Source organism: Bradyrhizobium retamae (assembly GCF_001440415.1).
Classification (GTDB): domain Bacteria; phylum Pseudomonadota; class Alphaproteobacteria; order Rhizobiales; family Xanthobacteraceae; genus Bradyrhizobium; species Bradyrhizobium retamae.
In genome coordinates, this window is the sequence record NZ_LLYA01000174.1 from 1 (window position 1) to 56,059 (window position 56,059).

Consider the following 56,059-nt stretch of genomic DNA (forward strand, 5'->3'; position numbering starts at 1 on the left):
CATCGCCAATATATCGCCGGCTCCGAGGGAGCGGGGCCGTCTTTCCCATCAACGGTCGGTTGCGGGATGAGTTGTTGAACGAGACCCTGTTCACGTCACTGGCCCGCGTCGCACTCGGATGTTGGCGAGCCGATTACAACAACACACGGCCGTACTCGCGGCTCGGATGGAAGACCCCGTCCGAGTTCGCCTTCACCCGCCATCCGCGCCGGGATCTGGCGCTGCGCTATGCCGAAGGCTCCGCGCCAGCTCCCGTCGCTCCCACCGCCCGACCGGGCAAATCCAATAACCAGAGCGAACTCAGGATTGGATAAAACTTGGGGCAAGGTCAGCTGATCGCCCAGCAGAAGCTTAGGATCGCCAAGCTCCAGCGCCAGATCTACGGCCATGGATCGGAGCGATCATCGCGGCTGATCGACCCAGTTGGCGCGCTGACCTTCGAAGAGCTGGAAATTGGCGCCACTGAAGACGAGCTGTCTGCGGAGCAGGCTGTAGCCAAGACACGCATTTTACGCGAAAGGCGTCCCGAACGCCAGACCGTGGCCAGTTTTTCTTCAGTGGACCCCACTGACGCTGCAGCTTCAAGAGACGTCGATGGGCTTCCATCGGCGCATTATGACTCTTCCGAGACTCGTCAGTTTATGGACAGCTAAGTCTTATAGCATTGAGATACTGTCTATCTGGACTGAGAGGTCCGCTTGATCTGCTGCAGAGGAGAACGGGATGTATTGCTTTAACGAAACAACCCTAAACCCTTTCGTTAACCGTAGATTCCGTCCGGACGGACTAGTCTTGCTGCAACTGCCCTGTGGGCGAATGGCGCAGCGTGTTAACCGCGCTCCGTGATCGCCTGCTTCGCCGGTCGGTGATCACCATCCATGGTGAGAGCTACCGACTTCGAGAAGCACCGCTCCAGCGCATTCCCTTCACTTGGCTACCGAAGAGACGGCATCGATGAATGCAGAACGGGCCCAGCTTGGCGCTGGCACTCCTTCCGAGACTTCCGAATCCGAAACCTCCGAACCAGGGTCCCCGGCCGCGGCGCAGTGGGTCGAAGCCTTGACGGAGGCGGAGGCGTCCGCCGCCGACCCCGCCTCGTCGCAGTACCAGGTCCTGGTGGGCCGGACTGCCGAAGAGGGGCAGGGCGAAGACGAGGATCGGCAAGAGGCAGTAAGTCGAATGAGGGCTTGGCGGGAGGCGGGCGATGTCGATGAGCCGCTGGATCTGTCGTCCCTGTCCCTGACCGCCTTGTCCACTCCCCTCCCGCCCGAGCTCCGGCGCCTGAACGTCGACAACAATCAGCTGACCAGCCTGCCCGACCTTCCAGCGGATCTCCAGCGGCTGTACGCCAGCAACAATCGGCTGACCAGCTTGCCCGACCTTCCAGCCGGGCTCCAGCGCCTGAACGTCGACTACAATCAGCTGACCAATCTGCCCGAGCCCCTCCCGGCCGAGCTCGAATGGCTCAGCGTTACCCATAACCAGCTGACGAGCCTGCCCGAGATGGTCCCCGCCGAGCTCCTATGGCTCGGCGCCAGCAACAACCAGCTGACCGGCGTGCCAGAGACCCTGCTGACGCAGCTGGGCCGTGAGTCCAGCATTGATCTGGAGAATAATCCGCTGCCCGAGGGGGTACTGACCAACCTGGCGACAGCCATGCATGCCGGGGACTATGCCGGCCCGCAGATCTTTTTGTCTATGGCCGAGGAAGCGGTGGAAGTCGAGCCGCGGCCGCTGCACGAGGTTGTCGCGCACTGGCTCGAGGGCGATACTGGGACGGTGGCCGCCTGGCAGCGCTTCGCCGAAGAGCCAGGTGCCCAGGACTACGCACGCTTCCTCGACAGGCTCCGTGGCACGGTGAACTATGGCAACGAGGCGTTCCGGCAGGCGGTGGCCGAGGATCTGCGGCAAGCGGCGGCCAGGCCGCGATTGCGCGAGCACTATTTCGAGCAGGCTTTAGGAGCGAGCGACAGCTGCGAGGATCGCATCACTTTGGCCTGGAACGGCATGCAGACCGCACGCCTGAACGCTGATGTCGAGGACGGAGCCTATGACGGGCGGCTCGACGAATTGCTCCAACACGGCCGTGTGATGTTCCGCTTGGAGGCGCTGGACGGGATCGCGCGCGAGACGGTCAACTCGCTCCGCCGTGCCGACCCGGACGCCGACATCGACGAGATCGAGGTCTATCTTGCCTACCAGACCCAGCTGCGCGACCCCCTGGAGCTGCGGCACGTCGCCCCAGACATGCGCTTCTTGAACATCTCTCACGTGACAGAAGACGACGTTGCCATGGCCGCGACATCGGTGCGGGACCAGGAGGCGACGGGATTCGGAGACTATCTGGCAAGGCGCTGGCAACCTTGGGAGAGCGTGGTGAGACGCATCGCCCCCGGTGACCATGCAGTGATGCAGGAGCGGCTCATCGATGCGATGGGAGAGGAGTTCGACAGCCGCCTGAATAGACGGCTCGCCGAGGATGGCCTGACAGACGATGCCGATGCCGAGCGGGTGCTCGGAGCCGAGATCCGCAACGAGATCGCCCGCGAGATCAAGAGCGCGGTAATGCACAAGGTGCTCGCGGATCGCGGCCTCGAGCTGTGAAGCGGCCGTTCATGCGAGGGCTGTCAATCGCTGTTTCGGCCGTCGCCGCGGTCGATTGCGCGATCGAGATGAGAAACTATGCCTGCCTGGCAGCTCCGCCGCCGCAGCAGCAAGCCGAGCTAGCCGACCGCGAGCCCCAATATCGCCACGCTCAATGAAGACTGCGATGGCGATAGGCCGCCGAGAAACGCCTGCAGGGGAGAGCTTGCTGCCACCTGTCGTGAGACCCAGTTCGATCACGAAATGATGAATTGGAATGACGTGGCCGGTAGAGGAGGGGCGGATTGCTCAACAGCAATATCTCATTCCGCATCGAACGGTGTGAGAGCGAACTAAGCGAATTCGCCGGCGGTTCTGATATGCGCAGCAATTTAGCTGACGGACCTGGCCCGACCGCATTGACAATATTTTTCGATAAACCAGCGCGCATTAGGGCCATGGAGCAAGAGCGGAGCCAAATGGGGGGGTGCCGCGCACGTTATGCGAGACTCGAAAATCGGCTTGTGCACCAGCGTTTGCTACTGTTCCGAAAGCAAACGCGCATGATGTGTGGAACCCGACAAGCTGTTGCGAACGCGACATTGGGCCGCAAAAACGTGCGAGCGTTCCTCTGCATCGCACTGGCCCAAATCCTGCACCGCGTTCACGGGCGAGGGCAAGGGAATAGGAGGCGCGTTTGAGTCTCGATCTGAGAAACGACGAAGCGGTCGCCGGTCCACCGTCCGCGACCGACGTGGGCTGTCCGTTTCACACCGATAGAGTCCGCATCCAGCAGGGAGAACAGAAGACGTTGGTGCTAACCGGCGCGTCGCGCGGCATCGGTCATGCCACCGGAAAGCTGTTTTCGGAAGCGGGCTGGCGCATCATTTCTTGCGCGCGCCAACCGTTCGATGGCGGGCGCTGCCCGTGGGAGTCAGGGGCCGACAACCATGTCCAAGTCGACCTCAGCAACCATCGGATGCTGGCGCGCGCCATCGCCGAGGTCAAGGAGCGCCTCGCGGGCGCGCCATTGCACGCATTGATCAACAATGCCGGCATTTCACCGAAGACGCCGAATGGCGCACGACTGACGGCGTTGACGACGTCAGTCGAGACCTGGATGAGGGTGTTCCACCTCAATCTGGTGGCGCCGATCCTGCTCGCGCAAGGCCTGTTTGACGAGCTGAAAGCAGCGACCGGATCAATTGTCAACGTGACCTCAATCGCAGGCTCGCGGGTGCACCCGTTTGCCGGTTCTGCCTATGCGACATCGAAAGCTGCGCTCGCGTGTCTCACGCGCGAGATGGCGTACGACTATGCACCGCATGGCATTCGCGTGAATGCGATTGCGCCCGGCGAGATCAAGACAGACATTTTGTCGCCGAACACGGAAGCGCGCCTTGTACCAAATATTCCGCTGCGCCGAGTGGGCACACCCGAAGAAGTCGCGAAGGTCATCTTCTTCCTTTGCTCGGATGCGGCAAGTTATGTCACAGGCACCGAGGTGCCGATCAATGGTGGCCAACACGTGTGATAGACTGCACCTGCAACAAACAAATCGCAGCTGATTTGATCTACATCAATGGAATTCGTGTTCCCACGGAATGCGAGCGACAAGTGCGGAAGAGCAGAGAACAATAAGCAAGTCAAAGCACTGTAAGTTTACCGTCATGCCGCGCTCAACGCGCTGTAAGTTTTACCATCGTGCCATAATAGAAGGTATCTTTTGCGTCATCCTAAAATGGCGGCGAGATCGAGGATGACATGCAACACAATATTCGCAAATCCGAACAGGAGGACAGGGAGGATGGTCATAACAACGGAGACGTCGTCATGCTGCATATCCCTTCCGTACGCGAAAGGCCTAACTCAAACTCCGAGACGGACGACGCGGTCCCTGATGCGCCGTTGTACGAGAGCGCGATTGTCGGGATCTTCGAAATATCGAAAGTACTCACCGCCCCCTGCCGGCTGGAAGTCACGCTGGCCAACGTCGTCGATCTTCTGCAATCGTTTGTGCAGATGCGGCACGGCATCGTCTCACTGTTCCACGATGATGGCGTGCCGGATATTTCCGTGGGCGCCGGCTGGAGCGAAGGCAGCGACGAGCGCTACCGGATGCGCCTGCCGCAGAAGGCAATCGACGAGATCGTGGCATCGGACAAGCCGCTCGTCGCCGAAAACGTAGCAGTGCATCCGGCCTTTAGTGCTGCGGACAAGGAGGTGCTCGGGGCCTCCGACGACATGCGAGTGTCGTTCATTGGCGTTCCCATTCGCATCGATGCGAATGTCGTGGGCACGCTGACGATCGACCGCATCCTGGACAACGCGTCGAGCGTTCGGCTCGATTACGACGTGCGGCTGCTCACAATGATTGCCAACCTAGTGGGGCAGACGGTGAAGCTGCATCGCCTGTTCGCGTGTGACCGCGAGCGATTGATGGGGGAGAAGGACCGGCTGCAAAAGGAATTGTCCGAGCTCAAGCAGCCTGCGCGGGAGCGCAAGAAGGTTCATGTCGAGGGGATTATTGGCGACAGCCCGGCGTTGCGCAAGCTGCTCGAGAAGATCGCGGTCGTAGCCAAATCAAACAGCACGATGCTGTTGCGCGGCGAGTCCGGTACCGGAAAGGAGCTGGTCGCCAAGGCCATTCACGAGCAGTCGGCGCGCGCCAAGCGGCCCTTCATAAAACTCAATTGCGCGGCGCTGACTGAGACGGTACTGGAATCCGAATTGTTCGGTCATGAGAAGGGTGCCTTTACCGGCGCGTTCAGTACGCGCAAGGGTCGCTTCGAGCTCGCCGACAAGGGGACGCTATTTCTGGACGAGATCGGCGAGATCTCGGCCTCGTTCCAGGCAAAGCTACTGCGCGTGCTGCAGGAGCAGGAATTCGAGCGCGTCGGCGGCAACCAGACCATTAAGGTCGATGTTCGCGTGATTGCCGCGACGAATAAGAACCTGGAAGAGGCGGTGGCAAGGAACGAGTTCCGCGCCGACCTCTATTATCGCATCAACGTGGTTCCCTTGCTGCTGCCGCCGTTGCGCGAAAGGCGCGGTGATATCCCGCTCCTCGCCACCAAGTTTCTCAGGAATTTCAACAGCGAGAACGGCCGTACGCTCACCTTCGATACGAGTGCGATTGAAGTACTGATGAACTGCGGTTTTCCCGGAAATGTCCGCGAGCTTGAGAATTGCGTGCAGCGGACCGCGACTCTGGCACCGGGGCCATCGATCGTGAGAGACGACTTTGCCTGCTGCCACGGCCAGTGCCTTTCCGCGATGCTGTGGAAGAGCGGATCGGACGAGATAGCGCTGCAGCCGCGGCCGATCGTACCAGTGCCCGCCAAGCCGGCCACATCGCCGGCCGAGGCTGCTACATCGCTCCCGCCTTTCGGCAGCGAGCTGGCTCCGCTAGCGCCAGTCGGCGCAGCCCTCGTAGGTGGTGCTAAGATGACAGATCGCGAGCGTGTCATCGCGGCCATGGAAAGATCCGGCTGGGTGCAGGCAAAGGCGGCGCGCCTGCTCGGACTTACGCCGCGCCAGATTGGCTACGCCCTGAGGAAATATGGCATCGAGATCAAGCGCTTGTGAAAGGAGTGTCGGACTTGGGGTATGTCGGGGCCGTGACCATCGCCGTTGGGGCGAATAGCTGGAGAAACAGACATAGAGGCTTGGTTGGTTTGGCGCGGACTTGGACCCGATCACGATCGGATGCGACCCCCGCGTCGGCCCGATTTTGTCATCCTCGAGATCAGCCCGCGCGACCACCGGCGGTCCCATGCCCGCAACGGTCGTGCGAACGCGGCGCTGTCATCGCGAATTCGTTGGCCGTGTCGCCATCGACCATTAGCTCACGCCGGATATAGTCAGCGAGACCATCGGGTGTTCGACCTCGTTCAATTTGCCCGGCGTCATATGCAGCGACCGCTGCGCGATGCGGGCCTGCGCGCGAAGGGACCGCCGTGTGCCAGGCGGTCGCAGGCGCCGCAAGCTTATTGCGGCGCTGGTCTTGCCCCTGGCGATGCGAAGCATCGTCCAGTGCAGTCGGCTCAGCGCTTACGCTCTCTCGTGAGCGCAGCGGCCGCTGCGGAGACTCGGGATCGCGTATGGATCGACTCGAGCAAAGCGCGTCCCGTTTTGAGCCGCTCTCCTTGATCCAGATTAACGACAAATCAGGCCGCGCGAACCGGGCTGTCGTAGTCACGACGAATGTCGCAATTCCGCCGGCGAACGTCAAGCTACAGTGACATGACGCTTCCCAAAGGCCATTGTATTGCTGCCTGATTTTGAAATTCGCGCAATGGTACGACACTTGCTGTTCTCTTCGCCAGCCGTTGCAACGTCTGGAGAAGCACATGCACAACGTCGTCTGCATCAAGCAGGTTCCCGACTCCGCGCAGATCCGCGTGCACCCCGTGACCAACACGATCATGCGTCAGGGCGTGCCGACCATCATTAATCCATACGACCTCTTCGCGCTCGAGGCCGCGTTGGAGCTGCGCGATAAGTTCGGCGGCGAGATCACCGTCCTTACAATGGGGCCGTCATCAGCCGAGGACTCATTACGCAAAGCGCTGACCTTTGGCGCCGATCGCGCCGTACTGCTCACCGACCGCTGCTTTGCGGGCGCCGATACGCTGGCAACGACTTACGCGCTGGCGACCGCCATCCGCAAAATCGGCAAGGAATATGGCCCGCCGGACCTCATCTTCACCGGTAAGCAGACCATCGACGGCGACACCGCGCAGGTTGGGCCCGGCGTCGCGAAGCGGCTCGGTGTGCTGCAGCTTACCTACGTCGCAAAGATCAGGGCCCTGGATCTCACCGCACGCACAATTGAAACGGAACGGCGCTCCGAAGGTGGCGTCCAGGTCCTTCGCACCAGCCTGCCGTGTCTCATCACCATGCTGGAGGCAACCAACCAGATTCGCCGCGGCGCCATGGCCGATGCATTGCGTGCCGCCCGGACGCCGATCGTGAAATGGAGTGCGCAGGAGGCCGGTGTCGAGGACATCTCCAAATGCGGTCTCAAGGGCTCGCCGACCATCGTCAAGCGTGTCTTCGCGCCGTCCGCGCGCGCTGAGAAGGCGGTGCTGGTAGAGGCCGCCGAGCAGCCGGCGCAAGCATTGATCGACGCCATCTTCAAGCATCAGCCCAAGCTTGAAACCGACCTTGCGGCGCTAGCCCGCGATGCCTGATCTGAAGGGTCTTGGCGATGAGCGACGTGATAAGAGCTCCCGCGTTGCCTGCGCAACGGCGCGCCGCCAAGAAGGCGCTGCCGGGGCATTCAACGCTGACAAGCATGTCTGGTCTTCATCGAACAGGAGCGCGGGCAGGTGCATCCAATCTCCTGGAAGCTGATGGGGGAGAGCAGCAAGCTTGCTGAGAAACTGGAGGTTGTTCTCGCGGCCGTCGAGATCGGTCCGGACGGCGAGGCGACACGCAGCGCCGCGGTCGAATTCTTCTCCTACGCCGAGGACCTTGTCCATCTCGTCGCCGACAACATGCTCGCAGATTACCGCAACCAGTCCTACAGCATGGCGTTGACCGATCTTGTCAACACCCACAAGTCGGAGATCCTGCTGTTGGGAGCCACGATCTTGGGCCTTGATCTCGCCGCCTCCGGCGGTCGCCGCATTCACGCTACCGCGTAGCAGGCGAGCGTACATTTTGAAATCATGCGTCACTGAACAAAGGAGAGGCCCCGTGATCGAACAGAGTTTCGATGCCATCGTGGTTGGCGCCGGAATGGCCGGCAACGCGGCGGCGCTGACCATGGCCAAGCGTGGCATGAAGGTGCTGCAGCTCGAGCGCGGCGAATATTCCGGATCAAAGAACGTGCAGACTGCCATCCTCGATGCGGACATCGTGGAACAGCTGACCCCCGATTTCCGCGAGGACGCGCCGCTCGAGCGCCGCCTTGTCGAGCAGCGCTTTTGGTTAATGGATAGGCGCTCCCATATCGGGCTGCGCTACCGTTTCAACGACTGCAACGACGAGCGACCGAACCGGTATATCGTTATCCGCGCCCTATTCGATAAATGGTTCTCCCGGAAGGTGAGGGAGGCCGGCGCCACCGTCTTGTACCAGACTACAGTTACGGAGCTGGCGCAGAACCGCCGTGGCCGCGTCATTGGTGTGCGTACCGACCGCCAGGACGGCATAATCCACGCCGATGTAGTGGTGCTCGCCGAGGGCGTCAATGGCTTGCTCGGGACGTGTGCGGGCTTGCGCGAGCGGCCGACGCCCGATCAGGTTGCTCTGCAGGTCAAGGAAATGCACCTTTTGCCGCGCGAGACCATCGAAGCCCGTTTCAATCTCAAGCGCGACGAAGGGGTCGTGATCGAGGCCGCCGGCACCATCTCGCGCGGCATGACCGGCATGGGTTTCATCTATGCGAATAGGGAGTGCATCTCACTCGGCATCGGCTGCCTCGTCTCCGATCTCCAGCGAACGGGCGAAACGCCTTACGGGCTACTCAATCGCTTCAAGCGATATCCGTCGGTGGTGCCACTAATCAACGGCTCAGAGCTCAAGGAATATTCCGCGCACCTCATCGCGAAACGGGGCTACAACACCATACCCCAGCTCTACGGCAAGGGCTGGGTGGTGGTCGGGGATGCCGCCGAGCTCAACAATACCAGCCATCGCGGGCATCTGAACGTTGCGATGATCTCTGGACGAATTGCCGCGGAAGCGATCTTCCGTGTGAAGTCGCGCGGCGGTCGCAGCACGTCGAATAGTTTTTCACTATACAAGAAGATGCTGAACGAGTCGTATGAGGATCTGAAAAAGTACAAGGATATGCCGGCGCTGATGCACACCGAGCCGGACAACTTTCTCCTCACCCATCCGCAGCTCGTCTCGAAGGCGATCCTGAACTTCGCGCGCATCGGTGGCAGGCCAAAGGCGGGGGAGGAGAAGTCGGACTCAAAATCCTTTGGCGATGTGTGGTCATGGACCGGACTCTTCGGCAATGGAGGCTTCCGCTTACCGCGCGCCTGGCGCTGAATCAGCACTAGCTCAAGCGAAAACATGGGAGCCAGAAATGTGAACTTCGAGCATTCGATGCACGTAAAGGACTAGCTGTTCTATAGCCCGTTATCTGGCCGACGTCCCACCTGCCTACATCAAGGGTCGGCCCCACGAGAGCCCATTCCTGCAGTTAGTCGCTCCTGCTGAATGCTCTTGCCACGCCACTACGAGTCGAACACCAAGGCCATGCCAAGACTACAGTTGACGGTCGCATCGAATGCGGCGCTCCCGGCTCATCGGCGAGCCGCCCGCGACATCGAATGGCGCCAGCGACACGGCGGCTACGGCGAGCTACAGCTGCGATGGCGCCTAACAAGGGCCTTCGTTGGTTCGATCCATCTGGCCGCGCACTCCAATCCCGCTCCCCCCGTCGCGCCGTTGCGGCTAGTGAAGCTAAAAGATGTCTAGCCCAACTTTTCGCCAGAAAAGGTCAATGTCCTTATTCGGGAGCTGTTTGGCAGCTCTCTTGAACTGCTGGAGTGGTATGATCGGGCATTTTGTCATCGTCGCCTGAACGGGAAAGCGAAGAGGAGCGAACCGCTATGAATATGTTTGCCAGTTCAGCTGCCATCACAACCACTGTGCTCGGCATTGTTGGCATGGCCACGTGGCTCTTCAAAGCAGGCGAGGTTGAGAGATTTGGCCGAGCTGAAAAAGAAGCTCCATTATCTTAAGTCCTCTCACCTGAACACGGCGCGGTTAGGGCACTTTACACTTCGATGATCATAGATGCAGAGCGATGAAGTTTTTCTCATTTCGACTCTGGACCAGGCGAGCATAGCGGGAGCGCCTATCACAGCGGCGGTGACCACGCTGGTGATCATTCTGGTGGTGCCGTAAATCAGCAACTGATCATGTGTAAGAACTAGATCGAATACAACTATTTGAGTTTTCGTTGGCGAGGCGCACCTTTCGTTAAAGAAGTAGTCCGGCCGTACTCCCGCCCTGCCAGCAACGAATGCTGGCAGGGCACCGAAGACAAGGAGCACACGAGTCACAGAAGCTCGACGCTTCGCCCGGTCAGCGGTTCGGACGCCGGCTAGTGCGGTGTGGCTTGCACGCCTAAAACGCTGTTGGGCCGCTCAGGCCGTGACGGCTTCGCAACTCTCGAGGCTTGCCGTTCGGGATAGACGGTGAGTGCCGCGATGATGCCGAGCACGGCTGCGAACATCAGCCAAAAGCCGGGTGAAGCTTTGTCATCGGGTCGGTCGATCAGCCAAGTCGAGGCCAGTGGCCTAAAGGTGCCGAACAAGGCGGCCGCGAGTGCGAAGGCCAGGGAGAAACAGGTTGTGCGCACATGCTTCGGCACAATCTCGACAAAAGCGCCCAGCATAGTGCTGCTATAGATGCCGAAGTAGAACGAGAACATCATAGCCACCACGAGCATCTTGCCGAAAGTAGGGGTGCTTACCAGCCAGTGCAATGCCGGTTAGGCGGTCACTAACGCAAGGCCGGCAATGGCTAGCAGAACCGGCTTGCGGCCGATTCGGTCAGAGATGGCGCCGCCAATTGGATTCCATATATAAAGCTCGTCACGGCGACCAAAAGCGTCACCAAGAGCGCGTCCTGTGACAGCTTCAAGACGTTTTTGCCGAATGTGGGCTTGTAAACGGTGACGAAATAGAAGGTCGTTGTGGTCAGGATAGCGATCATCATGCCGAGGATGACGATCCGCCAGTTGGCGAGTGCCGAAGCAAAGACCTCGCGGGCCGTGGGATGCTTCTTCATCGCCAGAAATGCCGGCGTTTCTCCAGCGTGCGGCGGAGGAAACGATAAGCGGAATGATTAGGCAGCCGAGAAAGAAAGGGATGCGCCAGCCCCAGGCGGCTACTGTTTCGACTGGCATCGATTCGTTCAGCACGTAGCCCACGATCGCCGCGACAAAGATCGCGACCTGCTGGCTGGAGGACTGGAACGAGATGTAAAAACCGCGCTTGCCCGGGTTGCGATCTCCGACAGGTATACCGAAACGCCGCCGACTTCGATGCCCGCAGAAAAGCCCTGCAGAAGCCGTCCGAGCAGCACGATAACGGGTGCGGCAATGCCGATTGTCTCGTAACTGGGACAGAAGGCGATGATCACGGTGCCGATTGCCATGATTGAGAGCGTGACGATCAGGCCTTCTCAATATAGGCTCCGAGCACGATCGCGACGACCGGACGCATCAAGGCGCCCAGCCAGAACACGCCGAACGTGTTGAGCAGCGAAGCGGTTTCGCTCTCAGACGGGAAGAACGCCTTCCCAATGGCGCTGGCGTAAAAGCCGAACAGAAAAAAATCGAACTGCTCGAGGAAATTGCCGCTCGTCGCACGCAAAATCGTGCCGATGCGCGATTTGACCGTTGGTGCGTGCGGGATGAATGTTTGTGACACCGTGAGTTTCCTCCCCGTCTGAAACGGCCGGTTGCGGAAAACCTCACGCCAGCCTAACTGCAATTCAGGCCGAGAATCTGCCATCATGGACACTACCGACCAACCGGAAAGCGCCTCATCTTTTCGGCATATTTTCGGCGACTGCCGGACTGTTGCACAGATTTTCAGGATCTGTGTTGCATGTTCAGCGAGGAGCCAATCGCGGAGTAATCGGAGCTTGGCCGATCTTCGGCAACAACGTCCATCCGCCGGCAGCGCCATCTTCAGTGCTGCACGGGTATGGAACGAGAACGACCATGAGTCGAATCGCAACATCCGCATCCATACCGCGGGATGCGGCGCGAGCCTCCGAAAGGAGGTCGCGGAGATAGGTCGCGCCGAGATTCTTGTAAGTCCAAAGACAAGCTCGTGATCGCGACCGGCGGCCTGGAGCGCTCGCATATCACCGCGATCTCCGCGCTCGCCTCCGGCGACGAGCTGACGATATCAACGCGCGTGCAGGCCAGGCGAAATTGATGGTTCACTAGGTTCGGACCAGAAACGATGCGGTTGGATCGTAGATTCGAATGCGATCGGGCTGATTCTTGGCGCCGATATCGAGCACCGCCCAGGCCTTTGCGGTATCATTGCCGGCGCAAGCGCTACACGAGCAGGATCGTGCCTTGAGGTTATAGCCAATACCGCATCCCACTGCGCTCCTCCATTCAAGCAATGGAGTGTCGGTAAATGATTGCGCATTGTTGACGAGGATCGCAACCATCCCGAGCTGCTCGGCCGCATCGGTGGCAACCTGTTGGACTTCAGCGGCAGCAAAAGGCGCTCGCCGCATGTCCCTTCCGCCGACTGGCCCTGACGACTTATTGCGCAGCTTCGAAAGTGGATCGACAGTCGACGGCCACAGCGCTCCGAGCCGCGCGAATTAACGCGCGAGCTCCTCCCGGGCGTCCGAGGACGAACCGATGACGAGGGAAACCTTTCCGATGAAGCCCGGGCCGGCCAAACTCATGGTTTGATGCGTTCCGTCCAGACCGACACTGTCTTGGATCTGTCGAGATACTTCTCATAGAGTTCGTCGAGCATTTCCTTGCCGACCACAGCCAATTCAGCTTGATAGGCCGCGCGATCCGTCACCTCAATGCGCTCGACATAATCCCACGGGCCGCCCGATAGGCCAGCTCCGGTTTCGGTAATGCGGTGCGTACAATAGTTGACGATAGTTTTCATTTTGGCGGCGGTGACATAGTCCACCTCGCGTTCGAAGCGTTCATAGTCTGCCGCGCTGACACCCGGCTTTAATGCGGCAAATACAAATCGGACAACAGCCATAATTCATTCTTCTCCTTGTTGTGACGGACCAGAAATCAAGCGACCAGCTCTGAGCCAAGATGAGAGGCGACGAATGGGCCCGGCGCGAGCTCCTTCAAGGGCGGTCTTTCTGCTCAGATGGGGAGAACGCCCGCGCAGCCTGCATCTGGGGGCGAAATCGATAGAGCTTGGGATTTCGCCGGCTAACGTGAGGTCATCTCGCTTTGCGTCGGCATCGGGCACGGAACGCCGATCGGTCAGGCTCGCGTAAGGGTGCAAGGGCGTCGCGAACAAATCGCGTGTGTCAGACATCTCTACGATGCTGCCGAAATGCGTCACTGCAACGCGGCTCGCGAGGTACTTCACCGCGCGACATCGTGCCAAAGCCCGTGCTGGGCTAACGACAGCGGCACCCGCGAAGGATGCTGCCAAGCTTCAATCGGCGGGACCGCACTCAACAGTGCAGCGTCTATGGCATCGATTTGGATCGATCGAGCGAGTTTCATCTGAACTCCGAGGCCGTCTCTGCGAGATGGCCGTGGTCGTAGTGTATCCCCACCGTGTCCCAGCAATCGGCGTGCCACAAAAGACGTTGTGCGAACTTGGTTGCACAGGGCAACACCATGTGCTTGGCGACGCGCCAGTGGAATACTTGCGCCTTCCTGTCGGGTTCCGCACATAGCCGTCTTCAGCCGGACACGGCTGAACACGACAACACGCAGGCAGGATGGGGCGACTTGATGCAGTACAAGCAGGGAGTTATCGGAGAACCCCGAAGCGCCGCGTCGGGGAGGGCGGTCCCTCAGCTCACGGGCCATTCCTCGCAGCTGTTCCTGACCAGCTCCATCGGCCTAGAGTCCCCCTCTACGAGATCTCGTCATACGGAGCCGACACCTTGCTAGCGTCGAGCAGGCAATTGAGTTTACCGGGGCGGCGAGAAGCGAAAGATGGAGATGTTCGGCGAGAGGCTCAATCGCGGTTTCGCCTTCCGGGCAATGATCAACACGTACTGGACGAATAGTCCTGCGCGCGTTTTTCTTCCGTCATCTGCGTCTGAACTTTAGCGCGATGACCTCGCGAAGCCTGAGCCGGCCGCCTCCCTCGTTCCGCCCTTTATCACGGTGAGAGGCGTTCCTCCTTCTCTAGCCGGCCAGAGCGTCGGTGTTCTCGATTGCAGTCTTTAAAATCGTGCTCGATCTAAGCCAAGCTCCGGGCGGATCGGCCGGCGCGAAGCGCGATGCAATTGCTGCGGCGTAACGCTTGATCAGCGCGATCCGCAACAAGGCAGCCGGTCAATCGCCGCGATCCTTCCAACGGCGTATCGCGGACCCGATACGCGTTGTAAGGTCAACGGCCGCGTCTCGAAAAGCAGAACATCATCATTCACTGCGTGCTGGCATGCTAATTGCCTGCCTGTGGCTCAACGCATAAATGGTAAGGCATGATCAATCTGACGGACAGCGCCACGTTAGCTTGCCGCCCACATTTTCAAGCGGGACGACGATATCGTTCAAGTGCAGCTAATGGGGGAGATTGATCTGCGTGTGCGGGATTGTCGGCATTTTGGGACGCGCTCCGGTCGCGGACCAACTCGTCGCTTCGCTGAAGCGGCTGGATTATCGCGGCTCTGAGTCTGCGGGTGTTGCGACGCTGGAAGGCGATCACTTCGATCGGCGGCTCTCCGAGGGCAAGCTGAAAAACCTCGAGAACCGGCTGCGCGCCAAGCCGCTGTGGGGCCATATCGGGATCGGCCACAGCCGCTGGGCCACCCGCGGCAAGCCGATCGAGAGTAACGCTCATTCGCATATGACCGATAACGTGGCCGTGGTCCACAACGGCATTATTGAGAATCTCCGCAAGCTGCGTGCCGAATTGGAGCAGCAGGGCACCCAATTCGCCTCTGAAACCGACACCAAAATGGTCGCTCATCTCGTCGAATCCTATCTGACGAATGGCTATTCACCGTCGCAGGCAGTGAAAGCGTCGCTGCCGAAATTGCGCGGCGCGTTCGCGCTGGCCATCCTGTTCAAGGGCCATGACGATCTCATGATCGGCGCTCGCAAGGGCTCGCCGCTTGCGATCGGTCAGGGGGATGGCCAGATGTATCTGGGCTCGGATGCGATTGCGCTTGCGCCGTTCACCGACACCATCACCTATCTCGAGGACGGCGATTGGGCCGTGCTCACCCGCAAGAACAGCGTGATCTTTAACGCGCAAGGCGCCGTTGCCCATCGCGAGGTGGTGAAATCAGGGGGCTCGTCGTTCCTGGTCGACAAGGCGAATTATCGTCACTTCATGGCCAAGGAAATTCACGAGCAGCCGGAAGTGGTGGGCCATACACTCCGGCGCTATGTCGACATGGCCGCCGAGCGCATCGCGTTGCCGCAGAGACTGCCATTCGACTTCAACGACATTGGCCGCATATCGATCACGGGTTCCGGCAGCTCGAGCTATGCCGGCTATGTCGCCAAATATTGGTTCGAGCGTCTGGCCCGCGTCCCAGTCGAGCTCGATGTTGCCTCCGAATTCCGCTTCCGCGAGGCGCCGCTGCGCAAAGGCGATCTTGCCATCTTCATCTCGCAATCGGGCGAGACGGCCGACACGCTGGCCGCGCTCCGCTACGTCAAGGCGCAAGGGCTCCATACGCTCTCAGTCGTCAACGTGCCTACCTCGGCCATTGCGCGTGAGAGCGAGACCATGCTGCAGACGCTGGCCGGGCCCCAAATCGGCGTCGCCTCGACCAGAGCGTTCACCTGCCAGCTGATGGTGCTCGCCGCGCTCGCGGTCGCCGCCGGCAAGTCGCGCGGTGAATTGTCCGACTCCGACGAGACCAGGCTCGTGCAGAGGTTGATCGAGATTCCGAGGCTGATGGCAACCGCGCTCGCCACCGAGCCCCAAATCGAAAAGCTCGCGCGCGACATGGCGAAATGTCGCAACGTGGTCTATCTCGGCCGCGGCACCTCGTTCCCTTTGGCGCTGGAAGGCGCGCTGAAGCTGAAGGAAATCTCTTATGTCCACGCCGAAGGCTATGCCGCCGGCGAGCTCAAGCACGGCCCGATTGCGTTGATCGACGAGACCATGCCTGTGGTCGTCATCGCGCCCTATGACGGGGTGTTCGAAAAGACCGTCTCAAACATGCAGGAAGTTGCAGCAAGAGGCGGCAATATCATCCTGATGACCGATGCAAAGGGCGCGAGGGAGGCGACCATAGACCCGCTCGTGACCATCTTGCTGCCAGACATGCCGGCAACCTTTACGCCGATGGTCTATGACATTCCGATGCAGCTTTTAGCCTATCATACCGCGGTGGTGATGGGCACCAACGTGGATCAGCCGCGCAATCTTGCTAAAGCGGTAACCGTAGAATAGGCGGGCTTAGATAGATGTCACTGGAACAGGTTTTATTTTGTTTGGTACAGTGGGGATGGTGTTTCAGCGCCGCAAATTGCCGCATGCGGACCTGATCCGGCTTCGATACGCTCTGACCAGACCGATACTGTCTTGGATTTATCGAGATAATTCTCGTAAAGTTCGTCGATCAGTTCCTTGCCGGCAACGGCAAGTTCAGCTTGTTAGGCTGCACGGTCGGTCACCTCAATGCGCTCGACGTAGTGCCACGGTCCGCCCGATAGGCCGGCGCCGGTTTCGGTGATGCGGTGCGTGCAATAGCTCACGATAGTCTTTAATTTGGAGGCGATGACATAGTCCACCTCGTGCTCGAAGCATTCATAGTCTGCCGCACCGACACCCGGCTTCAATGCGGCAAACACAAATCGGACAATCGCTATAATGGATCGTCACCCTTTGTTATGGCGGACCTGAAATCAAGAGGACAGCTCTGCGACGAGATGACAGGCGACGAATCGGCCCGGCGCGATCTCCTTCAACGGCGGTTTTTCTGCGCAGATAGGTTTGGCCAATGGACAACGCCCGCGCAGCCTGCATCCGGTCTCGACATCAATGGGGCTTGGAATTTCGCCTGCCAATGTGAAGTCGTCCCGCCTTGCGTCGGGATCGGGCACCGGAACGGCCGCCAATAACGCTCGCGTGTAGGGATGCAAGGGCTTCGCGAACAGATCGCGTGTGTCCGATAATTCCACGATGCTGCCAAGATACATCACTGCAACGCGGCTCGCGAGGTACTTCACCGTGGCCAGATCGTGCGAAATGAAGAGGTAGGATAGCCCGAGATGTTCGCGCAGCTTCTCCAGCAGGAGAATCGCTCGCGACCGCAACGAGACGTCGAGTGCGGACGTCGGTTCGTCGAGAACAACAAAGCGAGGATTTGTCGCGATCGCCCGGGCAATATTCACACGCTGGCGTTGGCCACCCGAAAGTTCGTGGGGATAGCTGTCCAAAAGATCGCGGCCAAGACCCACCTCGTGCATGAGCTCTTCGACCCGTGCGCGGCGTTCCTTTGCGTCAAATTTGGTATGAAGCGTGAGCGCCTCCTCGACCATGCTTCTCACCGAAAGCCTGGGATTGAGGGACGCGGTGGGATCCTGGAACACCATTTGGATGTCCCGGCGGAACGGCCTCATTGCTTGCGCGTCAAGCGTCGCGATCTGCTTGCCGGCATAGCGGACAGATCCCGCCGTCGGTTTCAGTAACCGAACCAGGCAACGCGCGACGGTCGATTTGCCACAGCCTGACTCACCAACCAGTCCGAGGGTTTCGCCGGCCTCTACGTCGAAGGAGACGGAATCGACCGCTCGCAAGACAGGCTCGGCTTGACCACGTAGGCGCGCGAGTGTGCCGCCAATCCCGCCCAGCGGAAAGTGCATTTGCAGATCACGAATCTCAACAAGTGACACGACGTTCCTCAAATCCATAACATGCTACAACATGGCCGGGAGCGGCCTCGACCATCGGGGGCCGCGAAACGCGACAGCGATCCATCGTCCACTCACAACGTCCTGCGTAACGGCAGCCGCTGGGCGGGTTGATCAATGAAGGAACCGAGCCCGATATCGGCTCAAGCACGACATCCCGATCTACTCTCGGGATCGATCGGACGAGCGCCTTCGTATATGGATGAGCGGGATTATGGAACAGGTCCCGCACGGGCGCGCATTCAACCAGCTGGCCCGCATGCATAACGGCAACGCGGTCGCAGATTTCGGCAACGACGCCCAGATCGTGCGTAACGAGCATGATCGCGGCTCCCGTCTTGGTGCTCAATTCGCGTAAAAGATCGAGAATCTTGGCTGCGATCGACACGTCAAGCCCGGTGGTGGGCTCGTCCGCAAGCAGGAGCTGAGGTGAGGTTGCAAGCGCCATCGCGATCATGACGCGTTGACACATTCCCCCCGAGAGCTGATGCGGGTATTGGTTGGCCCGCTTCTCTGGTGCTGGAATGCGAACAAGGCGCAGCATCTCCAGCATCCTCTTCTCGGCCTCTCGCGTCGACAAACCTGCGTGCACCATCAGCAAGCGCGAAATCTGCCTTCCAACGGTCAGGAGCGGGTTAAGCGCGGTTCGCGGCGTTTGCGAGACCATCGCGATCTTCGCGCCGCGCATTCGGCGCATCTGCTCCTCAGGAAGCGAGCCAAGATCAATGCCGTCGAAGTGGACGCTTCCTGACACCACACGCCCTGGCGGGCGGATCAGGCGCAGGATGGCGAAAGACGTCACCGACTTCCCCGACCCGGACTCACCGACTAGTCCAAGAATTTCGCCTCGGCGAATCGTCAGGTTAATGTGATCGACGGCTTCAATCGCGCCTTGATTGATCTGAAAATGAACAGTCAGATCCGAGATCTCAAGCATTTCGGTCATCTCAGCCCCCTCATGCGCGGGTCCAGCAAATCACGCAGTCCATCACCGATAAGGTTGAATGCGAGAACGGAAACCATGATCGCCAGACCAGGAAACACGAAGAGCCACCATTCTCCTGTGACGATCTGTGAGGCGCCTTCAGCTGTCATAACGCCCCATTCGCTTTGCGGAGGCTGAATTCCGAGCCCGATAAACGATAGCGACGCCATTGTCAGAAGCGCGAAACCCGTCGAGAGGGTGGCCTGTACGATCAGCGGCGGAAGGCAGTTGGGCAGCAAGTGAATCAACACAATCCTCCAGGTTGGATTACCGAGAGTGCGTGCTGCATCGGCATACTCCATTTCGCGAAGCCGAAGCATCTCTCCACGCGTGAGCCGCAAGTATGCCGGGATTTGGGTGATCGAGATGGCAATTGCGACATTGGTGATGGAATTGCCAAGGCCAGCTGTGATGCCCATGGCCAATACGAACGCCGGAAAGGCCATGAGAGCGTCGACTACGCGCATCGCGAGAGTATCAGCCCAACCTCGGCTGTATCCTACGACCGCTCCAAGCAAGCCCCCGATTGTGACAGCAATCAATGTTGCCGCAAAGGCCACCAGCAGGTCGACGCGTGCGGCAAAAATGATCCGCGAGAGTTGATCCCGGCCGAACTCGTCAGTGCCAAGCGGATGCTGCCAGGAGGGCGGCTGCAGGGAGGCTGCGGGATCGGTGGCATCGGGCGCGTAGGGCGCCACGATTGGCGCGAGTATCGCAGCCGCTGCGATCAGCACGATCACGCAGAGTGCCGCAAACGAAACTGGATTTCGCTGAAGCCGCTGCCACACCAAAGACGAAGCCACTGGTTTGGAAGTCGAGGAGGACACAGACAATGATGAAGACATCAGCTGAACCTTATCCGGGGATCGATGAGGCCGTACGCAATATCAACCGCCAGATTGACCATGACACACGTTACGGCGACAAAGAGGATGAATGACTGGATCGGAGCCGAATCCTTCGTGAGCAGTGCGGTCACCGCGTAGTTGCCGATACCCGGCCATGAGAACACGCTCTCCACGACCGCATTTCCGGCCATCAGAAATCCAAAAACGATTCCGGAAATAGTGATGACCGGTATCAGCGCATTTCGCAGGGCATCCCTGTAGATGACCGTGCGCCGCGGCAATCCGGCGGCCCACGCCGCCTTGATGTAATCGGACTCGAGGATCTCAAGCATGGTGGAGCGCACCATGCGAGCGACTGGCGCGATCGCGCTGAGCCCGAGGGTCGCTGCAGGGAGCATCAGCTGATGCAGGCTTGATCGCAGGGTAGTCCAGTTTCCGGTCATCAGGGAGTCGATCACATAGAGCCCTGTGAGGTGTGCGGGAGGTTCTAAGCCGGATCCCAGCCGTCCAAGAGGTGAGGGGGCCAAATCGAGCATGTAAAAGAAGACGTAAACGAACAACAGCCCGGTCAAGAAGCTCGGCATCGCGACCCCCATGATGCCGACGACTCGTCCGATATGGTCTACCAACGTGTCGCGATGCACCGCAGATAAGACGCCGAGAGGCAGTCCGATCACGATCGCGATGAGAAGGCTCGCCAAGTTGAGCTCGAGAGTGGCGGGCAGGCGCTGCAGAAAGTCCTGCGAGACCGGCCGTCCCGTCGATGCGCTCTCGCCAAGATCGCCTTTGAAGATGCCGGAGACGTACCGGTAGTACTGCTCGGGAAACGGACGATCCAATCCCATTTGGTGTTCCATCTCGGCGAGATGTTCTGGCGTGGCAAAGGGGCCCGCCTTCACCATGGCTGGATTGCCGGGAAGCAAGTACGTGAGGGTGAAGCAGATCACGCTGACGCCGAACAATGTCGGCAGAGCCAGCGCAAACCGCCGCGTCACATAATTGAAAAAAAACATTGCAACGCTCTCCCGATTGAGACGAAAATTGAGGTGCTCAGGCGAGCTTCATGCTGAAAAAGCGCTCATAACTATCCCAGCGCTTCTCAATGCCAACGAGGTCGGATCGCATGACGCGGGTCCAGTTCTCGTACCAGAGGTGCCCCCAGACAGCGTCGCCGATGATAATCTCCTGCAGGCGTTTTGCTGCTGCGAGACGCTTGCCAATGTCGGTTTCGTGCATGTTCTCATCGATCAGCTTGTCGACTTCCGGATTGGAATAGAAAGAGGTGTTGGTGCCTTTTGCTGTGCTGTGGAAGTTGAAGAACAGGTGATAGAAGGGATCGTTGATCCAAGACTGCCACGACTCGATCGAAAGCTGGTGATCGCCTTTGGTGGCGATCTGGCGGAAGGTGGCCTCGGTTTCCTTGACGATGCTCACTTTGAAGCCGATCTTCTCCAGCTCAGTCTGGAGCCAGATCGAAGCCTGCTCGTGCGGCTGCCACCCAGCGCGTACCGCAAGGTCAATCGCAATCGGCTCCTTGCCAAAGCCCGCCTCGCGCATCAACTCCTTGGCCTTTGTGATGTCGTACTTGTAGGGGCTAATCGTGCTATCGTAACCGGGCGTCAAACTCGGCACAGGGCTCTTCATCTCGGTGCCATAACCATACAGCACGCTCGGGATGATGGCCTGGACCGGTATCGCGTAATTGATGGCCTGACGCACTTTAACGTTGTTAAGCGGCGCCTTCTGCGTGTTCATGCAAAGCCAGTGACACAGGGTGTCCGGCACGGAGACGGTCTTCAAACCTGGCTCGGCTGCGAGACTCTTCACATTGCGCGGAGACAGGGTTGATCTGCCGACCACCATGTCGATGGCCTTGCGTTTGAGCAGCAGCACGCGATCGGCTTCGTTCGGCACATATTTGAAGACCACCCGATCGAAATAGGGCCGACCACGCCAGTGATCGGCCTGCGCTTCTAGGACGACCTCGACCCCTGGCTGGTTCTTCACCAGCTGATAGGGTCCGAGCCCGGCGGTGTTTCGCTTCAGCCAATTGGCAGCCCAGGGATCTTCCGCGGTCCCATTCGTCTTGACCTCATCCGGATCAAGCAGCGCGTTGTTCATGAGCGCCATCGTGTCCAGCGCCATCGGACTCGGCGAGGGCATGTTGATCTCGATCGTAAACTCGTCACGCACCTTGAAGTGCTCGGGGTTCGTTACGCCCAGAAGCCGCGGAAACAGGATGCGCATATAGCCCGGCGACTGCAGCCCGCGGTTGAGGAGATACTTCACAGTCGTTGCGTTGACATCGCGACCGCTCGGTAATTTCACGCCTTTGCGGATGTTCAGCACTAGCGTGGCGCCGCCATTTTCGAAAGACCAGGACTGGGCGATGCCGCCCTCGATCTCGCCCGGCCTTGCTTGCGACACTCCCGGCTTTCCCGCGACCGGCTGCACCTTCCACATCAGCGGACTGTCGTAAACATTGGCTTGCACAGTGTAGCCTGCCGACGTCTTGAACGAGGCCGGATCGAGCGTGTCGATGTCGGCGTCCCAGGCGACCGTCAGCGTTCGCTTTTCCTGCGCGGCAGCCAACCGAGCTTTGCCGGCGAATGTGAGGGCCGCGATGCTGGTTGCGGCAAACTTCAAGAAATCCCGACGGCGCGTGTCGCTTCTCATCTCATTCCTCTCCTGACTTTGCGCGCAGCTTGCGGGTCATCCGGTGCGCGACGGCTTGCATTGATAACTTGCATTATTGTCATCGTCCTGCTATTGTCAACTCAGTTTCAATATACGAAACATGGTGATTAAAAAGTGGGCGCAATCGAAAATGCCGCGGAAATACTTAGACTTTTTGGGCCTGGCAGGCTCGAAGTGTCGGTGACGGATGTGTCGCAGCTGTTAAAGATGCCTAAAAGCTCAGCATCTCGACTGCTGAAAACGATGCTGCAGGAGGGGTTGTTATCGCGTTCGGAGAATCCGCCGCGCTACAAGGTCGGAAATCTGCTTTTTGAGATTTCGCGCCTCTACAAGCTGAACTCATCGTTGATTGACGCGGTCGATGAGGCCGTGAGGGAAATCAGTCGAGAGACGGGACACACGGGTTACGTCTCGATCCTCGATGGTGCTGACGTTTTGGTCATCCGGATGCATCAAGGCTCTCACGCCTTGCGGGTGTTTACGCCGCTTGGCCAGCGTGCGCCGGCGTTTGCGACTGCACTCGGTCGCAGTCTGTTGGCGCGGCTTTCGGATGATGTTGTGCGCTCACTTCACGCTGAAGGTGTTATTCCGCCTTCTCCGCGCGCGCCGCAAAGCGTCGATCAGTTGCTGACTGCACTCGACCAGCCACGTCGGTTCGGTTGGGCCGAGGCCGCCGATGAGGCTATCCCTGGCGTCGGCTCGATCTCGGTAAGCGTAGCCGATCCGGAGATCGGCGAAACGGTGGGTTTCTGTATCTCTTATCCCGCCTCGCATTTGAGCGATGAAGAGAGGAGTCGCATGATCACGCTGCTTACCACCGCGGCCCAGCGGATCGCGAGTCGCTTTGGGGATCCGTTCCTTTCGCAGCGTGCGCACCGTGTGCTGGGCGGCGGCTCGACTGCTGCTTGATTTTTTTCTATCGCCGCAACTGGTTGCGGCTTGGAGGCAATAGATGAGGCAATTGAGTCCAGAGGATATCGAGGCGCTCTCGGTTGGCGCCTGGATTCTCGGAACGGGTGGTGGCGGAAGTCCGTATCACGCGCTGCTGAACTTGCGGCGCTTCTACAATGACGGCGTTCGCATCAATCTCATTGACCCCGACGAGTTGGACGATGACGATGCGGTTGCGGTCGTCTCGATTATGGGCGCTCCGCTCGTTTTCCAGGAGCGGCTGGTCGACAGCCGGCTGATCGCTCGCGCCGTCTCGGCCATGGAAGAGCATCTTGGCCGCAAGTTCAGGGCGGTGATGCCGGTCGAGATCGGTGGGGGCAATGGCATGCAGTCTTTGCTTGCTGCTGTCCATCTCAAGATTCCGGTTATCGATGCTGATGCGATGGGCCGAGCTTACCCTGAAGCGCAGATGACGAGCTTTGCGGTTGGCAATCTCGCGCCTTATCCGCTGACATCGATCGACCCGCGCGGCAATGAGGCCATCGTTGGCAAGACCTCTTCTTGGAAATGGATGGAGCGTGTGAGCCGCAAGCTTTGCACAGAATTCGGATCCATTGTCGCGACTTGCAAGGCGCCGCGCACTGGTGCGGAAGTGAAGAAGTGGGCGATCCCGCGCACCACATCCAAGGCCATCAATCTCGGAAGGGCTGTCGTCGAAGCCAACCGCCAGCATGCCGATCCGATTGCGGCCATTCTGAAAGCAGAATCGGGCAAGCTCCTGTTCTCCGGCAAAGTCGTTGAGGTGGAGCGGCGGACAACAGAGGGCTTCCTGCGCGGCCGCACCGTCATCGAGGGGCTTGGCGAGAATCACGGCAGTCAGATTCGGGTCGATTTCCAGAACGAGTGGATCGTCGTGTGGCGTGATGGGCAGGCGGTCGTGTCGACGCCCGACCTCATTTGCGTTCTCGACAGCGAATCTGGCGAAGCAATCGGAACAGAAACCATTCGCTACGGGCAGCGGACGACGGTGATCGCGCTTCCGGCTGCTCCGGTTTTCCTTTCGCCGCGCGGGCTTGACCATGTCGGCCCCCGTGCCTTCGGCTATGACATCGATTTCAAGTCGGTATTTTGCTCATGAGATGCATCGGTATTGACGTAGGTGGCACCAACACGGATGCCGTGCTGATCGACGACGGAAAGGTCGTCCAAGGCGTGAAGGTTGCCACCACGGCCGACGTCACCAGCGGCGTGGCTACGGCCATCGAGGCGCTCCATCTGAGTGCCAACCTTGCGGCCGGCATTGACGCTCTGATGATCGGTACGACCCACTTCATCAATGCGGTCGTTCAGCGTCGCCATCTTACGAAAGTTGCGGTGATCCGCATCGCGCTCCCCGCCACCAGCTCCTTGCCGCCCTTCACAGATTGGCCGGCTGGCCTCGCCGAGCTCGCCAATGGCGGCGTCTGGCAAATCGAAGGTGGTCACGATTACGATGGGCGCAGGTTCGCTACTCTCGATATCGCTGCAGCCAGGCAAATTGCGCGCGAGATCCGCAATCGCGCTCTCAAATACGTCGTCGTCAACGCACTATTCTCTCCGCTCGACCCTTCTGACGAAAAGGCGGTTGCCGCGATCCTGCGCGAGGAAATCCCGGATGTGTCGGTGACCTGCGCACATCTGCTCGGCGGGATCGGCTTGCTCGAACGCGAGAATGCGGCAATTCTTAACGCCTCTCTCATTGCGCTTGCCGAGGAGACCATCACGGCCTTCGAGCACGCCAAGTCAAAGGTCGGACTTAACGCTCCGCTTTTTGTCACGCAGAACGATGGCACCGTCGCAGAAGCCTCGCGTGCCGCCGCATACCCGGTGTTCAGCTTCGCTTCTGGCGCGACCAACTCCATGCGCGGGGCGGCCTATCTCTCTGGCCTTAAAGAAGCGGTGGTGGTCGACGTCGGCGGCACGACGGCTGATTTTGGCCATCTGCGGAACGGTTTTCCGCGGGAGGCCAACGCGGTCGTGCATATTGGGGGTGTCAGGACGCTGTTTCGCATGCCGGACCTCGTGTCCATCGGACTTGGGGGCGGCAGCCATGTCGATCTTGATGCGGGCACGATCGGACCACTTAGTGTTGGGTATCGCCTGTCCAAGGAGGCGCTTGTCTTTGGAGGGAACACCGTGACGGCAACTGACATTGGCGTCGCCGCCGGATTGATCGACCTCGGCGATCGCAAGCGTGTGGCGCACATAACTGCCGATGAGGTGAGCGGCATTTTGCGCCGCTGCAAGGAGATGCTGGAAGAGAACGTTGATCGGATGAAGACAAGCGCCGAAGACGTCACCCTCATCGCGGTCGGTGGCGGCGCGTTTCTTGTTCCTGAAGAATTGCAGGGCGTCGGGCGTGTTGTCCGCGTTCAGCACGGAGGTTGCGCAAATGCAGTTGGCGCGGCCATCGCCCAGGTCAGTGGTGAAGTCGACCAGGTCTTCCAAGGTCTGACGCGAGATGAGACCGTCGCTTCAGCGCGCAAGCTTGCCGATACCCGGGCGGTGGAGGCTGGTGCGGAGCCGGCCTCGCTCGCTTTGGTCGAGGCAGAGGACACCCCGATCGCCTATCTGCCAGGAAATGCGATGCGCGTCCGCGTCAAAGTCGTCGGAGATATTCGGTCAACCCGTATTGAGAAAACAGCCAAGGAGAAAGTCGCATGCCAGTCCGTTTCCTGATCAGCACGCTAAAGCCTGGGGTCGATCCAGCTGAATACGAGGCATGGGTGCGCGAGCGCGACTACGCTCTTGTGCGCAGCCTCGACAATTATGTGAGCTACAAGGTGCACCGCATTCGCCGCCCCATCCAGGGTGCCGAAAATTCAACGTGGCAGTACATTGAGCGGATCGAAGTCAAGAGCCTCGAGCAACATGACAAGGATCTGGCCTCGCCGGCCGGCGTTGCTCTGCGAGAGGAGCTTTATGGCAAGTTTCTCGATCGCTCGAAGAACATCTATTTCGTCAGCGATGAGATAGAATGACGTCGCATTGAGCTCTGCCTGACCCAAGACGTAAGCCGCAAAACAGGACAACAAGATGACCCTCGATCTGCTAATTCTCGGCAACGCGCCCATGATCAAGATGCTTGATCGCGTCAAGCTCGCCGAAGCGAGCGGCTACGATACGGTCTGGCTTGCCGATGAACGATTTTATCGGGAGGTCTATTCCTGCCTGAGCTATTTTGCTCAAAACACGTCGCGGGTCAGGCTCGGACCTTGTGTAACGGACCCTTATGCAAGGCACCCCGCGTTGACGGCTATGGCGATTGCGACGCTTGACGAGATTTCCAACAAGCGCGCAATTCTGGGCATCGGCGCCGGGATTTCGGGCTTTGCTGAGCTTGGCATCGATCGGAAGAAGCCCGCGCGCGCCATAAGCGAAGCGATCGAGGTCATTCGCATGCTTCTGCGAGGCGAGACTGTCGCCTATGAGGGTGAGGTCATTCAGTTCAGGGAGGGCAAGCTGAACTTCACCCCGATACGCGCCGATATCCCAATCTATGTGGCTAGTAACGGACCGCTCGGGCAACGGACCGCGGGCGCTTGCGCCGATGCCGCGTTCATGGAGGCAGGCGGCAACGCCGCGGAAGTCAAGGCGTTCCGTGCGAGACTGGATGAGGGGGCCAGGAAGGCCGGCCGCGATCCCAAATCCGTCAAACTGATCGTTCGGCTCAATGCCTGTATTGCGTCAGATGGTCAGGCCGCCCGTGACGCTCTGCGGCCGACGGTAGCACGCTTGCTCGGTGCAGGACGTCTTAAGTTTGAAACAGCTGAAGAGCAGGGGCTCACATTGCCGGAGGATATACTCGCCACCGTTCAGGGTGCCCACTACGCCGCCGGCGTGACGCCCTATCTTCCTCTGCTGCCATACGTGACCGACCGCCACATCAACGCCTTCACTCTGGCCGGCAATGTCGAGGAAGTGACCGCGCGTGTGATCGAACTGCGCTATGCCGGGGTTGATGGCATCATCACTATGCCCTTCGCCGCCGAAGGAGGTACAATCGAGGACACGATCGCCAAGATGGGCTCCGAGGTCTGGCCCGCTGTACAGGCTAACGAAGGGGTGAAGCCATGAGCTTTGATCTTCATCGGCCGGCGACAGTCACGGAGGCCGTTGACCTCGCTCAACGTTTTGCGCCGACCGCGCGCTATGTCGCCGGCGGGACCGATACGGTCATCCAGATCAATCGGAAGAAGATTGATCCCGCGCATCTGATCGATGTCGCCTGCCTGCCCGGCATGAGCGAGATCACTGAGACCGCTGACGCATTCGCCCTTGGCGCGCTGACCAAGTATCGCAGCATCGAAACCCATCCTGCGTTTCGGGGTAATTTGCGGGTGCTGCTGGAAGCTGCCAGTGTCGTCGGTGGGCATCAGGTCCGAAACATCGCCACGATCGGCGGCAATATCGTCAATGCTTCGCCAGCCGCCGATTTTGTGCCGCCGCTGCTCGCGCTCGATGCGAGTCTCGACATTACCGGCCCGAAGGGACGGCGCTCTGTCGCCTTGCGAGACTTCATCGTTGGCCCGGGACGAACCAATCTCTCACCGGTAGAGATCGTGACCAGCATCCGATTTGCCAAGCTTCCAGCCAGATCAGCAACCGCCTTCCTCAAGGAAGGGCGACGGCGTGCGATGGAGATTTCGGTCGTTTGTGTTGCTGCTTGCTTGACGCTAGAGGCTTCGACCTCGCGTTGCGCTTCCGTGCGCCTGGCCATCGGCGCCGCAAGCCCCAAGGCGTTCCGGCCCCAACAGGCGGAAGGCTTCCTCATCGGCAAACCTGCCGGGAAGGAAAGCTTTGCGGAGGCGGGCAGGCTCGCGGCAGAGGCTTCCAGTCCGATCTCTGATGTCCGCGCGTCGGCCGGTTATCGCCGCGGTCTTGTCGCCGTGATGGTAGAGCGCGCGCTGACGACGTGTTTGCAACGAATTCGGGAGCAAAATCAATGAACCGGAAAATTCTCAATATCGTTGTCAATGGCGAGAGCCATCAAGTGCTCATTGAGCCCCATTGGACGCTGCTGCAGGTCCTGCGCAACGAGATCGGCATGATGGGCACGAAAGAGAACTGCCTTGAAGCAGAGTGCGGCGTCTGTACGGTGCTGCTTGATGGAAAGGCCATTAATTCATGCATCCTGCTCGCAGGTCAGGTCGAGGGATGCTCTATCACAACAATCGAGGGGATCGGCGATCCCGAGCATCTGCATCCCCTCCAGGAAGCATTCATCGAATGCGGTGCTGTTCAGTGCGGCTACTGCATCCCGGGAATGATCCTGACGGCAAAGTCATTCCTTGATGAAAATCCGGGCTGCCGGCCCTCGCGGGACGAAATCAGGGAAGCGATCGCAGGGACCCTGTGCCGCTGTACCGGCTATCGCAAGATCATTGATGCCGTGGCAACCGCGGCAGACCGCATCGCACTCTCGGGAGCCAAGCAATGAGCGCACATACCCATCGCGTTGCCGGTCACCGCTTACCCCGACGGGATGGCGTCGGCAAGGTTACCGGAAAGCACGTCTATGCCGCAGATTTCAAGCTCCCCGGCATGCTCTACGGCAGGGTTCTGCGCAGTACGCGAGCGCACGCGCTGATCAAAAAGATCGATACGTCGCAAGCGGCTGCAATTGCGGGCGTACGGGGAATCATCACCTCGGCTGACATTCCACAGATCCGTTACGGAACGGCAGTGCGCGATACAACTGTGTTCGCAACTGATCGCGCGTTGTTCATTGGACATGCAATAGCCGCCGTTGCGGCCACCTCTCTCGAGATCGCTGAGCGCGCGCTTGCAGCCATTGAGGTCGAATACGAGGATTTGCCACCGCTGTTTGATCCGGAGGACGCGCTCGAGAGCGATATCCGGATCCATCCGGATTGGGAAACTTACAAGGCGCTCCCGATCATTTCGAGAAACCGCAATATCGCAGGTCAAGCGCGCATTCGCGTCGGCGATGCCGAAGCGGCATTCGCAAAAGCCTATAAGGTCTACGAGCATCGTTTCTCAACCGCGTTGCAGCATCCTGGATACACAGAGCCACGGGTTGCGACCGCCGACTGGGATGCGAATGGAATCGTGACCGTCTGGTGTAACACGCAATTGCCGTTCGATACGCAAACGACCTTGGCCGAGATCCTTGATCTACCGGCCGCGCGTGTGCGGGTGACCGTGCCAGGCATTGGTGGCGGCTTCGGCGGGAAGCTAAGGATCGGCGTTGAGCACTTCGCAGCTCTCCTGGCGCGCAAGACCGCGCGCCCGGTCAAGGTGATGTCGACGAGCGAAGAAGAGCTCACAGCCGCGCTTCCCCGTCAGGCCTCCATCGTTCTGCTCAAGACTGCTGTCAACAAACAAGGACATCTTCTCGCTCGAAGCGGCAGGATCATCGTGGATTGTGGCGCTTATGCAGGCTCAGGTCCGGGAACGGCTGCAATCGCGCTGCAGGTCATGGCAGGCCCTTACAAGACCGGAGCGCTCGCGTTCGAAAGCATCGCTGTCTACACCAACAAGGTCCATTCGGGCTCGTTCCGCGCTCCTGCGGGGCCGATGGCGAATTTCGCGATGGAATGCCAGATCGACATGATCGCGAAGGATCTCGGATTGGATCCTCTCGAAATGCGCCTGCGGAACGTCGTCAAGGAGGGAGACCCAGGTCCTTCCGGCGAGATTCATAGGTCTGTGAGCATCGAGGAATGCCTGCGCAAGGCAGCCGATGCGATCGGCTGGCACGATCGCAATCCGGAGCCAGGACGCGGCAAGGGGATTGCCTGCAGCTGGTGGATGACAACCGGTGGCTCGTCCGGCGTCTATGTCAAGATCAACCCTGATGGAAGTGCGACGCTTGTGAGCGGCGCCGTCGAAATTGGCACCGGCGCCATCACTGGAGCTGCTCAAATCCTGGCCGAGGAGTTGTCCCTCGATCTAACCGACGTCAACGTGACGGGAGTCGACACCCAGGCCGCCCCGTTTGACTACGGCGCTCAAGGGAGCCGCACCACTTTCTCGGTCGGCAACGCTTGTCTTGCTGCTGCCGCCGAGCTGCGGCGCCAGATGTTCGAACTCGCAGCCGAGCAGCTCGAAGCCCCGATCGAGGATATGAAACTGCAAGACAAGCATGTGGTGGCCGGCAACAAGTCGATTTCGATTGCGGAATTGGCGCGCATCTCGCGTCTTGCCGGCGGCGGGCTCATCGCGCATGGCACGGCCATTTCGCCCGCGCCCGCTTATGATCCAACGCGTGTTCAGAACCATCCGCTACCCGTATGGAATACACCGAGTTACCATGCCCATGCCGTCGACCTGTCGGTCGATCAAGCAACCGGCAAAGTGACCATCAATCGCTATGTCGTGGCCCAGGACGTCGGATATGCGATCAATCCGACCTATATCGAGGGCCAGATCGAGGGCGGCGTGGCGCAAGGTATCGGCCAGGCGCTGTCGGAAGAGATCGTTTATCAGGACGGTCGCGTCATGAATGCGAACCTGACCGATTACAAGATGCCGACAGCGATGGATGTCCCGGAGATCGAGAGCATCATCGTGGAATGCCCCTCCGCTGCCGGTCCTTACGGGGCCAAGGGCGTCGGCGAGCCACCTTGTATCGAGCCACCGGCTGCCATCGGAAATGCGATCGCAGCGGCGACCGGCTGTTGGCCGAATTCACTGCCTATGACAGCTGAAAAGATTGCCGCCGCAATGCAGGTGCAACACTCATGATCCGCGTCGAGATCAATATGCATGGAAACCTCCGTCGGTTCTTGCCCGACGGAATTGGATCCATTCAGCTTGACCTGCCCGACGGAACGACGGTTCTCAACGTGATCGACTCCTTCGCCGAGCATGAGGTCTGGCTGGCGTCGATTGGTGACGTGGTGGTGCCGTTGTCCGCCGAAGTCGAAGACGGTGCCGAACTCAATTTCTTTCCCTATCTTGAGGGTGGCTAGCATGAAATCCTTTCGTCCGGGAGGGGCTCAAAACTGTTGACCTGCCGGCGCGCTGGATTTGAAGAGCCTGTGCACGTGATGATGCGGCAGCCACTCACCTGTTGAGTGTTCGGTCTGGTGTGAATACCGTCCGGCACACTCAAGCAAAGCAAAGTTTCGCGGAAGAGTCATGCCGCAAGCAAAGAAGGTGCAATCCACATGTCGAACGCTAACCTTCCTATTTTGTCAATCGTCGGCGGCACCGGCGATCTCGGGTCTGGCCTTGCCCGCAGCTGGAGTCGCGCCGGATACTCCGTCATTCTCGGATCCCGCTCAATTGAGCGCGCTCAGGAGGCAGTCTCGCTCCTGAAGTCGGAAGGGTTCGCCAATGTCAGCGGCGACACCAACGCTGCCGCAGCTGCGAAGAGCGACATCGTCGTCGTTGCGGTTCCTTTCTCCAACTATGAGGCAAGCCTGGGCGAGATCAAAGATCCTGCCAAGAGCAAGATTGTCGTCACCGCGGTAGTGCCCCTCGTGCCGCCAAAGGTATCCGTCGTTCATCTCCCGAGTGCTGGTTCAGCAGCCCTGATAGCGCAGTCGCTGCTTGATCCAAGCTCGCGCGTGGTCGGCGCCTTCCACAATGTCGGCTCGCAGAAGCTTCATGCTGGCGGCAAGGCAGACTGCGATGTCCTGGTGTTCAGCGATGACGCCGATGCCCGCAACCAAGTGATCACGCTCGCGGACGCTGTGAGCAATCGTGGCGTCGATGGCGGTGTCCTCGCGAATTCGACCGCGGCCGAGGCTCTAACCTCCGTCCTGATCGCGATCAACCGCAAATACAAAGTGAAAGGCGCCGGCATCTCGATCTCCGGCTTGACGTGAATGGAACAACGATAGGGGCTCTCGACGCGATGCTCTCAGCCCTCGATTCTCTCGACCGTAAAATTCTGCGCGAACTCATTCAAGATGCCCGAATAAGCCACTTGGCTCTCTCCGAACGGGTCGGACTGTCAGCGACCGCCTGTGCGAGGCGCGTACTGCAAATGGAGAAAGCCGGCATCATCAAGGGTTACGCGGCAAACATCGATGTCAATGCGCTTGGTTTCCCGCTGACAGTGATCGTTCACATCACACTTGATCGCCAAAACGAGGATGCACTCGCACGCTTTGAGACTGAAATCCACAAGTGCCCCGACGTAATCTCGTGCCACCTTATGTCCGGTGCGGACGACTATCAGGTTCAAGTGCTGGCATGTGGCATGGAGGACTACGAACGTATCCATAAGCAGCAGCTATCGCGGTTGCCAGGCGTCGCGAGACTGCAATCCAGCTTTGCAATGCGCACCATAGTGAAGCGATCCATCTCTCCTGCTGCGCTCATAATGATTAGACCGGCTGGGACGCAGCGTAGAGGCAAGTGACCAACTTGGGTTAGCGGCTGTGTATGAGGCAAGCGCGAAGAGATTCATCGGCACTCCTGCAGGACGATCGCATCGAAAGAGCGTATCTGACAGTTGAGCACTTACAAGCTGCCCACGGAGAAGAAGATGGAATATAGCGGATTCGCATTGATTGGCGGCACCTCGGCGGGCACCATTTTCAAGACGAGATGCACATGTGCAAGAATTAATAATCGGGAAGTGAGCAGCCGCGAAGGGAGAAAGGCCTCGCGATGACTAGGAGCATCACTTATACCGCCCTTCGTGGGATCCCTATGGTGAGGCCGGACGACGATCTGGTGTCTATCATTGCGGATGGCCTTACTAGTGCTGGCATCGAGGTCGCCTCGGGTGACATTTTCGTAATTGCTCAAAAAATCGTCTCGAAGGCAGAAAATAGGTACGTTGATCTCGATGACGTGATCCCTTCCGCACGGGCATTGGAACTCGCAAAAACGGTTGGAAAGGACCCGCGGCACATCGAGGTGGTGCTCTCGGAGTCAAGCGAGATCATCCGCTCCAGGCAGAACGTGATCATCGTTGCTCACCGCCTTGGGTTCGTGATGGCGAATGCCGGGATCGATCAATCCAATATCGATCAAGGTCACAGTCATCGCGTGCTGCTGCTGCCAAAAGATCCGGATGACAGTTGCGAGCGCTTGAAGTCCGGGCTCGATCAACATTTCGGCGTTAATGTCGCAGTGGTCATGAACGACAGCTTCGGTCGGCCTTGGCGCAACGGTGTTGTTGGGGTGGCAATCGGATGTGCAGGGCTGCCTGCACTTCAGAATATGATTGGGGAGCCCGATTTGTTCGGACGGCCCATGCAGGTGACGGAGATCGCCGTGGCTGATGAACTGGCAGCGGCCGCGTCGTTGGTGATGGGACAGGCAGCCGAGGGACAACCGATCGTCCACGTCCGCGGACTGTCATGTCAGGCGCCGGCAAAGCCTGCCTCGGTTCTTGTCCGTCCGAAGGCGCAGGATCTTTTCAGATGAAGGGACCTTCTCATCTGTCTGATGAGGGCCGTGTGGTGGCCCTCTGCGGGGGAGTCGGAGGAGCAAAACTTGCTCTCGGCTTGCAGCACCTCCTCGGAGAACGTCTGACCGTTGTTGTAAATGTCGCGGACGATTTCGAGCATCTCGGGCTACATATCTCCCCGGACCTGGATACAGTGCTTTATACGCTCGGTGGTTTGAGCGACCAGCAACGTGGTTGGGGTCGATCCGATGAGACCTGGAACTTCATGGGGGCTTTGAAGGAAATCGGCGGGCAGACCTGGTTCTCCCTTGGCGATCGCGACATGGCCATGCATGTGGAGCGAACCCGCCGGCGGCTAAGCGGTGAAACTCTCACAGCCATTTCGATCGATATTGCACGTCGCTTCGGCGTTCGTTCAAACGTGCTGCCCATTACCAACAACAAGCTTTCCACCATCGTTGTAAGTACGGAAGGTGAACTCGAATTCCAACGCTATTTTGTTGGGCGGCGCTGCGAGCCGGCGGTCAAGCAGATCCGATTCAGTGGGACCGAAAGCGCCCGCCTCACACAGGAGGTGCTTCAGGCTCTTGACGCTGATGATCTCCGCCTCATCATCCTATGTCCGTCCAACCCTTATCTGAGCATCGATCCGATGCTGGCTGTTCCAGGAATGACGGAAAAATTGCGAGCGGCCCGTGTTCCTGTCATCGCCATTTCCCCGATCATAGGGGGCCAAGCCATCAAAGGGCCGACACGAAAGATCATGGACGAGCTCGGCCTTGAAGCCACAAACCGAGAGATTGCGAGACATTACGCCGGGCTGATCGATGGCTTGATCATAGACACGACGGATGCCGAAGGGGCTGCCGACCTTGGCATCGACGTGCATCTGGCACCAACATTGATGACTGGATTGCAATCAAAAATCGCCCTCGCGGAGCACGCGCTTATGTTCGGCAATAGCCTTCGAACAAAGCGCAAGGGACAGGAAAAAGGACCCTTGAGCGGAGGTGTATCGTGACCAGCCCTGATGCATGGGTAATTGTCCCGGCTAAGATGTTCTTGCGCGCAAAGCAGCGGCTCTCATCATTTTTGACCGCATCCGAGCGCGCCACATTGGCGCGTACCATGCTGACCGATGTTCTTGAGGCAGCATGCAGCGTGCCGACGTCGAAGAAAGTCGCTGTTGTCACCAGTGCAGACGATGTCGCGCGAGAAGCAGCTCGCTTAGGTGCTGTTGTCATTGATGACGGCGGCGCGAACGGAACGAACGAGGCAATCGCGGCAGGTCTCGCAGGGGTCGAAAAGAGGGGAGGCCGGCTTGTCGTCGCTCTGCCGAGCGATGTGCCCGCGATCATGAGCGAAGATATTTCAACGCTTCTTCAGGCCGCGGAGCGCAACCGTGTAGTGATCGTGCCGGCGCCACGCGATGGCGGCACGAACGCCGTTGCGTTCACCTTGGCGCGGCCATTGCAGCCGTGTTTTGGCCCCGACAGCTTTGCCCGCCACATCGCCGCAGCCGATCGCCTCAGCATCGACCCCATCGTGTGCCGCAATGCAAGAATTGGGCTTGATCTCGACAGTCCCGCCGATCTCTTTGATTTTCTTGACCTGAGCACGTTGACCGCGACCGATCGCTATTTGCGTTCCATCAATCTGGGGGAACGGCGACGTGCGGAGGTGCTGGACACAGCCGCCCGATCGTTGATGCGGGCGGCAGAAATGAGTTCGCCGTTGGTTGCGCAAATGAGGGAAGCTCCGTTGTAATTCGCGGAGCGTGAGGAGTTCTGAAAATGATGGATCGGATGCTTCTGGACACGCTAAGGCAAAGCGAAATTTCCGCTTCCGAGGTCCTATCTCTGGTCAGCGACGTATCTCTTTCCGATCTCATGGCGATGGCGGCATCGAGGCGGGATGAGGCCCACGGCAGAAAGATCTCCTACTCGCGAAAGGTCTTCATTCCGCTTACGCAGCTATGCCGGGATGTCTGCCACTACTGCACATTTGCCCATGCCCCCCAAAGAGGGCAGCGCGCCTACCTCACCATCGGTGAGGTGCTCGCGATCGCGCGTGTCGGTCGTGAGGCCGGATGCAAAGAGGCGCTATTTACGCTGGGTGATAAGCCTGAGCTGCGCTACGGCCAAGCCCAGCGTGAGCTGCACGAAATGGGGTTTGCATCGACCCTCGCTTACCTCCAAGAGGCCGCGCGCGCGGTTTTCTGCGAGACAGGCCTATTGCCGCATCTCAATCCAGGCTTGATGGAGGCCGATGATATCGCAAACTTGCGCAAGGTCTCCATCTCGCAAGGGATTATGCTCGAGAGCGCCTCCGCACGGCTGTGCGAGCCCGGGGGACCGCATTTCGGTTCACCTGACAAGGATCCAGCAAGGCGGCTGCAGACGATTGAACTCGCCGGCCAGCTCTCTGTCCCCTTCACGACCGGACTGCTGGTCGGTATCGGTGAGACGCCGCTTGAGCGCATCTCGTCGCTGCTAGCATTGCGCAATCTGGACGAACGCCACGGACACATTCAGGAAATCATTATCCAGAACTTCAGGCCGAAGCCGAATACGCGGATGAGACATGCGTCGGCGCCGACACTGGAAGAGCATGTGTGGACCATTGCATTGGCGCGCTTGCTGTTCCGGCCCGATATGAACATCCAGGCGCCGCCCAATCTCAGCCCTGGCGTACTGGACATGATCTTGGGCGCTGGGATCAATGACTGGGGCGGCGTGTCCCCGGTCACGCCGGACCATGTCAATCCCGAGGCGCCTTGGCCGCATCTCGCGCGTCTTGCCGAGGCCACCGCCGAATGCGGCAAGAAGCTCGTCGAACGTCTCGCGGTTTATCCAGCCTATGCGCGTCAGTATGCACGCTGGACCGACACATCGCTGCAGAAAAGCCTGCTAGGTCTTATCGACGGAAGAGGGTGGCCGCGTTCGGACGAATGGTGCCCTGGAACGAGGGGCGATCCGCCTGCCGATGACCTTGTGATGCTGCGTGAAGAGGCCAACTTGCCCGCGCTCTTGAGCGGCAGCGTAGGTAGAATTGTCGCAAAGGCTCAATCTGGGACACGGCTCGAAGAAGCAGAGATCGTGTCGCTGTTCGAGGCCGAGGAGCGCGATTTCATAGCCGTCTGCCGCGCCGCAGATGAGCTGCGCCGCTCCGTCAATGGCGACACAGTCAGCTATGTCGTCAACCGAAACATCAACTACACCAACATCTGTTACTTCAGGTGCCAGTTCTGCGCGTTCTCGAAAGGAAAGCTCGCCGAGAATTTGCGCGGGCGGCCTTACGATATCGCGATGGATGAGATCGGACGGCGCGCCCGCGAAGCCTGGGAGCGCGGCGCGACCGAGGTTTGCATGCAGGGCGGCATCCATCCCTCCTACACCGGCGCGAAGTATCTTGAGATCTGCCGGACCGTAAAGCAGTTCACGCCTGAGGTGCATATACATGCTTTCTCCCCGCTCGAGGTGTTCCAAGGCGCCAGGACGCTCGGAATTTCGGTCGATGAGTTTCTGCGGGAGTTGAAGAAAGCCGGACTTGGCACATTGCCCGGGACGGCCGCGGAAATCCTCGACGACGAAGTCCGCGCCATTTTGTGTCCCGACAAGATCAACACGGCGCAGTGGCTGCAGATCATGGGAACGGCCCATAGAGCGGGATTGCGCAGCACCGCAACCATCATGTTCGGCCATGTTGATCGCTACGAGCATTGGGCCAAGCATCTCTTGCGCATCCGGGATCTTCAAGCCGAGACCGGCGGCTTCACCGAATTCGTCCCATTGCCGTTCGTCCACATGGAAGCCCCGATCTATTTGAAGGGGTGCTCGCGCAAGGGGCCGACGTTTCGCGAAGTCGTTCTCATGCACGCGATCGGACGGCTCGTATTCCACTCGAGGATCTCCAACATTCAGACGTCGTGGGTGAAGCTCGGGCAAAAAGGCATTCGTGCCTGCCTTGAAGCTGGCGTGAACGATCTCGGCGGCACGCTGATGGATGAAACGATCTCGCGCTCAGCCGGTGCCCAGCACGGCCACGAGATGGCTCCGAAGCAAATGGAAGATCTTATCCGCGAAATGGCACGCCTGCCGCGCCAACGTACGACGGTCTATGGCGATGTTACGCATGATCGCTATCTAGCGTCGCAGAACCCGCCAGCGCTAAAGCCGATTGTTACTGGACTAGACGACCGCCGCGATAGGGCAGACGTGCCAGAGCCCCGTGCCACCGCTTTTGACATGACCTAGCGGAGCGGGGGGCGTTCGCGCGCCCCTTGGGCAATGCCGGAATGCCTCTCCCAGCGCTTGACGTCTGTTTTGATTTGTGATCACATATCTAAGATTTGGAGGAGCCCGGAGTGAGCCGAATTATCGCGCCAGCGCACGCTTTCGGCTGGCTATTGGTCGCCCACGTTTCGATCGGCCACCCCTGTGCGCAGATGCTCGCAGTAGCACGCAGTTCAAGTTTGGTGCGGGCGCTCGATGCGCTGTGTCGCAATGGCCATAGGATCAATGCATTCATCGTCGTTGAGTTGGTGGCGGTGCCTCGCGAGGTGTCCCGGTGCATCGTTGGCCTGATCGACATCCTGCGATCACCGGAAACAGCATCATCGTCTCGCTTAAGGTCTCGCCATTTCGCGTTTCGCGCCGCGCGCGCTCAGCTGGTCCGCTCAGAACTGCTGTCCAGAAAGTCTGAAGACGGCCAAGGCTTCGGAATCATCCAAGCAAGTACGAGAATCTGCCCTGGTCCTTGGACCACAGGCCGATGAGGTCGCCAATCTGGGGGATCCTCGGCGGCCTATTTCACGATCACACCACCCAGGAGCATCCATGCCGACTGTAGATGAGAACCGAGCAGCCATTTTGAAAGTACACCGCGACTGGTGGGCCGCCAATTACAAGTGGGACATCCCCTTGATGCGAACCTGCTTCCCGAGTGGCACCGCATTCTTGAATTTCAACCTAAGCGGCGATCCGTACTTCGGTCGCGAAGAACTTACCGCCTTCTGGGAGTGGTTCAAGGACACGCCGCGCTCGAAACCTGCAGTCATGCACATCTGGCGTCTGGATGTCCGCGGCGACATGGCTTACCTGCTTTGCGAAGGCAACTTCGAGACCCTCGAGAAGCCGGAACAGTACCTGCGCAGCACCGAGATCTACGTGCGCAACGACGGAGAGGGAAAGCCGGAGTGGAAGATCTGGCACTTCCACTGCTCGGAGATGGCGCCAAAAGATAAGATCCGGCAGCCGTTCGGCGATAGCTATGCCACCCGCGGTGTGGGCTATCTACCGCCCAGTTTTGGCAAGAGCTTCTCGGTCACGGACGACCAAAAGCCATAACCCAAGCGACCAGCCTGTCGGGGGCCGGCAGGATATCACACTCCGGCGGGACGGGTTGGTCCCGCCGGTGCTGCAAGGAAATTCAGAACAGATTTTGCAGCGGAAGTTCCTGTCCCATCTACCCCAGAAAAGCGGATGGACTGCGATGGCCGAGCATTCGTTGGAATCAAAGAGCGCCCCGCACTTGAGTGTCCTTTCCGCCTTTCAGGACGTCGTGCCCGTGGAGCATTCATGAGACGGCTCACTATCAAGCGACCAGTCGGCACGATTGCCGTCTCTTACTATGACGGGATGGATACGAGTAGGCTGCCAATCTTGTTCGTGCATCCGATCAATCTGAGGGGCTCGGCGTGGGCGGAGATCGTACCGGCGTTCGCCGACCGGTTCGCGATCGTCCCTGACATGCGTGGATTCGGTGACTCGCCGCCGGCCGAGCAATACGACATTGCGAGGTGGGCCAAAGACTGCATCGACGCCGTCGACCGGGCGGGCGTCGATCGCTTCCACGCCATCGGCGGCTCGCTTGGTGGAGCAATCTCAGTCTATCTCGCAGCCGCCGAGCCCAAACGGGTCATCTCGGTTGTTGCGGTGGGCAGCCAGCTCTACTCGCGAGATCCCGACAATGCGGCGGTGCTATCCACCCTCGAACATCACACCGTCACCGAGATGTTTGAGTTAGTCCTGCCGAAATACGCCCTCGCTCCGAACGCATCCGCCGAGGTGGTGGCCAAGGCCATGGCATTGCGCAATCCCAACAGCAAGGATGACATGCGTCGCGTGTGGCGTGCCGCCTGCGCGGCCGATATTCGGGCCCTGGTGGCTAGTGTCAGCTGTCCTGTGACGGTTGTGACCGGCGAGTTCGACCTTACCTGCCCTCCCGCGGCCGGCGCGGAAATGGCAGCCATGCTGCATGCCCCACACGTTCTCCTGCCCGGCATCGGTCATTTGCCGATGCTGGAAGATCCGCCGGCTTTGATAGCCGCGATCAAGGCGCATCTCAAACGTGTGGAGTTCTGAAGATGACGTATTCGATTGTCGCCAGAGACGCAATCACCGGCGAGCTGGGTGTGGCCAGCCAGTCGCATTATTTTGCTCTTGGGCGCGTTGTGACGTTTGCGCGAGCCGGCGTTGGTGCAGTTGCGACCCAGTCTTTCGTCGATCCGGCTTACGGGCCGAATGGGCTAGATCTTATGGCCTCAGGCGCGTCGGCGGAGTCGGCGCTAACGAGTCTGCTCGCAAAGGACGCCGAGCGAGAACTTCGCCAGGTCGCGTTCCTCGATGCCGCCGGCGGGACAGCCATGTTCACTGGCGATCGCTGCGTTCCGTACCGGGCTCAGCTAGAGATCAATAACGTTGTGGTGCTGGGCAACATGCTCGCCAGCGACGACGTCGTTCCTGCCATGCTGGCAGCATATGAGAACACTGCCGGCTCACTCGTCGAGCGTATGCTCGCGGCCATGGATGCAGGTGAGGCCGCCGGAGGTGACGCCCGTGGCCGAATGTCGGCCGCGCTCCTTGTGGTTTCTGCCGATACCGGTCCAGCGCCTTGGAGTAACCGGGTCATCGATGTACGAGTTGACGAGCATCCGGCCCCGCTCGTCGAATTGCGCAGGCTCGCCAAGCTGTGTCAGGCACACGCGATCTTCGGCGCCTCTGTCTTCACACCTGGGCTGCTCTCGCGCGAAGCGGCAGCGACAGGTCCGCAGCTTGCGGAAGCACTGCGTACGCTCACGGACGCTCAGGCACTGATCGGCGCTGACCTCGAGCCAACCTTCTGGAAGGGTGTGCTGCTGATCCGCGCCGGCGAGATTTGCTCGGGAAAGAAACTCGTTGCCGCCACGGTCGCGGCGCGACCGCAGTACCGGGCCTTCGTGGAGGGCCTGCACGCGGTCGGAATCCTTCAGCTGTCATCGAACGAACTGCTCGGTGCGTGAAAAGTCGAACCTCCTTGCCTCCGGTCCGCGGCTGTTTGCTGCTGCAGGCCCTCGTCGGTCTGGATGGGCCGCACTCAAGCCGAGACGATCGACAACGCTTCGCCCGCTGCCACAACGCGCAGTTCGGAATATCGATTCGCCCATCGAGCCACTGTTGACGGAATTTTCGTAATGTGATCACATATCTCATATAGGGAGGGACTTTGGAAAAGAGCAACATCATTGCCTTGCCGCCATCGCCATCCGTTGCCCGAGGCTCGATGACGGATCAGGTTTACCGACATCTGAGAGATGGCCTGATGGCGGGCCGCTTTGCGCCGGGCCAGAGGCTGACAATCCGCGATCTTGCCGAGGCGCTGGGCTCGAGCCCAATGCCGGTGCGCGAGGCGCTCCGCCGCCTGCAAGCCGAAGGTGCCTTCGAATTCAGCGGTACGGCGCGGCTGAGCGTTGGTCAGCTGTGCGAGGCGCAGCTGCGGGATGTGCGCGATGCGCGCGTGGCACTCGAGGGGCTGCTGGCGGAGCACGCAGCCGCGCGCATGACGTGGGTCGATGATGACGAGGTCAGGCAGCTCTACGGTCGGCTTCAGGCAGCCGCTGACGCAGTCGATGTGACCGCTTATCTCTGGACGAATTTTGCCTTTCACCGGCGGATCTATCAGATCGCGCAGGCCCCGATGATTCTCGGCGCCGTCGAGAATTTCTGGCTGCTCATTGGTCCCTGTTTTGTGCTCGTTGCGCCCGACGCTGCCCACCTGCAGCGCTCCATGGAGGCGCACCGCCAGATCCTCGATGCGCTGCTGGATCGCGACGCCCCCGCCGCGCGCGCGGCCGTGACCGACGACATCATGCAGGCGGCCAATTGCCTGTCTCGCGTTCTCGACAAAGCGGCTAAGGAGCGCTCCGTTGCTGCTCCAAGACGCAGGCGGGGAGATATACCGGAATGAGTGTGTTGCAGCGTCTTGTGCCTTACCCGGAGCTGCGTGTCCTGATCTCGGCAGGCGCGTCCGGTATTGGCGCCGCACTTGCCGGAGCCTTCGTTGAGGCAGGTGCGCATGTGCATATCTGCGACGTCAACAAGGATGCGCTTGCAGCCTTCCGCGAACGGCATCCAAAGGTGCTTGCCACAAAGGCCGACGTGTCGGATCGCGAGGCGGTCGCCACCGTCTTTCGCGCGCAAGCTGCGCGTTGGAGCGGTCTCGACGTACTCATCAACAATGCGGGCATTGCCGGACCGACCGGCGGAATCGACGCTATTGCAGAGTTCGACTGGCAGCAAACAATCGACATCAACCTCAACGCGCAGTACCGCTTCGCCTGTCCCGCGGTGCCGATGCTTCGCCAATCGCGCTATGGGCAGATCATCTGCATGGCCTCCGTTGCCGGCCGGCTCGGCTATGCATGGCGTACCCCGTACGCCGCAACGAAATGGGCCATTGTCGGGCTCGTCAAATCGCTTGCCGCTGAACTCGGTCCCGAGGACATCCGCGTCAACGCGCTCTTGCCCGGCATCGTCGAGGGCCCGCGAATGGAAGGCGTGATCCGCGCGCGCGCCGAGCAGCTCCATACCAGCTACGACACGATGCGCCAGGAATACCTTAAGAAGATCTCATTGCGTCGCATGGTGACGGCCGAGGACGTTGCCGCCATGGCCCTATTCCTCTGCTCGCCAGGTGGACGCAATGTGACCGGCCAGGCGATCAGCATCGACGGGAACGTGGAATATCTATGAACCGTAAGAACGGGGGACGAATTTGCAGATCGAGATCGTGGCGGATCTGAAGACGACGCTTGGCGAAGGCCCGCTTTGGGACGTCGAGCAGCAGCGTCTGTACTGGATAGACAGCATTGATGGTCGCGTTTTTCGCACGACCGCAGATGGAGGCGAGCTTCGCGCCTGGGACGTCGGGGCGAAGATCGGCTCGATGGCGCTGCGGCGCGACGGTACGCATGCGCTCGTTGCGCTCCAATCGGGAGTGCATGATCTCGATCTGGAGAGCGGCGCGCTGACGCTGATCGCAACACCCGAGACACATTTGCCGCGCAATCGGCTGAATGACGGTAAAGTCGATCGCCGAGGACGTTTCCTGTTTGGCTCCATGGATACGCTGGAGGCCGAGGCTTCGGGCCGTCTCTATCGGCTCGATCCCGATCTTTCGCTGCACGTCTTGGACGAGAAGATCATCGTCTCCAATGGCCCGTGCTGGAGCCCGGACGACCGGACCTTCTATTTCGCCGACACCTGGACGGGAGAGATCTGGGCCTACGACTATGACATCGAGACCGGTGCTGCGACGAAGCGGCGTCGTTTCGCGCCAGTGGATCGTTCGAATGGCGGTGCCGCGGACGGCGCTACCGTCGATGGAGAAGGCTTCCTATGGCAGGCGCTGGTCTACGATGGAAAGCTCGTGCGCTACGCGCCGGACGGCAGCCTTGACCGCATTATCGAGATGCCGGTGCGCAAGGTCACGAGCGTGATGTTCGGTGGTCCCAATCTGGACATTCTGTTCGTGACGTCCATGGCGAAGCCGCCCTTGCCGCGCTTTCCCGATGACGGACAGCAGCGCGGCGCGCTATTTGCAATCACGGGGCTCGGCATCAAGGGCATCCCGGAGCCGCGCTTCGGGAGCTGAGCCGGCCAAGACAGCTTCATCAAACGGCAGGCAAGGGCGCTCCATGCTGTCCCCGCCACCGCGGGTGGCACTCCTAATCCCGGCGGCTTCCTGCCAGTTCCGGGCGAGAGACTTGCAAAGCCGGAACACCTAGCCCGCCCCTTACTGTCACCGATTCACTCTGGAGATTTTCGATGGCCAAGACCGGCAAGGTCATTCTCACCTGCGCGCTGACTGGTGCGATCCACACGCCCTCAATGTCAGCGCATCTTCCCGTGACGCCGGACCAGATTATCGAAGAGGGGGTACGTGCCGCGGAAGCTGGTGCTGCGATCCTGCATGTGCACGCGCGTAACCCTAAGACGGGGCAGCCGGACCAATCGGTCGAAGGATTTCAGAGGATTTTGCCGGAGCTGAGCCGCCGTTCCCGAGCCGTGATCAACATCACCACCGGCGGCAGCCCATTCATGACGGTTGCCGAACGCGTGGAGCCTGCCCGTCATTTTCGGCCCGAACTCGCCTCGCTCAACATGGGCTCCTTCAACTTCGGCCTGTTCCCGATGCTTGAGCGCTATCGCGATTTCACCCATCAATGGGAGCGCCAGCACCTGGAGTCTTCACGCAACCTCGTTTTCCGCAACACCTTCGCCGAGATCGAGGAGGTCCTCTCACTGTGTGCGCCCGGCGACACGCGATTTGAATTCGAGTGTTACGATGTTGGCCATCTCTACAACCTCAAGCACTTTGTTGACCGCGGTCTGGTCCGGCCGCCATTCTTCATCCAATCCGTCTTCGGCCTGCTCGGCGGAATCGGCGCGCATTACGAGGACGTCGCCACGATGCGCCGCACTGCCGAGCGGCTGTTCGGTAACGACTATGTCTGGTCGGTGCTCGGCGCTGGCGCGGCGCAGATGCGCGTAGGCGCCATGGCGGCCGCGATGGGCGGCAATATCCGTGTAGGCCTCGAGGACAGCCTTTGGGTAGGCCCCGGGCAGCTCGCCAGCTCCAGCGCGGAGCAGGTGAGACTAGCCCGCTCGATCCTCGCAGGACTCGGATTGGAGCTGGCAACGCCGGACGAGGCGCGCGCCATGCTGAAGCTGAAAGGGACCGGTGATGTCGGCTTCTGATCGTGCGGCCTGCTCCGCGGTCCGCAGACGAATGAGGCCGGCGATAAATCGAGTTAGGCGACGGTCTTGGAGGCGCCCTTGCCACGCGCGTGGCAGCAACGGAAACGAGATTGGCGACGGCCGTTTGCGGCGGTGGATTTTGGGATGATCTCGAACAGAGGTATGTCACCGCCAGCTTCTTCGGTTCAGATATAAGATTATCCTCGTCCTATAAGCTTGCGCGCCAAGTCAAGTGTCCGTGTTGGTCGTAGTGGGAGAACACGATTATGTTGGGCTGGAGGATGTCATGCCTTACATGAGAACTGCCGCGCAGCCGGCGTGCCGATGGAGCTGAGGATTATCAAGGGCGAGGAGATAAGTTCATCACACCGGCAGCTCGACAATCCGAGCATTGGGCGGCAATTTATTTTCGATTGGCTGAAAGACAAGCTGCGCCTGGATTGAAAAGTCCAGACGCATATCATTCTACGGCGAAAGAGCTACGCGAAGAGCTCGCCGCAAATAGCAGGCAAGGACAATAGCACCGAATCGAGGTCCTCCCTCTAAAGCGCGACACGACTAGGATTAATCGCTATTGCGATTTAGCCTTACCGCTACATACATTCGCTACTGCGGCCGTTCGGAGTCGAATTCGTGCTCCAGCAACTCAGTTACTCACACGTCAGGCTTGCTTGCATCCACCTCGAGTTGAAGAGCCTCTCTCTCCATCCTGCGCTTGATAGTCGCAAGCGCCGGTTTTCCAAAGGAGCGGGTAGGGGAGATAGCTTGACCGTGGCGCCAATTTGTGATCACATATCGAGAATCACAATGGGGGAAATGCGAAGGTGAAGGATACTAAACCGCTGCCGCGACTGCCGTCGGTTGCCCGGGATTCGATGGCAGATCAGGTCTATCGCCATTTGCGTGACGGCGTGATGGCCGGCCGCTTCGCGCCGGGCCAGCGGCTGACAATTCGTGGTCTTGCTGAGGCGCTGGGCTCGAGCCCGATGCCGGTGCGTGAGGCGTTGCGCCGCCTACAGGCTGAAGGCGCATTCGAGTTCAGCGACACGGCACGGCTGAGCGTGGTTCAGCTGTCGGGGGCGCAACTGCGCGATGTGCGCGATGCACGGGTGGCGCTTGAGGGGCTTCTGGCCGAGCGCGCAGCCTCCCGCATGACGGGCGTTGATGATGCCGAAATCACGCAGCTCTATGATCGCCTCCAGGCAGCCGCCGACGCGCTCGATGTGGCCGGTTATCCATCGGCGAATTTCGCCTTTCACCGGCGGATTTATGAGATCGCTCGAGCGCCCATCATCCTTGGTGCGGTCGAGAATTTCTGGGTCCTGATCGGTCCTTGCTTCGTGCTCGTTGCACCCAACGCCACGCACCTGCGACGCTCCATGGACGCGCACCGCCGCATCCTCGATGCGCTGATGCATCGAGACGGTCCCGCCGCCCGCGCGGCTGTGACCGATGACATCATGCAGGCGGCCAACTGCCTGTCGCGCGTTATCGACAAACCGGAAAAGGCGCGATCGGTCGCTGCTCCAAAGCGCAGGCGCCGAGATGTATCGGCATGAGTGTCGTGCAGCGTCTGGTACTTTATCCCGAGCTGCGCGACCTGATCGCTGGGTGTCGGTAGGGTCTGTACTGAGGCGGGCGAACTTCGTCGCTGCTCCTTTGCAGGAGGCTGCTTACCCAGGCAAACCATCTTCTTCGAGCTTGTTCACTCAAATCAACAATCTAGGCAGGGGGACTTGAATGTTTGGAAATCAGTCGCGCCGCAACTTCCTCAAGCTGGCGGCGAGCGGAGGTGCGATGTTCACGCCGGACCTTTTTACCGGACTTGCACATGCGCAGGATGTTCCGACCCTCACCGTCGCCTGGGGCGCCGATATCGATTCCTTCGATCCGGCGCAGTTCAAGTCCGATGGCGCCTACATCGTTCAGGCAAACATCTACGACACGGTGCTGGGTTGGGGGGCCGAGCCAGTCACCGGATCGCCTAACCTGTCGATTTCCAAACCCGGTGTTTTCATCGGTGGCATCGGCGAAAGCTGGAAATTTGAGAATGACAACAAGACCCTTGTCGTAAAGATCCGACAAGGCCTAAAGTTTCCGAGCGGCCGGCCGGTCAATGCCCAGGCGGTGAAGTATCTCTTTGACCGCGGACTGCAATCACCCGGCTATATGCGGCTCATCTTTCCGACCATGATCGGGGTGACGCAGGCAGATCAGTTCGAGGTTCGCGACGACAGCACCTTTGCCATCAACCTGCCGGCACCAAGCGCTATGTTGCTCGATGTGCTCGCCCTGTCCAACAACGCACTTCTTGATCCCGACGAGATCAAGCTACGCGCGACTGCCGACGACCCCTGGGCCGCTCAATGGCTCAAGCGGAACACGGCCGGGCTTGGGCCCTACAAACCCGTGAGCAACAATCCAGGCGTCGAGGTGATCCTGGAAGCGACCCCCGGTTATTGGGGACCGGCACCGTATTTCAAGCGCATCGTCATCAAATATGCGTCCAATGAGGCGGACCGGATTCTGCTGCTCAAGCGCAAGGCCATCGATATGGTGGTCGGGCCTAACTCGATGTCGCCCAAGAATCTCAAGAATCTCGAGGGCGCCCAGGGCCTCACCGTGGTTTCTCTGCCCGATACCAACTGCAATTTCCTCTGCATGAATCTTAAAAAGAAGCCGTTCGACAACGTGAAGGTTCGTCAAGCGATCAACTACGCGATGCCGATCCACGCGATCATCCCGAACGTCCTTTACGGCTATGGCGAGCAGATGAAAAGCCCGATCGCAGCTCAGACCCCCGGCTATGACGGTTCGCTCTCGCCGTACAAATATGATGTCGGCAAGGCCAAGTCATTGATGGCCGAAGCCGGTCACGGCTCAGGACCAATCCCAGTAAAGCTTGCGGTTCGTGTGGGCTATGCGCCCCATGAGCAGGCAGCGATTTGGATCCAGCGCGAGCTGGAGAAAATCGGCTTTCAAGTCAGCATCGAGAAGGAGACCGACGCAACCTTCCGCCAGCTGTCATCGAGCGGCGGGCATGAGCTGTCGATTGAATCCTGGCAATCCTGGATCAACGATCCTGTTTATCACCTCTATTGGAACTTCCATAGTAAGGCGACGGCGACCAACAAGGGAGCCTACGCCAATCAGGTCCTCGATAAGATCATCGACGACAATATGCGCGAGGCTGACGCTGCCAAGCGTATGGCCGGGGTCAAGGAGGCGCAGAAGATCCTTTTGGATGATGCGGCCTGGGGTCTGCTTTGGTACGACAATTGGGCCAGAGTGACGCGTTCCGAGCTCGCGGGCGTTGCGAAGTATTGGGATTCCTTTGAGCGCTTCAACAAAATGAAGCTGGCTTGAAGCGTAGCCCGGATGCGCTGAATAAGTCATGTCGTGCTTAGCTTCCGTGCCTCGTAGAGTAACTCTGCTGGCGCCGGCCTTGTTCGGCGTCAGGGTGATCGGTTTTTTCCCGATCGAGCTCTTGCCCGGCAATCCCAACCTCCCGTGGCCTCCAACGCGTATCAGTGATCGTGCGGCATGGAGTTGCCGCAGCCAGTTTCGCCGACAAGGCCCAGCGTCTCACCCTCGCCGCTCGAGAACGAGCCACCGTCCACTGCGCGCACTGCCGCCTGCTCACCGTGCAAGCGGCGCAGCCCCGTTCTTGGTCCTTAAGTTGAAAGGTCTTCTTCAAATCGGCGTGACCTTCAGACGAGATGTTCTAACGCCGTAACGCCCTTTGCCGAAGGTTGAAGACCACCATCACCTATCGGCCGGATCAGCTGCCCGGCGGAGCCGAAGACAATAATCGGAGAAGTTGATGTCCATAGAACTGTTGATGCTTGGCGACCAGCCCGTGGCTGGCCTTGCGGCTCGCACCAGGCTTGCCGAAGAGAGCGGATTCGAGACCGTCTGGCTCGCTGATGAGCGCTTTTTCCGGGAAACCTACTCGTGTCTCTCGGTTCTGGCGGGGCAAACCGCGCGCGTCAATCTCGGTCCCTGCGTCACCGATCCATTCGCGCGCCATCCAGCTCTAACCGCCATGGCTTTGGGCACCCTCGATGAAGTTTCGGAAGGGCGCGCCATTCTCGGCATCGGCGCCGGCGTCTCCGGCTTTGCGGAGCTCGGGATCCAATCGCGCAAGCCCCCGCTCGCTATTCGCGAAGCCGTTGATCTCATCCGTCAGCTCATGGCAGGGCAGGAGGTCGACTACCAGGGCGAGATCATTCAGTGTCACCGCGGCCGATTGAATTTCGCGCCGCTGCGATCGCGCGTTCCTGTTCGTGTCGCTAGCAACGGACCGCTGGGCCAGAAAATGGGCGGTGCAATCGCCGACGGCGTGATGATGGAGGGCTGTGGCTCCGTCGAGGAAGCAAAGGCCTTCGCATCGACGGTCGCCGAAGGTGCGCGGAAGGCCGGCCGTTCTCCGAACGAGGTCAAGCTCGTCGCGCGACTCGATTGTTGTATCACTAACGACGGTAAGCAAGCGCGGGATATATTGCGGCCTTCGGTGACACGGATCATCGCGCAAGCCAATTCGAGGTTCTACACGCTGGAAGCACAAGGATTGACTCTGCCGAAGAATGTCGTCGAAACCATTGGTCCCGTTGCCTATGCTGCCGGGGTGGCCCCGTTCGCGCCTCTTTTTCCTCTCGTCACCGACATGCATGTCGACGCTCTCACTCTCTGCGGGACTGTGCAGGAAATAACCCAACACATGGTTGACCTTCGCCGCGCCGGCATCACGGGCTTCAACATTTTTCCTGTTCCGGCTCCTGGCACCACCTATGAGGACGTCATTGTGCGCTTCGGAACGCAAGTCTGGCCCGCTGTCGAGACGGCTTTTGCGAAAGGCTCCGACAATGGGACGGCTTAGGTCTCACGGACTCGTTTTGTTGGAATCCGCTCGACGGGGCACGCGTATTTCATTGAGAGTGTAGTGCAGCCACGAGCGGGAGATCCAAGATGATGAGCTTGTTCAATAAAAAAGCAAGCGCGACAGATCGGCGCCTCCCCGCATTCGCAGAGCCACGGCAATGAACGATGGAATGGTTGGCATTCTGTCAGCCCGAAGCCTGACCCAGGGCAAGTCGCGACTGGACCTCGATGCTCGATCGGCAACAGTTAGCGCGTCTCAAAAGCCTGAACTAAGGGCCAAGAAGGATGCGCAAGCGAGAGTTCTCTCGCCTTCGCAAAGTAGCAGTAGTTTACAAGGAGCAGACTATGGCGACGGTCGTTTATATCCTGACCGCATTGAAGCCCGGCGTCGACCGCGACGAGTACGAACGATTCGAACGCGAGATCGACTATCCGTTCACAGCAAAGCTGAAGACGATTACCAGCTATCAAATTCATCATCTGACCGAACCGGTGCCGTTCGAGGGAGGCCCTTGGGACTATATAGAACAGATCGAAGTAACCGATCGCGCTGCCTACGAGGCGGAGCTGGCCACATCCGCCAAGGATCTGATCGAACTACTACACAATAAATATCTAGACGAGTCGAAACTGAAGTTCATCTGGTCTACGAGGATCGATCATGAGTGCGGGCGAAAAAGATCTTGAGGGCAAGGTCGCCCTTGTCACAGGTTCTTCGTCCGGCGCGGGCGCTGCAATCGCCATCGAACTCGCTAGGCGAGGGGCGCGTGTCGCAGTGCACTGCCGGCGTGCATTAAGTGACGGCGAAAGCGTTTGCGCTCGCATCGCTGCAATCGGTGGAAAGGCAGCGGTCTTTCTGGGTCACCTCAGCGATCCCGAGGCGCCGTATGCACTCGTTTCGCGCATCGCGGAGCGTCTCGGAGACGTCAACATCCTAGTCAACAATGCAGGTCCCTATGCGGATGCGCCGTTTCGGTCGTTGTCCATCTCGCAGTGGGAGACGGTGATGGCGATCAACGTAAGGGCGCCGTACCAGCTCGCTCAAAGCGCGATCGCAGGCATGGAGCGAACCGGTTGGGGACGGATCATCAATGTGAGCGCAACCTCGGCTTACGCGCGGTCGCATTCGGTATATGGCCTTGCCAAACAGGCTCTCATCCATTTGACGGAATGCCTCGCGCTCGAATTTGCGCCACTCGTCACCGTAAATGCAATTGTGCCCGGCCAGATCGCCAGCGAACGCACCGACACGATGGTCGACTACAAGAGCTCCGTGATCGCGGAAACGCCCTTGGCAAGGCTCGTGACGGAACAGGAGGTTGCCCGAATGTCAGCCCTTCTCTGTACTCCAGAGTTTTCTGCTGTGACGGGACAAGCAATCATCATGGACGGTGGCCGATCGCTGCCGCGCACGCTGAAACTCAATCTCACAACGACCGGCTAATTGTACGCAGGAGAAAGACCGATGCTTTCCCTTGCAAAAGGCCTCGCCTCTACCAGCTGCAGCATACGCAAAAAGGGACGTTACCTCTTGCCGGCGCGAGGACGATCCCTCGGCCGTTTAACCAAAGTTGCTCGACTTGTCGGCCATAAATCGATTCGATCGGCCTTTCGGCGGACCTAGAGAAAAGCCTCGTAAGCCGCCGCTTCTGCGATGAATTTCACCGAAATAGTGGAGGAATGGCGCGCGTAACGCCGAGTATCGTGCGTTAGGAATGTTATTCTGTCATCACTGGATGGGAGATCGAACGTGAGGGGTACAACAGCGGCCGACCCGCCGGATCCACTTGCCGGATCGAGAAGTGATGTTGATGCGGCCTACGCACCTGTTGTCAGCTGCGACGGAGCCGGGAGGAGGGCTCCTCATTTGCAAGTTCGGTCGGCGTAACGGCAAGGGCTCTAAGCGCGCTCGAAGCGGTCGGTTCTTGGCGGCGTGGGCGGTTCTGCTCTTATGCAGGTTTGTCTCTTAACCCGCTCCTTGGAGCTAACTTGAATGCCGCCACTTTGGGTCGACACTTCGCAGGACAGTCTTGAATTTTCGCCCGCGGCGATTCGCTGTTGGGCATTCGTGGCGGCCTTGGTCAATCTCGCTTTCGTCGCATTGGTTGTATTGTTGGCGTGACCGCGAGGCGCGATCTTGCTGATTGAATAAATTGTCTCCTCCACATCGGAAAACGCGCAAGCCGCACTAGGGTGCTTGGTGCGCTGAAGCATGAGCATCCGATGTTTCAAATCCAGCCTCAGGAGCTAGCGTGACTGCATACCGTGGGCCAGTGTTTGAGATGGCCGTAAAGCAATTCGAGGTGATCGCGAATTATCTGGGCATACCGGATGACGCAAGACCCCGCCTATTGCTGCCGAAGCGATCTGTCACGGTGTCGTGTCCAATTCACCGTGATGACGGCACAACGGCGGTGTTCGAGGGCTACCGGGTGCAGCACCACCTGACGCTTGGCCCGACAAAAGGGGGTACCAGGTTCGCGTCAACCGTTGACCTCGGCGAAGTCGCAGCGCTTGCTATCTGGATGAGCTGGAAGTGTGCGCTGGTCGGATTGCCATATGGTGGCGCCAAGGGCGGAATTAACGTCGACCCTTCCAAGTTGTCAAAGCGTGAGCTTGAGGCCCTGTCGCGCCGGTATATGCAGGAAATGATCCCCTTTGTTGGGCCGCACACAGACGTCATGGCTCCCGACCTTGGGACAAACGAGCAGATCATGGCGTGGTTCATGGATACGTACTCGATGTATCAGGGCCAAACCGTCACCGAGATCGTGACAGGCAAACCTGTCAGCGCCGGCGGAACGCTCGGTCGCCGTGAAGCGACAGGCCGGGGTGTGGCTCATTTGGTTCGCCGCGCTGCGGACGAGCTCAAGATCCGACTCAATGGCGCAACAGCCGTCGTTCAAGGCTTTGGAAATGTCGGTTCGGTCGCCGCGCTCGAGCTGCACAATATGGGGGTGAAGGTGATCGCGGTCAGCGATCACACGGGCGCGCTCTATCGGCCTCAGGGCCTCGACATACCACAGCTGGTCAGACATGCGGCCTCGCAAGGTAGCCTGGATGGCTACTCCAACGAGCTCGCTCTAGACCCAGCAGAGATGCTGACGATGCCCTGTGACGTGCTCGTTCCGGCTGCAATGGAACGGGTCATCGACGCCGAAATAGCGGGTAAGCTGCGCTGCCGTATTCTTGCCGAGGGCGCCAACGGCCCGACAACACCGGAAGCCGATCGGATCTTGGAAGGCCGTCAGGAGGGAATCTTCCTCATCCCCGACATACTGTGCAATTCGGGAGGTGTGGTGGTCAGCTACTTCGAATGGGTGCAGGATCTCCAGCGGTTATTCTGGGAGGAGGAGGAGGTAAAGCGTCGGGAGTATCAACTTCTGGATCGTGCCTTCGAGCTTGTACTGGCACGAAGTAGGCGGGAGAACATATTCAATCGCACCGCGGCAATGGCCATAGGTGTGGAGCGTGTTCGCAGTGCAAAGGAAACACGTGGGCTGTTCCCATAGCATGTTCGTTTCCATATTTGCATCTGGTGCGACGTCCTGTGTCGCAGCTAGGACGAGCCGGCCCACTCTGAACTGCGAAGTCTGAGCGATTCTGTGTTCGGATCGCCTTGAAGGTCTTCCTGGTGTGCTCGAAGCTACTTAGGATCTGCTGGCAAAGCGGACTGCCTTTTAATTCTCTCTCGGCTTGGCAGCCGACGGCAACGATGAATTTTGGGCAGGAAATCGAAAGCAGGGCGTTGTGCGTAGACTAAAATTTGCGAAGATCCTGTGATCCGATTCAGGAAGAACTGCCTTGTAGGGACCGCTTCCATCGAGATCCTAGCGTGTTCATCGGGTATGGGCGCGCGGTTGATCCTCTTGAATTAGTGAGCTATATTGTGGCCCTGTTCTGTTCAGGAGGACCTGCAAGGTCGACGGCGTGACTGTTCGCCGACCTTCGAAGGCGTGATTGTATCTGAAGTTGGCGATCGACTCGACAGCGATTGAGTCGGGCATCACAAACGGGATGAGCCGTATGATCGGCTACCCATAAGAAATCCTCTTCTTAATCGGCGATGGTGTGGAGGGGACAATCATGTTGTGGCAACGATTAATCCGTCCCGTTGCTCCGCGCGAGGTGCCGTACGAAGTGCGCCGGAGAGAGGAGCTGCTCGAACAAGCGCAACGCATCGCCCACGTCGGCTACTGGGAACGCGATCTCAGAACAGAACGGATCACCTTTTCGGACGAAGCATGTCGCATCTTCGGGCTCGCGCCGCGTGAGGGCACCATTACGATTGAGGAAGTGACTGAGCGGTTACATCCGGAGGATCGTGCAATCTGGAGCTCAGCACTAGCGCACACGCTACGCGGCGGCTCTCGCTGCGACTTTAATTATCGGATAGTGAGGCCGGACGGCGAGGTGCGGTTTGTCCACAGTCAGGGTGATCTAACGAGGGACGCGTCTGGCCGACCTCTCAGCCTGTTCGGAGCGGTCCAAGATGTCACCGACCTCAAACGGGCGGAGCATCTGACGCAGCTGGTTTTTGAGCGTTCACCGGATGCAATCTGCATCATTGGGCGGGACTATCGGTACCAACGTGTTAATCCGGTCTTCGAACTCATTTCGGGAAGATCAGCGAAGGATCTCATCGGGGTGCACGTGGCTGATGTCTTAGGGACTACAGTTTTTGAGCAGACGGTCAAACCGAAGCACGACCGATGTTTCGAGGGAGAAGAAGTCAGATATGCCGACTGGTTTACTTACCCTGACACTCGACGCTATATCTCGATAAGCCATTCGCCCTTGCACTCCAAGTCGGAGCGGGTTGAAGCCATCCTTTCGATCTTTCACGACCTCACAGACTATTCATTGGCGTCCGACGCCTTGCGATCGGCGCAGGCTGAGCTCGCGCACGCCAATCGCGTCGCAACCATGGGGCAACTCACGGCCTCAATTGCTCACGAGGTAAACCAGCCAATTGGTGCGGTGGTAATGAACGCACAGGCAGCTTTGCGCTGGCTCGGCGTTGATCCGCCCAATCTTGAGCTGGTCCGTCAGTCCCTAGATCTGATCGTTAAAGATGGGGTACGGGCCGGGGAGGTCGTGAGCGGGATTCGCGGACTTCTGAAGAAGGCACCGCCTCGGAAGGACAGCATCGACATCAACAACGCTGTCCTTGATGTCGTGGCTCTGACCCGAAGCGAAGTGCTAAAGCACGGCCTTTCGCTGCAGACAGACCTCGCGAACGGTTTACCGCTCGTGCAAGGCGATCGCGTCCAGCTGCAACAGGTGATTCTTAATCTTGTCATGAACGCCGTGGACGCGATGATTTGTATCGCGGACGCGGAGGAGCTCAGGATTAGCACTTCGAGCGATGCCTCTGACCGCGTACTCGTGTCTGTGCGGGATACCGGACCGGGCGTGGATCCGAATATCGTGGACCGCCTCTTCGAGGCCTTTTACACCACCAAGCCCGAGGGGATGGGAATGGGCTTGGTCATCTCTAGTTCGATCATCGAGGCGCATGGGGGACGGTTATGGGTCACCGCGAATGAACCTCGGGGGGCTGTGTTCCAGTTTAGCCTGCCTGCAAAACAAAACGGCGTTTCTGGTGATGGACCGCGGCAAGCCTTGGCAGCATGAGTCTTGATGCAAGTAGCCTGCTGGATCTGGCGGAAGGGTATCACACAGGCGCATTGCCAACCTTCTCAGGCACCGAAAATACTAGCGCTGCCCTGGCTCAACCGAGGAGGGCGGCATTGATGCAGGTTTAGAACACTTGCACTTCCGATCGATCTATGGGCTTCGCATTTCGGGTAAATAGATCCAAAGATTCCAGGTCGGTTCCATCTTGGTCAGACACGAGACGTGGTCGACTAGGCGCTCTGCAATGTCGGGTCGGGGTTGTTGAGGCAAACGGTTGAACTCAATTATCGGTAGATGCCCTCTGATGTTCCTTGTCTTACAGCGCGGGCTGCCGGCGCCATCGCAGTAAAGTCACATTCGCTTTAAGACTTCGGTGTGACTGATCCGAGCGCTGGGTCGCACTGATGCTAAGCTCGGCGTGGATCGTCGTATCGATCTTGCCCGATTCTTGTTTGGAATCCTGCAAAACAGTGCCAAATATTGCTGCATTTCTGCTTCACATAGCGCCTGCTTCGCAAGTTTGCAGGAAAACAAACTGATCTTCCGACTAGGGTCTGTTGGGATTCATCGCGAGTTTATCACGGCAGCGGCGAGGTGGAT

General features: G+C 59.3%; 47 protein-coding genes and 4 pseudogenes. 40 read left to right on the forward strand and 11 right to left on the reverse strand.

Features of this window, described 5'->3' with window-relative positions:
• The 9 genes and pseudogenes from CQ13_RS27605 to CQ13_RS46520 form a co-directional block, all read left to right on the forward strand.
• Positions 1-314, forward strand: a 314-nt coding sequence (locus CQ13_RS27605) for an integrase core domain-containing protein (protein ID WP_156433950.1), incomplete at its 5' end; no start/stop codon positions are given.
• An 18-nt stretch (positions 315-332) separates the two neighbouring features.
• Positions 333-539: pseudogene (locus tag CQ13_RS41610) on the forward strand (IS66 family transposase); the annotation flags it as partial.
• A gap of 415 nt (positions 540-954) precedes the next feature.
• Positions 955-2,604, forward strand: coding sequence for an NEL-type E3 ubiquitin ligase domain-containing protein (locus CQ13_RS27615; protein ID WP_057845991.1), 1,650 nt, complete (start codon positions 955-957; stop codon positions 2,602-2,604).
• 733 nt (positions 2,605-3,337) lie between these two features.
• Entirely contained in the window at positions 3,338-4,117 is a 780-nt protein-coding gene (locus tag CQ13_RS27620; RefSeq protein WP_430649716.1) for an SDR family NAD(P)-dependent oxidoreductase, read from the forward strand.
• 230 nt (positions 4,118-4,347) lie between these two features.
• Positions 4,348-6,171 carry a nif-specific transcriptional activator NifA gene (gene nifA, locus CQ13_RS27625; protein ID WP_057845993.1) on the forward strand — a complete coding sequence of 608 codons (1,824 nt, stop codon included), beginning with the start codon at positions 4,348-4,350 and terminating at the stop codon, positions 6,169-6,171.
• 764 nt (positions 6,172-6,935) lie between these two features.
• Positions 6,936-7,778: an electron transfer flavoprotein subunit beta/FixA family protein gene (locus CQ13_RS27635; protein WP_057845995.1), complete on the forward strand. Its 843-nt coding sequence runs from the start codon at positions 6,936-6,938 to the stop codon at positions 7,776-7,778.
• A 17-nt stretch (positions 7,779-7,795) separates the two neighbouring features.
• Positions 7,796-8,204 (forward strand): annotated as a pseudogene (locus CQ13_RS27640) (electron transfer flavoprotein subunit alpha); the annotation flags it as partial.
• Positions 8,205-8,286: 82 nt separating this feature from the next.
• Complete coding sequence (locus CQ13_RS27645; protein ID WP_057845997.1) at positions 8,287-9,591, forward strand: FAD-dependent oxidoreductase; 1,305 nt, start codon at positions 8,287-8,289, stop codon at positions 9,589-9,591.
• A 566-nt stretch (positions 9,592-10,157) separates the two neighbouring features.
• Entirely contained in the window at positions 10,158-10,289 is a 132-nt protein-coding gene (locus tag CQ13_RS46520) for a hypothetical protein (protein ID WP_283807530.1), read from the forward strand.
• A 365-nt stretch (positions 10,290-10,654) separates the two neighbouring features.
• Here the strand turns inward: CQ13_RS46520 and tcuC are convergent.
• The 4 genes and pseudogenes from tcuC to CQ13_RS47270 all read right to left on the reverse strand — a co-directional run bounded on the left by tcuC (position 10,655) and on the right by CQ13_RS47270 (position 13,604).
• A pseudogene (gene tcuC / locus CQ13_RS27650) lies at positions 10,655-11,987 on the reverse strand (tricarballylate/proton symporter TcuC).
• 523 nt (positions 11,988-12,510) lie between these two features.
• Positions 12,511-12,816: a hypothetical protein gene (locus tag CQ13_RS43515; protein WP_156433951.1), complete on the reverse strand. Its 306-nt coding sequence runs from the start codon at positions 12,814-12,816 to the stop codon at positions 12,511-12,513.
• 173 nt (positions 12,817-12,989) lie between these two features.
• The gene (locus CQ13_RS27655) at positions 12,990-13,313 is read right to left on the reverse strand and encodes a hypothetical protein (RefSeq protein WP_057845998.1); all 324 of its coding nucleotides are present in this window, start codon (positions 13,311-13,313) and stop codon (positions 12,990-12,992) included.
• Between the two features lie 3 nt (positions 13,314-13,316).
• Positions 13,317-13,604: a hypothetical protein gene (locus CQ13_RS47270; protein ID WP_430649717.1), complete on the reverse strand. Its 288-nt coding sequence runs from the start codon at positions 13,602-13,604 to the stop codon at positions 13,317-13,319.
• 1,230 nt (positions 13,605-14,834) lie between these two features.
• Between CQ13_RS47270 and glmS the strand changes: the two genes are divergently transcribed.
• Positions 14,835-16,661, forward strand: coding sequence for a glutamine--fructose-6-phosphate transaminase (isomerizing) (gene glmS, locus CQ13_RS27660; protein ID WP_057845999.1), 1,827 nt, complete (start codon positions 14,835-14,837; stop codon positions 16,659-16,661).
• Between the two features lie 203 nt (positions 16,662-16,864).
• Here glmS and CQ13_RS27665 read toward each other — a convergent pair whose 3' ends face one another.
• The 6 genes from CQ13_RS27665 to CQ13_RS27690 are packed head-to-tail and all read right to left on the reverse strand — an operon-like array spanning position 16,865 to position 22,633.
• A complete protein-coding gene (locus tag CQ13_RS27665; protein ID WP_057846000.1) occupies positions 16,865-17,062 on the reverse strand; it encodes a hypothetical protein in 198 nt (65 codons plus the stop codon).
• A gap of 54 nt (positions 17,063-17,116) precedes the next feature.
• The gene (locus CQ13_RS27670) at positions 17,117-18,106 is read right to left on the reverse strand and encodes an ABC transporter ATP-binding protein (protein ID WP_245309360.1); all 990 of its coding nucleotides are present in this window, start codon (positions 18,104-18,106) and stop codon (positions 17,117-17,119) included.
• Positions 18,093-19,070: an ABC transporter ATP-binding protein gene (locus tag CQ13_RS27675; protein WP_057846002.1), complete on the reverse strand. Its 978-nt coding sequence runs from the start codon at positions 19,068-19,070 to the stop codon at positions 18,093-18,095. Before CQ13_RS27675 ends, CQ13_RS27670 begins: the two co-directional genes overlap by 14 nt.
• Positions 19,067-19,954, reverse strand: coding sequence for an ABC transporter permease (locus CQ13_RS27680; protein WP_063800163.1), 888 nt, complete (start codon positions 19,952-19,954; stop codon positions 19,067-19,069). Before CQ13_RS27680 ends, CQ13_RS27675 begins: the two co-directional genes overlap by 4 nt.
• Positions 19,954-20,970 carry an ABC transporter permease gene (locus CQ13_RS27685; protein ID WP_057846003.1) on the reverse strand — a complete coding sequence of 339 codons (1,017 nt, stop codon included), beginning with the start codon at positions 20,968-20,970 and terminating at the stop codon, positions 19,954-19,956. The genes CQ13_RS27680 and CQ13_RS27685 overlap by 1 nt, the downstream gene beginning before the upstream one ends.
• Positions 20,971-21,007: 37 nt before the next feature.
• A complete protein-coding gene (locus CQ13_RS27690; RefSeq protein ID WP_082637676.1) occupies positions 21,008-22,633 on the reverse strand; it encodes an ABC transporter substrate-binding protein in 1,626 nt (541 codons plus the stop codon).
• 135 nt (positions 22,634-22,768) lie between these two features.
• On the opposite strand from CQ13_RS27690, the gene CQ13_RS27695 reads away from it, so the two are divergent.
• The 24 genes from CQ13_RS27695 to CQ13_RS27810 all read left to right on the forward strand — a co-directional run bounded on the left by CQ13_RS27695 (position 22,769) and on the right by CQ13_RS27810 (position 48,304).
• A complete protein-coding gene (locus tag CQ13_RS27695; protein ID WP_063800164.1) occupies positions 22,769-23,563 on the forward strand; it encodes an IclR family transcriptional regulator in 795 nt (264 codons plus the stop codon).
• A gap of 43 nt (positions 23,564-23,606) precedes the next feature.
• Positions 23,607-24,683: an S-methyl thiohydantoin desulfurase family protein gene (locus tag CQ13_RS27700; RefSeq protein WP_057846006.1), complete on the forward strand. Its 1,077-nt coding sequence runs from the start codon at positions 23,607-23,609 to the stop codon at positions 24,681-24,683.
• Complete coding sequence (locus tag CQ13_RS27705; protein ID WP_057846007.1) at positions 24,680-26,263, forward strand: hydantoinase/oxoprolinase N-terminal domain-containing protein; 1,584 nt, start codon at positions 24,680-24,682, stop codon at positions 26,261-26,263. The genes CQ13_RS27700 and CQ13_RS27705 overlap by 4 nt, the downstream gene beginning before the upstream one ends.
• A complete protein-coding gene (locus CQ13_RS27710; RefSeq protein WP_057846008.1) occupies positions 26,245-26,565 on the forward strand; it encodes a hypothetical protein in 321 nt (106 codons plus the stop codon). Before CQ13_RS27705 ends, CQ13_RS27710 begins: the two co-directional genes overlap by 19 nt.
• A gap of 55 nt (positions 26,566-26,620) precedes the next feature.
• Positions 26,621-27,661: an LLM class flavin-dependent oxidoreductase gene (locus CQ13_RS27715; protein WP_082637677.1), complete on the forward strand. Its 1,041-nt coding sequence runs from the start codon at positions 26,621-26,623 to the stop codon at positions 27,659-27,661.
• Positions 27,658-28,533: an FAD binding domain-containing protein gene (locus tag CQ13_RS27720; protein ID WP_057846010.1), complete on the forward strand. Its 876-nt coding sequence runs from the start codon at positions 27,658-27,660 to the stop codon at positions 28,531-28,533. The genes CQ13_RS27715 and CQ13_RS27720 overlap by 4 nt, the downstream gene beginning before the upstream one ends.
• The gene (locus tag CQ13_RS27725; RefSeq protein WP_057846011.1) at positions 28,530-29,024 is read left to right on the forward strand and encodes a (2Fe-2S)-binding protein; all 495 of its coding nucleotides are present in this window, start codon (positions 28,530-28,532) and stop codon (positions 29,022-29,024) included. The genes CQ13_RS27720 and CQ13_RS27725 overlap by 4 nt, the downstream gene beginning before the upstream one ends.
• Positions 29,021-31,294 carry a xanthine dehydrogenase family protein molybdopterin-binding subunit gene (locus tag CQ13_RS27730; protein ID WP_057846012.1) on the forward strand — a complete coding sequence of 758 codons (2,274 nt, stop codon included), beginning with the start codon at positions 29,021-29,023 and terminating at the stop codon, positions 31,292-31,294. Before CQ13_RS27725 ends, CQ13_RS27730 begins: the two co-directional genes overlap by 4 nt.
• On the forward strand, positions 31,291-31,521 hold the full coding sequence (locus CQ13_RS27735; RefSeq protein ID WP_057846013.1) for a MoaD/ThiS family protein: 231 nt from the start codon (positions 31,291-31,293) through the stop codon (positions 31,519-31,521). The genes CQ13_RS27730 and CQ13_RS27735 overlap by 4 nt, the downstream gene beginning before the upstream one ends.
• Positions 31,522-31,719: 198 nt before the next feature.
• Complete coding sequence (npdG, locus tag CQ13_RS27740; RefSeq protein WP_057846014.1) at positions 31,720-32,382, forward strand: NADPH-dependent F420 reductase; 663 nt, start codon at positions 31,720-31,722, stop codon at positions 32,380-32,382.
• A 29-nt stretch (positions 32,383-32,411) separates the two neighbouring features.
• Positions 32,412-32,921 carry an Lrp/AsnC family transcriptional regulator gene (locus tag CQ13_RS27745; protein ID WP_057846032.1) on the forward strand — a complete coding sequence of 170 codons (510 nt, stop codon included), beginning with the start codon at positions 32,412-32,414 and terminating at the stop codon, positions 32,919-32,921.
• Positions 32,922-33,172: 251 nt separating this feature from the next.
• Positions 33,173-33,937, forward strand: coding sequence for a coenzyme F420-0:L-glutamate ligase (gene cofE / locus CQ13_RS27750; RefSeq protein ID WP_057846015.1), 765 nt, complete (start codon positions 33,173-33,175; stop codon positions 33,935-33,937).
• The gene (gene cofD / locus CQ13_RS27755; protein ID WP_057846016.1) at positions 33,934-34,941 is read left to right on the forward strand and encodes a 2-phospho-L-lactate transferase; all 1,008 of its coding nucleotides are present in this window, start codon (positions 33,934-33,936) and stop codon (positions 34,939-34,941) included. The genes cofE and cofD overlap by 4 nt, the downstream gene beginning before the upstream one ends.
• The gene (cofC, locus tag CQ13_RS27760; RefSeq protein ID WP_156433952.1) at positions 34,938-35,687 is read left to right on the forward strand and encodes a 2-phospho-L-lactate guanylyltransferase; all 750 of its coding nucleotides are present in this window, start codon (positions 34,938-34,940) and stop codon (positions 35,685-35,687) included. Before cofD ends, cofC begins: the two co-directional genes overlap by 4 nt.
• Before the next feature lie 29 nt (positions 35,688-35,716).
• Positions 35,717-38,176, forward strand: a complete 2,460-nt coding sequence (cofH, locus tag CQ13_RS27765; RefSeq protein ID WP_430649718.1) for a 5-amino-6-(D-ribitylamino)uracil--L-tyrosine 4-hydroxyphenyl transferase CofH — start codon at positions 35,717-35,719, stop codon at positions 38,174-38,176.
• A gap of 582 nt (positions 38,177-38,758) precedes the next feature.
• Positions 38,759-39,268: a YybH family protein gene (locus CQ13_RS27770; RefSeq protein WP_063800166.1), complete on the forward strand. Its 510-nt coding sequence runs from the start codon at positions 38,759-38,761 to the stop codon at positions 39,266-39,268.
• A 321-nt stretch (positions 39,269-39,589) separates the two neighbouring features.
• Positions 39,590-40,285, forward strand: a complete 696-nt coding sequence (locus CQ13_RS27775; protein WP_245309363.1) for an alpha/beta fold hydrolase — start codon at positions 39,590-39,592, stop codon at positions 40,283-40,285.
• 2 nt (positions 40,286-40,287) lie between these two features.
• Entirely contained in the window at positions 40,288-41,202 is a 915-nt protein-coding gene (locus tag CQ13_RS27780; RefSeq protein ID WP_057846019.1) for a DUF1028 domain-containing protein, read from the forward strand.
• 203 nt (positions 41,203-41,405) lie between these two features.
• Positions 41,406-42,146 carry a GntR family transcriptional regulator gene (locus CQ13_RS27785; RefSeq protein WP_197427458.1) on the forward strand — a complete coding sequence of 247 codons (741 nt, stop codon included), beginning with the start codon at positions 41,406-41,408 and terminating at the stop codon, positions 42,144-42,146.
• Positions 42,143-42,931, forward strand: a complete 789-nt coding sequence (locus tag CQ13_RS27790; RefSeq protein WP_057846021.1) for an SDR family oxidoreductase — start codon at positions 42,143-42,145, stop codon at positions 42,929-42,931. Before CQ13_RS27785 ends, CQ13_RS27790 begins: the two co-directional genes overlap by 4 nt.
• A 22-nt stretch (positions 42,932-42,953) precedes the next feature.
• On the forward strand, positions 42,954-43,832 hold the full coding sequence (locus CQ13_RS27795; RefSeq protein ID WP_057846022.1) for an SMP-30/gluconolactonase/LRE family protein: 879 nt from the start codon (positions 42,954-42,956) through the stop codon (positions 43,830-43,832).
• A 173-nt stretch (positions 43,833-44,005) separates the two neighbouring features.
• A complete protein-coding gene (gene kce / locus CQ13_RS27800) occupies positions 44,006-44,938 on the forward strand; it encodes a 3,5-dioxohexanoate:acetyl-CoA acetone transferase (protein ID WP_057846023.1) in 933 nt (310 codons plus the stop codon).
• A gap of 875 nt (positions 44,939-45,813) precedes the next feature.
• On the forward strand, positions 45,814-46,497 hold the full coding sequence (locus CQ13_RS27805) for a GntR family transcriptional regulator (protein ID WP_057846024.1): 684 nt from the start codon (positions 45,814-45,816) through the stop codon (positions 46,495-46,497).
• Between the two features lie 181 nt (positions 46,498-46,678).
• Positions 46,679-48,304 carry an ABC transporter substrate-binding protein gene (locus tag CQ13_RS27810; protein ID WP_057846025.1) on the forward strand — a complete coding sequence of 542 codons (1,626 nt, stop codon included), beginning with the start codon at positions 46,679-46,681 and terminating at the stop codon, positions 48,302-48,304.
• Between the two features lie 156 nt (positions 48,305-48,460).
• Here CQ13_RS27810 and CQ13_RS45905 read toward each other — a convergent pair.
• Positions 48,461-48,597, reverse strand: a pseudogene (locus CQ13_RS45905) (peptide ABC transporter substrate-binding protein); the annotation flags it as partial.
• Positions 48,598-48,761: 164 nt separating this feature from the next.
• Here CQ13_RS45905 and CQ13_RS27815 point away from each other — a divergent pair.
• The 6 genes from CQ13_RS27815 to CQ13_RS45040 all read left to right on the forward strand — a co-directional run.
• Positions 48,762-49,817, forward strand: a complete 1,056-nt coding sequence (locus CQ13_RS27815) for an LLM class flavin-dependent oxidoreductase (protein WP_082637679.1) — start codon at positions 48,762-48,764, stop codon at positions 49,815-49,817.
• Between the two features lie 347 nt (positions 49,818-50,164).
• Positions 50,165-50,506 carry a hypothetical protein gene (locus CQ13_RS27820; RefSeq protein ID WP_057846027.1) on the forward strand — a complete coding sequence of 114 codons (342 nt, stop codon included), beginning with the start codon at positions 50,165-50,167 and terminating at the stop codon, positions 50,504-50,506.
• Entirely contained in the window at positions 50,481-51,263 is a 783-nt protein-coding gene (locus CQ13_RS27825; protein WP_057846028.1) for an SDR family NAD(P)-dependent oxidoreductase, read from the forward strand. Before CQ13_RS27820 ends, CQ13_RS27825 begins: the two co-directional genes overlap by 26 nt.
• A gap of 808 nt (positions 51,264-52,071) precedes the next feature.
• Positions 52,072-53,331 (forward strand): Glu/Leu/Phe/Val family dehydrogenase, encoded by a 1,260-nt coding sequence (locus CQ13_RS27830; protein ID WP_057846029.1) that lies wholly within the window; start codon positions 52,072-52,074, stop codon positions 53,329-53,331.
• A gap of 574 nt (positions 53,332-53,905) precedes the next feature.
• Positions 53,906-55,456 carry an ATP-binding protein gene (locus CQ13_RS27835; RefSeq protein WP_197427459.1) on the forward strand — a complete coding sequence of 517 codons (1,551 nt, stop codon included), beginning with the start codon at positions 53,906-53,908 and terminating at the stop codon, positions 55,454-55,456.
• Positions 55,457-55,877: 421 nt separating this feature from the next.
• Positions 55,878-56,059, forward strand: a 182-nt coding sequence (locus CQ13_RS45040; RefSeq protein WP_210183081.1) for a hypothetical protein, incomplete at its 3' end; no start/stop codon positions are given.

Bases quoted from the DNA above. Each gene is read 5' to 3' on its own strand.
- CQ13_RS27615 (WP_057845991.1), top strand. From the start codon at position 955: ATGAATGCAGAACGGGCCCAGCTTGGCGCTGGCACTCCTTCCGAGACT.
- nifA (WP_057845993.1), top strand. From the start codon at position 4,348: ATGCAACACAATATTCGCAAATCCGAACAGGAGGACAGGGAGGATGGT.
- CQ13_RS27635 (WP_057845995.1), top strand. From the start codon at position 6,936: ATGCACAACGTCGTCTGCATCAAGCAGGTTCCCGACTCCGCGCAGATC.
- CQ13_RS46520 (WP_283807530.1), top strand. From the start codon at position 10,158: ATGAATATGTTTGCCAGTTCAGCTGCCATCACAACCACTGTGCTCGGC.
- CQ13_RS43515 (WP_156433951.1), bottom strand. From the start codon at position 12,816: ATGCGGCGAGCGCCTTTTGCTGCCGCTGAAGTCCAACAGGTTGCCACC.
- CQ13_RS27655 (WP_057845998.1), bottom strand. From the start codon at position 13,313: ATGGCTGTTGTCCGATTTGTATTTGCCGCATTAAAGCCGGGTGTCAGC.
- CQ13_RS47270 (WP_430649717.1), bottom strand. From the start codon at position 13,604: ATGTCTGACACACGCGATTTGTTCGCGACGCCCTTGCACCCTTACGCG.
- CQ13_RS27675 (WP_057846002.1), bottom strand. From the start codon at position 19,070: ATGACCGAAATGCTTGAGATCTCGGATCTGACTGTTCATTTTCAGATC.
- CQ13_RS27680 (WP_063800163.1), bottom strand. From the start codon at position 19,954: ATGTCTTCATCATTGTCTGTGTCCTCCTCGACTTCCAAACCAGTGGCT.
- CQ13_RS27685 (WP_057846003.1), bottom strand. From the start codon at position 20,970: ATGTTTTTTTTCAATTATGTGACGCGGCGGTTTGCGCTGGCTCTGCCG.
- CQ13_RS27690 (WP_082637676.1), bottom strand. From the start codon at position 22,633: ATGAGAAGCGACACGCGCCGTCGGGATTTCTTGAAGTTTGCCGCAACC.
- CQ13_RS27700 (WP_057846006.1), top strand. From the start codon at position 23,607: ATGAGGCAATTGAGTCCAGAGGATATCGAGGCGCTCTCGGTTGGCGCC.
- CQ13_RS27705 (WP_057846007.1), top strand. From the start codon at position 24,680: ATGAGATGCATCGGTATTGACGTAGGTGGCACCAACACGGATGCCGTG.
- CQ13_RS27710 (WP_057846008.1), top strand. From the start codon at position 26,245: ATGCCAGTCCGTTTCCTGATCAGCACGCTAAAGCCTGGGGTCGATCCA.
- CQ13_RS27715 (WP_082637677.1), top strand. From the start codon at position 26,621: ATGACCCTCGATCTGCTAATTCTCGGCAACGCGCCCATGATCAAGATG.
- CQ13_RS27720 (WP_057846010.1), top strand. From the start codon at position 27,658: ATGAGCTTTGATCTTCATCGGCCGGCGACAGTCACGGAGGCCGTTGAC.
- CQ13_RS27725 (WP_057846011.1), top strand. From the start codon at position 28,530: ATGAACCGGAAAATTCTCAATATCGTTGTCAATGGCGAGAGCCATCAA.
- CQ13_RS27730 (WP_057846012.1), top strand. From the start codon at position 29,021: ATGAGCGCACATACCCATCGCGTTGCCGGTCACCGCTTACCCCGACGG.
- CQ13_RS27735 (WP_057846013.1), top strand. From the start codon at position 31,291: ATGATCCGCGTCGAGATCAATATGCATGGAAACCTCCGTCGGTTCTTG.
- npdG (WP_057846014.1), top strand. From the start codon at position 31,720: ATGTCGAACGCTAACCTTCCTATTTTGTCAATCGTCGGCGGCACCGGC.
- CQ13_RS27745 (WP_057846032.1), top strand. From the start codon at position 32,412: ATGCTCTCAGCCCTCGATTCTCTCGACCGTAAAATTCTGCGCGAACTC.
- cofE (WP_057846015.1), top strand. From the start codon at position 33,173: ATGACTAGGAGCATCACTTATACCGCCCTTCGTGGGATCCCTATGGTG.
- cofD (WP_057846016.1), top strand. From the start codon at position 33,934: ATGAAGGGACCTTCTCATCTGTCTGATGAGGGCCGTGTGGTGGCCCTC.
- cofH (WP_430649718.1), top strand. From the start codon at position 35,717: ATGGATCGGATGCTTCTGGACACGCTAAGGCAAAGCGAAATTTCCGCT.
- CQ13_RS27770 (WP_063800166.1), top strand. From the start codon at position 38,759: ATGCCGACTGTAGATGAGAACCGAGCAGCCATTTTGAAAGTACACCGC.
- CQ13_RS27780 (WP_057846019.1), top strand. From the start codon at position 40,288: ATGACGTATTCGATTGTCGCCAGAGACGCAATCACCGGCGAGCTGGGT.
- CQ13_RS27790 (WP_057846021.1), top strand. From the start codon at position 42,143: ATGAGTGTGTTGCAGCGTCTTGTGCCTTACCCGGAGCTGCGTGTCCTG.
- kce (WP_057846023.1), top strand. From the start codon at position 44,006: ATGGCCAAGACCGGCAAGGTCATTCTCACCTGCGCGCTGACTGGTGCG.
- CQ13_RS27805 (WP_057846024.1), top strand. From the start codon at position 45,814: ATGGCAGATCAGGTCTATCGCCATTTGCGTGACGGCGTGATGGCCGGC.
- CQ13_RS27810 (WP_057846025.1), top strand. From the start codon at position 46,679: ATGTTTGGAAATCAGTCGCGCCGCAACTTCCTCAAGCTGGCGGCGAGC.
- CQ13_RS27815 (WP_082637679.1), top strand. From the start codon at position 48,762: ATGTCCATAGAACTGTTGATGCTTGGCGACCAGCCCGTGGCTGGCCTT.
- CQ13_RS27820 (WP_057846027.1), top strand. From the start codon at position 50,165: ATGGCGACGGTCGTTTATATCCTGACCGCATTGAAGCCCGGCGTCGAC.
- CQ13_RS27825 (WP_057846028.1), top strand. From the start codon at position 50,481: ATGAGTGCGGGCGAAAAAGATCTTGAGGGCAAGGTCGCCCTTGTCACA.
- CQ13_RS27835 (WP_197427459.1), top strand. From the start codon at position 53,906: ATGTTGTGGCAACGATTAATCCGTCCCGTTGCTCCGCGCGAGGTGCCG.